Origin of the sequence: Lacrimispora sp. (assembly GCF_046972725.1) — a bacterium.
Lineage (GTDB): Bacteria > Bacillota > Clostridia > Lachnospirales > Lachnospiraceae > Lacrimispora.
The window spans coordinates 115,343-171,552 of sequence record NZ_JBKVXF010000003.1 but is presented as its reverse complement, the minus strand read 5'-3'; the positions used below and the strand labels follow the sequence as shown (position 1 = coordinate 171,552).

Below are 56,210 nucleotides of genomic sequence, written 5' to 3'. Positions count from 1 at the left end.
CCAACAGCTGCTTTATCCTTTTTGCCAGTTCCGGGGAACCTTTTGCCGGGTACTGTTTCCGGTAAAGTTCTGCTGGAAAACCATAGAAATCGTAAATCATATCATAGGTTCCTTCAATGGAAGAAATCGCTGTGACCTCTGTTTCCCAGTGTGCCGTAAACAGTATTATGGCTTTTGGTTTATACTGGGTTCCAATCGTTTTTAATAAACGGGTAAATTCATTGTCTTTTAATACAAGGTCCGGTGCTCCATGACATAGAAACATAGGATGTATCATTATCATTCTCCTTTCGTTCCACAGGATAGGGCATACCGTGTATGCCATACTCTATTTATAACAGAATAATCCGACAATTTCAATAACACCCGGGCCTTTGAACGTTTTTTCCATTTCCTAAATCACAGAAGATATTCTGCCCATGACAATGGTATCATAAAAGCGGCCGTCAGAAAGAAGCTTATCATTTCTCAGCACTCCCTCCACTTTAAATCCCATATCCATATACAGAAGAATCGCCTTTTTATTGGTTTCCAGGACTTTTAATTCCATCTTTTTGATTCCGCTTTTATCTGCCCAGGCAATGGCCTGGCCAAGAAGGTTCTTACCGATCCTGTGTCTCCAGTAATCTTTCCTGACACATACCCCAAAAGTCACCTTATGAAATAAGCGTCTTAATGAACTGCCTTCGCATCTGGCAAACCCTATGGGTATATCATCCACCGCAGCCACCAGAAAGAGATGGTTTGGAGCCGCAGTGTCTTCTTTGATCATCTGGCTCCAATCGGCCTGACTCAATAAATTTTCTCCGGCTTCCCTGTCTAAAAATTCGGTTTCTCCGTCAATTATGACTCCCAGCTCCGGCAAATATGCTGCATCAGATTCTGCAGCGGACCGAATGGTATAGTCTAAACCGTGTACCTCATATTCCTTTGCTTCTATTCTCATACTTTGCCCCTTTTCTGACCGGAAGATCATTTGTCCGGTCCTTTTCTTTTGTTTATTTGATGATGCATGCCTGGTTGCGCCCTTTTTCCTTGGACTGATACAGAGCTTCATCGGCACGTTTTACCGCTTCACTATAATCTTTGTCCGTATCTCTGAAAAAAGATATGCCTACAGAAACGTTGATGGTTAATTCCCCGTTTGCATCCCCTACTTTTAAATCGGCAATTTTAGCCAAATATTTATCACAAAAATCAACAACTGCCTTTTCTTTCATTCCGTACAGGATCATAATGAACTCATCTCCACCCCAGCGGATAATCTTATCAGAGCTTCTTAAAAAATCTTTTGTCACATTGACAAATTCTTCCAGCACCAGATCGCCGGCTGAGTGTCCATGTTTATCATTGATGTCTTTAAAATGATCCAGGTCACACATCATGATTCCCGGTCCTTCTCCCAGCTTCTTATATTTGTTAAATGCCTCCTGCAAATCCTTCTCTCCGCTTCTTCTGGTTCCGGCTCCGGTCAGAGAGTCCACGTTCAGCTCCGATTCCATCAGGTGCTTTGTCTTCCAATGATATAGATTCTCAATCATGGAAACAGAACTCAGGCCAATGAAAAGAATGAGTACCAGCAATAATACCAGCAAAAATGTGAGCCTGGATACCATATCACCGCTTTCCCCGTCAATCTGCTCCAGATAAGGATCAAGATCATCAAGGCTTATGCCCATGGTGATGACCCAGTCATAATCCTTATACAATTTGGAATAGGCCAGTCTTTCCGATTCTTTTCCCTTCTCAAAATCATTGATCCGGTAGGTCAAAAAAAGCTCTCCGTTCCGGTTGATTCCCTGAAGCTCTGTCAGATAAGGAAAACTTCCCGTAACATCAGAAATATCTGTGGAAAAATATTTCCCTTCATTTTCCGGCATGTCCTGGTAGACCCTTCCGATTGCGTAATTCTTTCCTCCCCCGTAATTGAGGATCTCATTGATCCAGATATGGGAATTGCCGGCAAAGGTAATTCCTTTCACGGAATTGGAAATCTCCTCCTTTACAAGGGTTTCCGTATGTTCCTTTGTAACTCCGATGAGAAACCGGTAAGTTCCTTTTCTGGATATCTGGTAAGAGGTAAAGGTTTCGGAATTTTTAAAGACCGTATCTTCCCAGGTGGTACCGGAAATATTATGAGGATCATAGACCGGCTTTTTCTCTGCCTCATCCCATAGAACGGCTGTAATGGATTCATAGTCGGGATTGTCCATAAAAAATCCGGTAAAGAAATCTGCAAATTCTTTGTCCGAAAGATCCGTCTTCAGATGAATGGCTGCAAATGTCCGGTTTACCAACGCTTCCTCATATAAGGATCTGCGGATTCGCTTCGTATCAATTTCAGAAATCAGATTATTGACTGTATCCTTTAAAAAATCTTTCTTTATGCTGTAGATTGCTTCTTTCGATTTTCCAATGTATATTTCACCGACCTTATCAATGGAAAACAAATAAAAACATACCATAACCGCACAGATCATACTGCTGATTACAGTTAAAAGTATTGCATATTTACGACGAATAACAAATTCCCCCTTTCCCCTTATTCCCTGGTTCTAAAGGCAGAAGAGCCGTCACTTAAACCGGACTAATCAAAATCAGTATATCACATGGATAATCAATTGTCTTATGCTATATCAATGAAAAGTTCTTAATGTTACATCCAATTATGGAAAAAACGGGTACCGGAAACAAAAAAAGAGCATCCCATAAGCTGATATACTGCCACGGGATGCCCTTGTTTCCTCAATGCGTTTGGTTGATGGAAATATACTTCAATCATTCTGGTCATATTTTGTTAGTTATTTATAACAGGTGATCGTTTCCCCCTAAGACCGGATCAGAACCTCTCTCTGTGGACAGAGGACCGTTGCAAATCTTCCTCTTTATAAGGCGCTTTTTCTTCTGCCTTCCGGCCAAAGGCCAGAATATTCAAAACACCGTAGGATTCCGGTATATTTAACAGGTTCCGGACTTCTATCTCAGCATCAGCTGACGCGCTCTGGCGGTTGCGGATCTGGATCCAGACAGATCCCAGGGAAAGGCTTTCCGCTTCCAGCATCATCATCGTAGCCGCAATGGAGGCATCTTCCACCCATACGTCACTTTTCCGGCTGTCTGCAGTCACAACAATGGCGCAGGCCGCACTGTCTAACCCTGCAGTTCCCATATTTTTGCAGTTCTTTAATGCTTGAATGGTATGGGGATCTTCTACCAGAATCAGTTCCACCGGTTTTTTATTTTTAGAAGAGGGAGCCAGAAGACCGGCTTTTAATATTTTCTCCACCTCTTCTTTTGTAAGTTTTTCTTCCCTAAACTTTCGGATGGATCTTCTTCGTTTCAGGATTTCTAACATTTCGTCTGGCATTTTATTCTCCTTTCAATTCTCTGTTATTCATTTAAGTATTTGATGACCCCGCTCCACTGCTGGTCCGAAGCGGCATTATATTTTGCTTTGGGTGGTTTTTGATTTGCCTTCCGGCTCATGCTTTTTATGTCAAATCCATCTTTTAACACAGCCGATTTCATGACTCCCGGAACAATTGCGCTCCGGCTGCAGGCATAAATGCATTTCATGCACCACATGCACCGGAATCCAAATCCGGGCCTTCCGTGTTTCATGCGGATATTCTTTTTGGGACATTCCCGGATACACTGACCGCACTGGTTACAGTCTGAATTAGCGGTGAGCCTGGAGCCGAAAATCCTGGCTCCCATATGCTCTGCGATTCCAAATGCAGTAATCAAACGGTCTTTTCCCTGGGGCGTCGTCAGCCGTTTCTTTCCTTCCATCAAATCCTTAATAATCCCCCTTATCTTATCGGGAAGAACGGTAAAAAGAGCAAGGTTTATCTGACTTTCAGCCTGAGCAGCAAAATTAGACGGCATGACAAGCATTGCCTCATAAACAACATCATAGTTTCTTTTCTTCAAATGCTTTTTGCAGGGAACACGGCAGGCCGTATTGGGAGAGACTTCCCCGCCGCCGGAGACCGAAAGAATTGCTGCCGGCTTATGATTTCCACTGGGCAGCTTTTTTACCCATTGTTCCGTCAGTTCCGCCAGGCGGAATGCGTAGACCGGAGAAAGAATGATCAATAAGTCCCATTTCTCTTTGCTGATATCCGGATCTTTTGCAATATTCTTTTTCGTAACCTTGATCCCCTGCTCTTTTAGCTGGCGTTCCATGGACTCTGCCGCATACTCTGTTCCGCCTGTTCCTGAGAAATAGGCCAGCACCACCCTCTGATAACTCCTTTTGATTTTTTCCATTTAAACCCCTCTTTCTTTATTTTATCATGACTCTTTCAAACATTTTGTTTCATCCGCATATAATAGTACACAATTATTTGATACAGGAGCCGAATATGAGTGAAAGAAATAGCGATATGAGAGGAACCATAACCCAGGCCGGAGACATCATGCAGGCTCAAAATGTTCTGGTGGAGGAGGTCAATACCCCTGACAGCAGGACCGGTTATATCCTGATCTCTTACCTGGTCACAGGGGAAAACAATATGCATTTTACCGAGCTTCTCCAGTTAAATGTAGGCTGGGATACAATACTGACCAACCAGTTCAATGAACCCATCAGTTTATGCAGGATCATCAAAGGGATGAGAATCGATGCCTGGTTTTCCGCCTCCATGACAAGAAGCATTCCCCCTCAGTCAAACGGATACCGGATCGTGGCATTTTTACCTGCTCCCAGCATCCGTACCCTTACAGACCGTGTTGCTTATACAGATCCGGCCAGCGGTTTTCTCTATACCGGAAACCCCAACAACATTGCAGATCAGATCCGGTTCGTCATCTCCAACAGGACCCAGTTGATCGATCAAAGCGGCAATGCCATTTCCCTGGATTCATTTCAGCCCGGTCAACTGGTCCGTGTGGAATACGGAGATTTTCAGACCGACAGTATTCCGCCACAGACCCCTGCTTTTCTCGTTCAGGTACTCACTTTCTAGATTCCTGTTGAAACAGCCGGCCACTCCAAATACAGACAGGAGAAACGGCTGTTTCCGGTTTCTGTTTTGATTTCTGCCCCTGTTACCTTTCATTATAAGAGAACTTTCAGATTTATACAACCAGAAAGAGCAGGACACCGGTACGGCAAAAAAAGACCTACCGGCAGGATACCCCCGGTAAGTCTTTTACAGACATCTTTATGGTTTATTCCACATCAAAGCCTCTTCCGATGATGCTGTTGCTTCTGCTGGCGCAGATAAAGCTGTCATCCTGAAAAGATTTTACATAGTCTCTTATGGCAATCAGTTCCTGCTGGCTCAAGACAGACTGAATAAGGATTTTTTTCTTTACATTGGTAGTATCCATTGCCTGAATAAATGTAGCGCCCCGGTTCAATTCGTCCCGAATGAACTGGGTGATCTCCAGATACTGGTCCGACATAATGCTCACATTATAATACTTTTCAAATCCCATAATCAGCTTATCCGTTACCGCACTCTGTACAAATGTACAGATCAGTGAATAAATGATCATTGTAACGTCTCCATATATAATAGAGGAGCCAATGACAACGGAATTAATGATCATATAGTAGGTTCCTACTGAAATGCCCTTTTTCTCCTTTAGGTACAAAGCCACAATGGATTCCGGACCGTTGGCTACCCGCTGCTTCATAATAATTCCGCCGGCAATTCCACCTACGACTCCACCGCTGACCGCTGCTGCTATGGGGTCGGTATAAAGCGGCGGCAAATACCGGTTTACAATTCCCACATAAAAGGTAAACATAAAATAACTGAATCCGGCATAAAAAATCTGTTTTTTATTATAGCTAAAAAACGACCAGACAAAAATCGGCAACGCCATAAACACCAGCAGAAACTGGACATCTGCTCCGGTCAGCCGGTTGATGACTGCCGCAAGCCCCCCCAACCCGGTCGCTACTAAATTATTGGTATTTAGTATCTGACAATACGCACATGCAGAGATAAACTGCCCCACTGCGATCCAAAATAGCTTCTTCTTCATTGCTGCTCTCCTCATATAGTACCTATATTCTGTTTTCGTATCCTGTACTGCATGCCTCTACATCGCCATAATTATATAGAGTTCATACCAGATACGCAACAACATCTATTTGACATTTTTTGAACCATTTTCTATTTATATGAGAATAGCAGCTTTCATTTTCGGAATAATTTTCATATTGTTCTTTAAAATATGCAAAGTGGATGGGCGTTTCCGTTATAATAATCAAAAAAAGTGGTTATTCGTCACAAAAGTTTGTAAATATCGTCTATCCGTCATATCTCTACAAAATCCCCTCGTTTTTCCACGATTTCATAACCAATGGAAGAAACCCGGTTTCTTAAGCAGACATTGCATTCTGCGGCCTCTTCCCCGGTACAGATTTTGTTGTCATAAAGCTCATATTTTTTCCGTACTCCTATAGGGGATAAATTGGGCATCAGTACGTTGGAGCCGGAGAGAATGCCTTTTTCCCTTCCCTTTGGGTCCAGGGTTCCAAGGGCTGTGGTGGAAGGAAGCAGGGCATTGGGGAGCATAAGTCTTAATATTCCGATGAGAAATAAGGTTAAGTCAACGCTTCCCGCCGGAAAATCCCTAAATGGAGTGTCTTTATGAGGAATAAACGGCCCGATCCCCACCATATGAGGCGACAGTTCCCTGATAAATTCCAGATCCTCAGCAATGCACTCCGCCGTCTGATAGGGAGAGCCTACCATAAATCCGGTTCCCACCTGATAACCGATCTTTTTTAAATTCCGCAGACATTCCTTCCGGTTTGCCAAGGACAGGGAAGAAGGATGAAGCCTGGAATAATGAATCTCATCCGCTGTTTCATGGCGAAGAAGGAAACGGTCCGCTCCTGCTTCATAGTATTTTAAGTACTGGTCATAGGTCTTTTCCCCGATGGAAAGGGTGATGGCACAATCCGGATATCCCTTCCGGATGGCCTCAATAATATCCACCATGACCTCATCCGTATAATAAGGATCTTCTCCGCCCTGAAGCACAAAGGTCCGAAATCCCAGCTCATGTCCGCTCTTACAGCAGGAAAGGATTTCCTCCTTATTCAGACGGTACCGGTCCGCATGCTGGTTCCCTCTTCTGATTCCGCAGTAATAACAGTCATTCTTGCAGTAATTGGTAAATTCAATCAGCCCCCTGATATAAACTTCCTTATCAAAATATTTCTCACTATAGGTTCTTGCAAGGGAAAATAAATAATCGCTTGTCTCCTGGTCGTAATTCTCTAACAGCTCAATGAATTCATCTTTCTCCAGGTTATGTGTCTGATACAGTTTATCAATTATGTGTTTCATATTCTAAGCTCCTTGTTATAGAAGAATGGTATGTTTATACTACCATTTTATCAGCCATTGGGAAAGAGATATTTTACTTGTTCTTTCACTGGTATTATATGGATTCCAGTTCCTGCATCAATGAACAGCTCCAAACATATTTAAAAGAACACAGCCGGCGATGATTAAAATAATTCCGATCACACCTGCAAGCGAGACTCCCTGCTTAAACAGAACAGCGGAAATAACCGTAGTTGCCACGATCCCGATCCCGGACCAGGTGGCATATGCAACGCCTAAATTGATCTTATCAAGGGCTCTTGACAGTAAGTAAAAACATAGAATATAAGCCAGAATACAGCTTAATGTAGGGACCAGGCGCTTAAAACCGTCAGAATATTTTAATAAGGTAGTTGCCACAAGCTCCAGTGCAATGGCAGTTCCTAAAAATAAATAATGCATGGAAAATCTCCTTTTGCTGTTTTTTCCTTTTGTCCATAACGCTTTGCATCCACCTCTTTACCGGATGCAGTATTCTTTCATCAATTCCACTGCCGACCTGGCGATCTGGGCTGTCATGCCCCAAATCGTAACCGGACCGTACTGGTAAAATAATATCTCATGGTCCCCATTGGCCCACGGATATTTTTCTCCGCCCGGTATCCATTCATAAGGAAAGTCTTCCGGCAGTTTTTGGACCAGCTGGCTCATATAGGTTCTTGGCTGGTTGTTTATAAAAAATTCAAGAGGCACTTTTACGATTGCCTCCACTTCATCGGTACTGAATGTATCATGATAATCCTCTATCGTTCCGATAAATGAATGGATCATCAACTGAAACGGGGACAAATAAATGTCACCAGGTCCCATGACTTTAATCTGTCTGTAACGGACATTTAATTCCTCCACGGTCTCTCTGACCGCACAGGCTTTGAGTGATTCTCCCGGCTCCAGCTTCCCCCCCGGGAAGCAGATTTCCCCCGGCTGGTGCCTCAACTTTGGAGACCTTTTTTCAAACAAAAGATGGGGAGTCCCGTCAACATCAATGACAGGAACCAAAACCGCATACTTTTTAAATAGCTCTTCTCCTATGATTTCCGGCCTTCTGCCCGATAATCTTTTCTTTTTCAGAGTTGCAGCCTCCTTTCCTTCCATTTATGTTCCCATAAATTCTACCGCAAATCAATCCGGTTCACAACAGGTTCCGGCAGAAATTACAGGAATCTGGATTTTGATTACATACTCATTGGAATCCACAGCCGCCAGATGGCTTAACATATCATCCTCATAAGAATCTCCGTCAATGACCATTTTGCTTTCTTTTATAAAGGCCCTTAGCTGTTCATAAGACTTGTGCAACTCGCTATATGGTCCTTTATGGATCACAACCGCATATTTCCCCGCCTTCTTGACACGAAGACGCTCACTGTCAATATAGCTGCGTATCTTACTGGTATAATAGGCCACCTTCTGATACTGCTCCGATAGTATGTCTTTCTTTTCTATAATCGCGCCCAGTAAAAGTTCGCTTTCCCCGCTTAATTCATCACAGTACTCAAAATGCTCTTTCAGTTTTTCCAGTTCTTCCTTTCCGGAGGCGTATCCGGTCATCTTTATGACAATATAATACTCCTCCCTGCTTTCTTCAATATATGGAACACCATACACCGAATGCAAAGCTTTTTCCGTGGTATCAATGGTTGCAAGAATCTTATTTCTCATTAAATTCGTCTTTTTTATCTCCGCTTCCAGCTGCTTTTCCTTCTGCTTCAGTATAGAAAGGAAGTGATCCGGGTTATAATCTCCAATATAATCCTTGATTTCACGCAGAGAAGAACCTGCCTGCTTCAATATGTAAATCATGTCATATAAATAGAACTGCTTGAAGGAATAATAACGGTATCCGTTGGGTTTTACAAATTCCGGTTTCAGAATACCGATTTCATCGTAATGGAACAACGTATGTCTGGTGACTCCGCATAACTTTGCAAATTCATTTGTGGTAAGGTATTGATTATTTTCTCCGGACATGGATGATTTGCCCTCCTGTTATTATACTATCATTTCGATTTCCTAAAATGCCTAAAATCCTCTTGACTTTCGGGTTACCCTATACTTTATAATGACATGGCTGTGTAAATTCGTCAAGATATGATTATAGAACAGGAGGACGATTATGATAAAATTACTGCATTACATGAAGCCGCATAAAAAAATGCTGGCAGGTGCCGTAATATTTCTATTTTTTAATAATTTTACTGCCATGCTGCTACCTACACTGACCGCAGAATTAATCAATGTGGGAGTTGCAAACCGTGACATACCATACATATACCGTATCTGTGTCATAATGCTTGCAGTCGCGGTTTCCGGAGGGCTCAGCTCCATCGTTTCCGCAATCATGGCTTCAAAAGCAACGGCAGGCTTTTGTAAGGAGCTGCGGGAAGCCGTGTTTATGAAAGCACAGCAGTATTCCCTGACGGATTTTCAGACGATTGGCACCGCTTCCATGATTACCCGCTGCACCAATGACATTAACATTATCCAGAGATCCGGAATGATGTTTTTAAGAATTCTTCTTCCGGCTCCTTTGATGACAATTGTAGGGCTTACCCTGGCCTTTAGAACCAACGTGCGCATGGCCTTTTTCTTCGTTGCCGTTATTTTATTTTTCGGCATAATGGCTTACCTGATCGGGCGGAAGGCCATTCCTCTCTTCCAGCACATTCAAAAAAGAATGGACCAGCTGACTTATGTGCTCCGGGAAGGAATTACGGGTGTCCGGGTGATCCGCGCCTTTAACCGGGAAGAGTTTGAGAAAAAACGTTTTGTGGATTCCTGTCATGATTACCGTGATGTTGCAGTAAAGACCGGCAGAGTCTTTGCCATCTTACTTCCTTCCCTGTTTCTCATTCTGGACTTAAGCGTTGCTTCTGTCATATGGTTTGGCGGCATCCAGGTAACCGCCGGGTCTATGGAGATCGGAAGCATTTTTGCCTTGATTGAGTATTTAACCATTATTTTATTCTGCGGTGTTATGGCAGTTATGGGCTTTATGGAGATTCCACGCGCCTTAAGCAGTGCAGAGCGGATCAATGAGGTCCTGAACCTGACTCCGGAAATCAGAGATGAGCCGGCGGCAGATATTAAAAGCAGCTTAAGAGGCACGCTGGAATTTCAGGACGTTACCTTTATGTACGCCAATGCAGAGGAACCGGTCTTAAGCCATCTTTCCTTTACGGCAAAGCCGGGAGAGACCACCGCGATCATCGGCGGCACCGGCTCAGGAAAATCAACCATTGCCAATTTAATCCCCCGCTTTTACCAGATCAATGAGGGGAAGATTCTGTTAAACGGAATCGATATCAGACAATATCCGCAAAAGACCTTAAGGGACCGGATCGGGTTCATCCCTCAAAAAGCATTCTTATTCCGGGGAACCATTGAAAGCAACATCCGTTTTGGAAAAAATGATGCTTCTATGGAAGAAATCCAGGCTGCTGCGAAAGTGGCTCAGGCTCATGATTTTATTGAAGGGCTGGAGAATGGATATCACTCTTATGTGGCTCAGGCAGGTTCCAATCTTTCCGGCGGCCAGAAGCAGAGAATCGCCATTGCCCGGGCACTTGTGAAAAAGCCGGAAGTGTATGTCTTTGATGACAGCTTTTCTGCCCTTGATTTTAAGACCGATTCCATGCTCCGGAAAGCATTAAAGGCGGAAATCAAGGATTCTTCCCTCATCCTTGTGGCACAGAGGATCAGCACCATTTTAGATGCAGACCAGATCATCGTTCTTGATGACGGTAAGGTGGCTGGTATTGGGACCCACAAAGAGCTGATGAAGACCTGTGCCATATACCAGCAGATCGCTGCTACCCAGTTAAGTGAAAAAGAATTGCAGGGAAAGGAGGACCATGGACATGAATCAGCGTAAAAAAGGAATCATCCGCAGGCTGCTGCCCTATTTTCACGGAATGGAGCTAATGATGGTGTTTATCATCACCGCTTCCATACTAAGCTCTGCCTTCTTTATTGCCAGCCCTTTCTTTTTGGGAAAAGCGCTGGACCAGCTGGCGGAAGGAATTAAGTCCGCAGTCACACAGGGAACCCGTTTTCAAGTGAACTGGGAAACCATGGGCGGGATCTTTACCGTTCTTCTTTCCCTTTATGTCTTAAGCTTCATTGCCAATTACTTTGCCAGCTATATGATGGCAGCCGTTACAGAGACTGTGACCTTAAATATGCGTGAAGCCCTGATGGATAAGCTCAACCGCCTTCCGCTCCGCTTTTTTGATGCTACGGAACGGGGAGATATTTTAAGCCGTGCCACCAATGACGTGGAAAAGGTGGCTGACTCTTTAAGAGAAGGCTTCAACCGTCTGATCGGCTGCACCATTTCCATCATCGGCGCAGTGACCATGATGCTTGTTATCAGCCCGGTCTTATCTCTGGTCGCATTCCTGACCATCGGAACGGCAACCGTACTGACCGTACTGATTTCAAAAAAGTCAAGGAATTACTTTTTTAAATACCAGACCTCTCTTGGAGAATTAAATGCCAGCATTGAGGAAGCCTTTACGGGGCAGCTGGTGATCAAAGCCTTTAATCAGGAGGATAATGCCTTAAAAACATTCCGGAAAATCAATGAGGATCTATACAGGCACAGCAGTTCTTCCCAGATCGCCCAGTTTATCGTGGCTCCCTGTGTCCGTATGATCAATAACTTCGGATATATCCTGATTGCAGTTTTTAGTGTTATTTCCATTATACAGGGACGGCTTACCATTGGTGTGGTTCAGGCTTTTATCCAGTATTCGGATAAGGCTTCCGAACCTGTCCTTGAATGTTCCCAGATCATCAGCTCCATGCAGTCTGCATTTGCCGCATCTGCAAGATATTTTGAAATCATGGATCAGATGGAGGAAGTTCCGGACCATATCTGTGAAGAGGTTCTTCCGGATACCAGGGGCAATGTGCGGTTTGAGCATGTACGGTTTGGGTACAGCGATGACCATATCTTAATGAAGGATATCAACATCAATATCAACGCCGGGGACCGGGTGGCCATCGTAGGGCCTACGGGAGCGGGAAAAACCACTTTAGTCAATCTTCTGATGCGTTTTTATGAAATACAGAGCGGCTCCATTAAAATTGACGGCATGGATATCAAATCCATGTCAAGGGCAGAGCTTCGGAGCAAATTCGGCATGGTGCTGCAGGATACCTGGCTGTTTGGCGGTACCATAAAGGACAACATTGCATACAGCAATCCAAATGCCGGGGAAAAGGAGATCATTGCTGCAGCAAAATCTGCAAGAGCAGACCACTTTATCCGCACTCTGCCGGAAGGATATGACACCATTTTAAACGAAGACGGTTCCAATGTATCCCAGGGACAGAAGCAGCTGCTGACCATAGCCAGAGCCATCTTAGCTGACCCGGCCATTCTGATCCTTGATGAGGCTACTTCCAGTGTGGACACCCGGACCGAGGCTGAGATCCAAAAAGCTATGAATAACTTAATGAAGGGCCGCACCAGCTTTATCATCGCCCATAAATTATCTACCATACGGGATGCGGACTTAATTCTTGTGATGGATCACGGTACGATTATAGAACAGGGTACCCATGAACAGCTTCTTGCGCAAAATGGATTTTATGAAAAGCTTTACAACAGCCAGTTTGCCCAATAAACTTTCTCAACAAAATTCATCCTTCCGGTAGAAAAGAGCCTGTACTTATGATAGGATAAAAACATAAAAATCAGGAAACGGAGGCATACAGATTGAAGACCATTGGTTTAATCGGCGGAATGAGCTGGGAAAGTACGATGACCTACTATCAGCGGATCAATCAGACCGTAAAAGATCAGCTGGGCGGGCTCCACTCCGCCAAAATCTTATTATACAGCGTTGACTTTTTTGAAATTGAGAAACATCAGTCCAGAGGGGAATGGGAAGCCTGTGCGGATATCATGTGCGCTGCCGCAAAAAAGCTGGAACAGGCAGGCGCGGATTTTATTGTGATCTGCACCAACACCATGCATAAGGTGGTTCCTCAGATGGAAGAAAGCATAACCATTCCGATTCTGCATATTGCAGAGGCGGCTGCCGAAGCCTTAAAACAGAAGCACATCACAAAAGCTGCTTTGCTTGGAACCAAATATACCATGACACAGAACTTTTATATCGACAAATTGCTTGATTCCGGAATAGAAGTTATGGTTCCCGGCCCGAAGGATATTGAACTGATAAACCGGGTCATCTTTGAGGAACTGTGTCTGGGAATCGTTTCGGAAGAATCAAAGAAAGAATACCTGCGCATTATCCGCGAGCTGGGAGACCAGGGCGCTCAGGGCGTTGTACTGGGGTGTACGGAAATCGGATTGCTGATTGGCCAGGAAGATACCCAGCTTCCAGTATTTGATACGGCACAGATTCATGGAGATAAGGCGGCACTCGCTGCCTGTAAATAAGGACAAACAGAGGAGCCAGAGGCTCCTCTGTTTTTATAAAGACCTCTTTAGACTACCCGTGTTCCCACGGTCTTTAACTTCATGGTCCTTATCTGTTTTAATCTGTTAAAATTATCCTCAAAGGAAATATCACCGGCATGCCGGAGGCCTTTGGCAAAATCCTTCTTATAATTGATCATGGAATCCAGATACAACCCGATGACATGAATCTGGTTCCAGGCAGGTGTACCTTCCTTTTGATCATAGACGAAGACTGTTTCTAGAGCATAAAAATTGTAGCACCAGCCTTTATTCTCCATAATGTATCTCATAGCCGGTCCGTTATTGTGTTTCATAATGGTCTGAAATTCCATAAGGTGATCCGGGAAAACATCCACATATTCTACGGCGAAAAATGGTTTTGTCCACCTTCTTTCCGCTTTTCCCCCCGGCTCCGGATAGGTACTTTCCGGGGTGGTATTCAACAGTTCCATGCGGACAGGCTGATAATCAAAGGGCAGTTTTTGTTTTCTTAAGATTTCCGCTGCCTGATCTGCCGATTCCTGATTCTTTACAGGGAAAAGAATCAGATAGTCCCAAACCGGAAAATCCCCATGCTTTTCTGCTGTCTTTCCCAGATGATAGGCACAAATGCGGTCTGCCTCCTCTGGTCTCAGGCAATTGCTGAATACTCTTTTCAGCTGATCCTTTAATTCTTCTTTTATATATTTCCTGCTGTTCTTCCCCGCACTGATGCTCCATGCAAAGTAACAGACAGCATTTTGAGGAGACAGCCTTGGTCCGCTTAAATTGATTTTACTGCTCATTGTTCTTTTCCTCCCTTTCATACCTTGTATTGCAGCAGGAATGACCGCATGCCATGTTTCCCTCTCTCTTAAAGCAAGTCCCAATCTGAGGGCATAAGCGGGGAAATAAAATATCATCTCCGTAACAGTTTGCCATGCAGGCCTCCTCCGGCGCAGTTTTTTTCATATATTCATAAATTGCACAATAGGTAATGTCAAATTCCAGACAGTCACCACTGTTCTCCCGAATCACATAATCATGGATTCCCGCCTTTTTGCTTACCCGGAACATCTCCAGAATGTACTCTTTAAATGCCCCAAAAGCATCTCCGCCGGAAGCAAAGTCTTCCGGCCTGGGAAGTTCTGTCATTGCCGTTTCATACGCTGTGACATCGGCAATCTCTTTCATGATGTCCATGGCCTTCTGATTATCGGTCAGCCTTGCCAGGGCACAGAACATGGCTGCTTTCCCGGAAAAGGATCGTTCCAGCATCCGTGCCGTATTCTGCTCCATTTGATGACTGGCCGGAAAGGGGATGCGGCAGATCCGCCTCTTTTCTTTGGCAATCAGATAAAGAAGAACCGGCATGTTCCATATCCCCACCTGCTTTCGGATGGCAGTCATTGCGGCTCTTTTTGCCTCTTTTACTGTTTCAGGGTGATTTTTGGGAATCTTTTGAAACATCAGATTCATTTCCACCCCATAATTTTTCAGTTCCTTTATTTCCATAATCCATCACTCCTGTTATGAATGCCAGCTTTTGATTTGCTGATTGTACAAAAAAATATGCCACAAGTTAGTTTAATCTAACCTATAGCATATTTTATAATCCATTTGTATTGTCAGCAACTCCATTTATACCGAAATCAATCCAATCATTCCGGTTTATTTGTATTTATTTTCTTTCCTGCACTCCTGAGGCGTGAGTCCGAATCTTGATTTGAAGGAGGCTGTAAATTTGCTGGCATTGGTCCAGCCCACCTCTCCGGCTACCTCCGTGATTGTGCTGTCCGTCTGAAGCAAAAGCTCTTTTGCTTTTTGAAGCCTTAATTCCTTTAAATGGGCGAATGCCGAGTGATTGGCATAGTCTGTAAACAACTGGTTTAACACCTTTTTGGCAATGCCCATTTCTTCTGCCAGTTCCTCCATGGTAAAGTCATCGCTGATGTGGTATTCCATGTACAGAACAGCCTTTTCAAACATGCGGTAACGGTTGGTGCGGGATCTTTTCTCTTCCTGGTTTTTTCTGTCTTTTTTTATACAGTGACTACTGATCCATATGAGTTCCAATGCTTTTAAAAGCAGGTATTCTTTCTCATAATCAAACGGATTTTCTGCAATCTCCAGGAATACCGAAGTTAAATTCCCGTTACCGAAGGTCAGAAGCAGCCGCTGCTCCTTTGCAATCTCTTCCTGCAGCGTCTTGAAGGTCACGGATTTAGCGCTGAAATACCGGCTGATGACCCCATCCGCATCTTCTCCGTCCAACAGCAGGCTGATCCCCTTTACACTGCCTTTTTTTAACCGTACCTCATCGGGACAGGAATTAAAATCATAGATGCCAATTCCGTTTTCTTTTAATTCTATGGTATTGCTGCCGTATTTCATCTCCACACTGCCCTGAAGACAATAAAAGATTTCCAGAATATTTCCCTTTTCAAAGTCCGCCATGACCTGGTCTTTTCTCACATGATAATCAAAGAAAAGCATCTCCATTCCCGCGGCCAGTTCACAGCGGATAATGGTTCCGGTGGCATATTCTTCTTCCAGAAAATATTTTGCGATCTCTCCGTTGTGCCTGATGCTAGTGGCATAACGGTTCATATATTTTTGATGGGTACCCATGGCTTTCTCCGAACATTATTTAAACTTGGTTTCTACATTCAATCGTTTCATATCATTGTTCCTATTATACGGAACCAGAGTATAAATATCAAGCCGCGGTGTGAGCATAAAAGCCATTCCTTCCTTAAGTCATATCAAGCTGGGGAACCGGACTGCTGAAGAACCGGGTTACGCAGACCAGATATAAAAATCCGGCTGCAAGCCATAAAAATCCAACCAGATGGGCATTGACTCCAAGGTTAATAAAAATCCACAGAGTTACAAGAAGACCCATAAGCGGACAGATCAGATACTGGAGAACGGCTTTTCCCTTCCGTCTTTTTCCTGGCTCCTGATCCTGAATAAAAAACTTTAATATGACCGCACAGTTCAGCAGTATAAATCCAAAGAGGGCGCCAAAGCTGACCATGGTGGAGATCAGTCCCAGGGAGCAGAAGATAGAAATGGGGGTAATAACGATTCCAACGAATATGGTAGCTACAAACGGGGTGTGATATTTCCTGCTGACATAGGATAACTGTTTTGGAAGGACTCCATCACGGCCCATTGCAAAAAGCACTCTGGAAATGGCCGTATGGGACGCCTGTGTGGTGGCAACTCCAAAGGACAGAACCAGGGTAAAGGAAGTAAGGGCCGTCAGCCATTTGCCTCCTACAAAACCAATGACATCAATGAAAGCCGTATCCACGTTCAGTTCTTCATAATTGGGATATGCGATTCCTGCAAATAAGGTAATGACAATGAAGATCGCTCCAATGATTAAAATTGCACAGATAATTGCTTTTCCTACAGCTTTTTCCGGATTGATGGTTTCTTCTGCCAGCGTGCTGATGGCATCAAAGCCTAAGTAACTGAGTATGACGATTCCCGTTGCCCGCAGAATGCCGGATATATGAAATTTCTCAGGGTTGTAAAAGGAAAGAGTATTAAAATGAAGGGTTCCATTCATCATTAAACGGATGGTGCAGAATACAAATGCAAGAATAACAACGATCTGGAGGGCGAATAAGATCCAGCTGCATTTTGACATAATATCCACACCGATGATATTGGTAACGGTACTGAACGCGATGAACAGGATCACCCATATCCAGGCAGGAACTGCCGGAAGCATGGCGTTGGCAAAGGAACTTCCGATGATAACGACTGTGGCCGGAAGCAAAATATAATCAAGCAGTATGGACCAGCCGGTAAGGAACCCGAAGGCAGGAGATATTCCCTTCTGTACGTATACATAGACGGAACCCGCCAGGGGATATTTCTGTGACATGAACTTATAGCTTAAACCAGTAAAAAACATTGCTATCATTCCAATCAGATAACAGAGTGCCACCATTCCTCCTGCGGGAGCCAAAAAGGTGCCGTACATGGCGGCCGGCGCCAGAGGAATCATAAATATTAAACCGTAAATAATCAAATCTTTTGTTTTCAGTGTCCGTTTCAGTGTTGTCCCGACTCCTTGTTTTTCCATATCCGATCCTCCATCACATGTTTTATGAGAATACAAAAAGCGTCTACTTCTGCCGTAGACGCCTTAGTCACCGTAGGTATTGAAACCGATTTATCTGTTGAGCCATATCCATGGAATCCTGGTACCAGTCCGGTTATAGCTTTGCTTTAAATCTGTCATACCGGAAGGAATCTATATCAAGCACCGTGTCTTCCCCAACGGCAAGCTGGGAAAGCAGGGTACCAACGGTAGGTGCAATTCCAAAGCCGTGTCCCGAAAAGCCGCAGGCAAGAATCAGCCCGGGAACCTCTTCTACCCTGCTGATCACCGGTACATGATCCGCACAGACATCAATCCAGCCGGCCCAGGTCCTGACAATGTTGGCATATGCAAGACAGGGAAAATACTTCATGATTCCTCTGCAGATGCAGGAAGCGGTCAGACTGTTCGTTACCGGGGTTCCATTGTCCTTATTCACTCCTTCAAACCCGGAGGAGCCGCCAAATACAAAGGACCCATGAGTGCTCTGGTGGCCGTAAAAGTCTGCCATGGCCGTTCCTAACATCTGATAAAACATAGGCGGCTGGGCTTCCGTAACCAGAACTTCCAAAAGAGCCTGGGTCATAGGAACATCAACGCCTACGGTTGCTGCGATTTTTCTGCTGTCATAGCCTGCGGAAAGAATAATATTCTCAGCCTCAAAGCGCCCTTCCGACGTCATGACTTCTCTTGCTTTTCCTCTGATTTTGCGGATTTCAAGGACCTCTGTACCAGTGATGAATCGAACCCCCAGCTCTCTTGCCTTTTTATAATAAGCCAGAGTCGCCAGCATGGGATTTGCGTGCCCATCGGTGGGACACCAGCTTGCACCTGCGACTTCATCGGAAAGATAGGGACAGATACTTTTTGCTTCCTCACCGCTTATCATTTGCACATCCAGCCCCAGGGAAGAGGCATTGTCTGCAAGACCTTTTAAAATCTTCATATGACCTTCGGTCTTGCCCAGCCGGAGATTGCCCTTCTGATAATACTCCACATCCATACCAAGTTCTTCCGAAAGGACAGGCCACAGATGCTTTGCACCGTACATGGCCAGGGGCAATTCTCTCTTATCACGGCCCGACTGTCTGACACCGCCTCCATTTCTGCTTGATCCGCCATTTCCCATATGATCGCTTTTCTCCAAGACCAGGACAGAACAGCCTTTCTTTGCCAGATAATAGGCGGTGGCGTTACCGATGATTCCTCCGCCGATGATGATGATATCTGCACATTGTGCCATATGCGTCAGTCCTCCTTTCTTTCGTTTCCAAGTACCTTCATTTCCACCGGCCGCATAGGGGCCCTGGAAGGAGCAGGTTCTAATTCCAAAGGAGAGACGGAAAGTTCTCTTGCTACGATTCTTTTTACCAGAGCCCCGCAGGTCTGGCCCTGGCAGAGGCCCATTCCTGACCGCAAATAGCGTCTGATCTCTGTCAGGGTAAACATACCATCATGGACCGCTTTCCGGATCTCCCCTTTTGTCACTTCCTCACAGCGGCAGATGATCATTCCGTCATCCGGCTCCTGTATAAATTCCTTTAATGTCCTGGACCGGTCGTTGCTCTTACTCATACTCCTGCCTCCTGTCTGCGAAAGAATCTGGCTTTCATTGCCATATCTGCGGGCACCTTTATGGTCAATAAGCTGGTATGGTCGTATACCTTCTTTGACTTCACCTCTAAAACCTCTGCCAGGCAAACGTTTGCACCGCTTCGGTCAAGTGCCGCTCCTTTATCCCCCGGTGCAGGCAGAGGAAGAAACTCATAGGGAAGAGTAATGGCTGCATAGCCAGGTTCAAAGTCTTCATCAATGAGAAATATGGCCTGACCGGAGCATGCGGACACACATAATCCGCAGCCCGTACAGTCCCGTTCCTCATCCAGTGCGGGGAGTGCAGTAATTTTACTCCCAATGACAATGCATTTTCTGGGGCAGGCATCCTGGCAGGGATTGCAGGGAATATTCTGGGTACATTCGATTACCGGATGAATTCCCTTACGTCTTGTGACTCCCGGGAACCTGCCGATTTCAGACTCTGCCACGTAACCTTTCCTTAAAAGATTTTTGGAAACGTCAATTCCTTCCTCCGTCTTTTCTATGTTCTTCCCCCGGTTTTCCGGTGCAAACATTCCTTCCCGGAGACTTAATAAAGCCTTGTGAAGCTCTTCTGTTTTTTCCGTCTGCTCTTCTTTTTTAAGAAAGCCCAGGTATTGTGCGGCACTGATTCCTGCAATCCGCCCTTCGATCATGGCGGAACTGGCTTCTTCAATGCCGGATACATCTCCTGCCACAAAGATTCCGGGTATGCTGGTGGCTCCTGTCTCGTCGCATTCCGGCACATATCCGGTGGGGGTGTCCTTCATCCTGCAGCCTGCCATTTTGGTGAGCTGGGACATGGGGGATAAGCCAACGGCAAGGCAGATGGTATCCACTTCAAAATGCTTGCTGCTTCCGGGAATGATCTTCCAGTCTGCATCCACCTCACCGATGGTTACACCTCTCACCCGGTCTGTTCCTTCCGCCTTCACGATGGTATGGGACAGATAAAAGGGGACTCCGCACCGGGCCACCTTTGCCGCATGAACCCCGTACCCGCCTACCTTTGGTGCCGCATCGACCAGTGCCACCACTTCACACCCTGCCTGTAACAGCTGAAAGCTCACCACAAGACCTACGTTTCCGGAACCCAGCATCAATACTTTGTTCCCGGGTCTGACACTGTGAAGGTTCATCATGGTCTGGGCCGCTCCTGCTCCTATTACACCAGGAAGGGTCCAGCCATCAAAGGTCACCATATTTTCAGAAGCACCTGTGGCTACGATGACCGCATCCCCCTTATAGTGCCTGATTTCCTGTTCTACGGAAACCGTCACCTCCTTATCCAGATAAAGTCCCACCACAACGGCATTTAACAAAACTTCCACGCCGTTGTCATTTGCTTCCCTTAGAAGATCTTCACCGATTTTAAAACCTCTGATCTTGGCCTTATGTTCTTTTGAACCAAAAAATTTATGGATCTGTTTAAAAAGCTGTCCGCCGGGCTTTGCATTTTCATCGAAAACAATTACCTTTAAGCCGCTCTTTGCTGCTTCTATGGCTGCTGACAAACCAGCGGGACCTGCTCCTATAATGATTAAATCATATCTTGTCATCCTACCTGCCCTCCATTTTAATTCTCTGCCAGCGCCTTTATTCCTTTGCTCCTACGCCGTACTGGCTCTTCACATCCATCCCTTCCTTTAAAGGGGTGATGCAGGTCCTGACATTGGGTTTTCCGTCAACCACCATCACGCAGTCTGTGCATCTGCCGATTGCACAGAAGATTCCTCTTGGTTCATGATACTTTTTCGTATACCGGTGGATAGAGATTCCCGCCGCTTCCAGCGCAATGGCAATGGGTTCCCCTTCCTGACCGGATATGGTGTTTCCGTCATAAGTAAATGTAACCACCCGTTTCTCTTCCGGTTTTCCAAGGATTGGATGTTCTTCGATTCTCATATTATTAACCTCCGTCTCTTTATGCCAAATAAGGGGTCTCCCATACATTCAGTCTTTTCCCGATTCCTTTTTCTAAAGCATTGCGGTAGACAATGGTTCCCCATGCAACGTCTTCAATGGGCATTCCTCCCACGGAGTAAATGATGATTTCATCATCATTTCGGTGAACCGGAATCTTTCCTGTAAGCACATCTCCCAGGTCATCGATCTGCTCCTTTTTCATCTTGCCTTCCTCAATCAAATCCATGCAATGCACCGCCGGTATGGGAATGGTATGGTATGCCTTTTCGCCAATTTCCTCTTTCCAGGCTTCATACAACTGGATATTGTCCGTCACCATTCTTGCCCGGTTCCGAATAAAATCATCATCAAATCTTGCTGCTGCCGGACAACAGAGGATTGCACCCGGTTTGATCCATGCTTCTTCGATAAACGGATAGTCGCTGATGTCTCCGGTGGGGCTTGAGGTTGCAATATGTACAATATCTGAATCTCGAACCGCTTCCTCTTGCGTTTCCACGATCCGGATGTCCTTCACCTGGGGATATTTATTGTTAATATACTGAATAAAGTTCTCAATGGACTTGAGGCTTCTTCCTTTAATTTTAACGGTTTCGATTCCGTGTCTCACCGCCATGGTTGCATCAAGCGCCGTTTTGCTCATAACACCCGGCCCGATGACGCCGATGACCTTGGCATCTTCTCTGGCAAAATACTTGACGCCTACTCCCGGAACGGCACCGGTACGGAACGCGCTCAATACATTGGCCGACATATAAGCCAGGGGCGCTCCCGTATCCTTATCGTTTAACGTGAGCATCAGAATGGATCTTGGGAGTCCCTTTTTCCGGTTCTCCGTATTGGAACCGTACCATTTCATGCCTGCCATATCGAATTTGCCGCCGAGGTACGCAGGCATTGCCATAAATCTCCGGTCAGGGCCGTCCGTAGGCATATTGGGGAATGGGGATTCCTGGGGAAAAGTCATCATCACTCCGTGAGAATTTCCATTAGGGCCTCCCATACGGAAATCGCCGGATTTCATTAACTTGAACATCTCTTCCATGGCTTCCACACAGCCTGCCATATCCGTTACACCTGCCTGTATCATTTCTTCTTCACTGAGATAGATAAAATCAACTTTTGCATCACTCATTATTATTTCCTCCATTCCGTTTAATCAGGCTCCGGGTTCTTAAGTTCTTTTTATTTCTCACAGCCGGTAACTGCTTGAAGTTCAATCTCCACCAGTTGGGAGGGGCGGTTCAGCTATGCATCTGCTACTTCACACTGTGCCGTCTGGTGTCACGGAAGTGGTACCCCCAATGTAGATATGCTCCCCCACCTTTATCATTCTGGAATAACCTGTGATTTCTTCTAAGGGTGCTCCCGATGAATAATTGATTCTTTTCACTTTTCCTGCCTCCTTACGCAAAAGAGGCCCTGTGATAAAGATTATCACAAGACCTCTCTGTCCTTCATTTCACTACATTCTACCGTTATGTATCACGATATAATTGTAAAAATCGGAACTAAATGATATTATTTTTTCATTACCAGAATCATACTTTCGTAATTACCTGCAGCTTTTCCCTATAGCTGTTCTGCATTAATCCCTTTAAATACCTTGTAGGCGTATAATTGGTAAATTCCTTAAAGTCCTTTATAAAATGAGACTGATCATAATAGCCCGCATCAAGTGCCGCTCGTGTCATACCAGTCTTACTCATGTTTTTGGTCAGTTCATCAATGGCATTTTGGAAACGGATGATCCGCATCAGCTCTTTGGGGGCCATACCGAATTCATCGGTAATGATCCGGTTTAAATAGCGGAGGGAATAGCCTGTTTTTTCCTGTAGCTCTTTTAATTTAATATTGCCACCCGACGCTACAATCTCCTGTCTTAACAGGGACTGGAGATTATGGGCTTCATACCGTTCTGCATCGTAATGCTTTAAATAAAAATCTGTGAATATTTTAACCTTCTGTTCAAAGCGTTCTTCCTGCCACAGCTTTTCAAACAATTCTTCCTGTTCAGAAAGCTCATCAAACATATCTTCATATTTTTCTTCCCTGCCGACCAGCTCCGACATCTTTCTGTGTTTTCCCACAGGATTAAAGCCCGGGAGAAATCGGACGCCAAAGTGCCTGCAGCGGCTGGCTGTCTCCACCTCTGTTTTGGAAAGCAGCGTCCCGGCAACTCTTGATTCCAGCCTGCTGCCGTTGCTGCAGAAGAGAATGTCCACACAGGCATCAGGGATTCCGGTCATAAGATCACTTTCCGCTTCAAACTGATAGAAATGAGAGATTCCATATTGCATGACATTATATTTTTTGTATTCACCAGTCACTAAAACAAAGCCCGGCTGTTTCGGATGCAGAAGCTCCGCTTGATTTCTTCCATTCATAGGCAATCCCTCTTTCCTTAAAAAGCTGGTAAATGGGTAAAAAAAACGCAACAGAGCCAAGGACTCCATTGCGATTGATATCTAAATTTATACTATTGAAATTCCGGTTTGTCAATACAATCTCTGCTTCCAGATAAATCCTTATTGGGATTTCTTAAACAGAACTGTTTTTTTCCGTAAGAAAGTATACAAATGCAAGCACCGGCAGGCTAAATCCGATCATGGAAGCTGTCCCCCAATTTCCCTGTGCATATGACCAGCCTCCCAAAGCAGAGCCGGCAGCACCGCCTATAAAAAATACCGCCATGAATAATCCGTTGACTCTGCCCCGTATCTCATCACCCAACCCATAGATTGCCTGCTGCCCAAGAACAAGATTGCCGGAAACTGCCATATCAAGAAGAATTGCGGCAATGCAGAACAGAATCAGAGAAACGGTAAGATTGCTCTGCAACACATGGGTAAGGGCAAACGAAGAAGCGGCAATCACAAAAGCAGCTCCTGTGAGTTTTTTTGTAAAGCCCTTGTCTGCCAGTCTTCCGGCAATGGGCGCTGCCACCGCTCCGGCCACACCTGCAAATCCAAACAAAGCAATTTCTTTTTGGGTCATCTGAAAATGCTGGGACAAATGTAGGGGCACAACGGTCCAAAACAAGCTGAAGCTGCCAAATAAAGCGGCCTGATAGAAGGCTCTGCGGCGTAAAACAGGGGTCTTTAAAAAGAGATGCCACAAGGATTTTATAATTGCAGGGTAACTGTCCTTTGTCTCCGGATTCCGCTTCGGAAGCAGAAAGCTTAACAAAATCAACAGGATTCCCATAAGGGCCGCCGACAAAAAAAACACTGCCTTCCAGCCCAGAAAACCGGTAATAAGACTTGCAGTCGGTCTTGCAAGCATAATCCCAAGAAGCAGCCCGCTCATTACATTGCCAACGATCTTCCCTCTCTCGTTTGCAGGCGCTAAGTGGGCGGCAAATGGGACCAGGATCTGAGCGGTCACAGACCCGGCTCCAATCAATATGGTCGAAATGAAGAAAAGATAAGGATTTGCTGCCAAAGGTGCTGCAGCCAGTCCGATAACCGCTGGAATCAGTGTTATAACTGCCAGTCGCCTGTTTTCCAGTAAATCGCTTAGTGGAACCAGAAACAAAAGACCTGCGGCATACCCAAGCTGGGTCATGGTAACAATCAGTCCGGACAGCCCGGCTGAGATTTTGGTATCTTTGCTGATAGGACCCACCAGGGGCTGCGCGTAATACAGATTTGCAACAATCAATCCGCAGGCACCTGCAAGTAAAAATACCAGCCAGCGGGAAATCTTCTTTTCCTCCGTTATTTTAGTTTTCATGTGTGATATCCTCCATTTATTTTGTATACTAAACGTACCGTTTATAAATATATAGTAAACGCAGCGTCTTGTTTTGTCAAGCCTGTTTTTTTATAAACAAATATGTTATAATAAACGCAACGTTTTTAAATTGTTCTATAGAATCATCAAAAAGGAGAATCCTATGGATAAGAAGACAGGACGTCCCCGCAGCGAAAAAACAAGACAGGCCATTCTCACTGCTTCCTATGACCTGCTACTTTTAAATGGTTTTCATTCCATAACGGTAGAAGGCATCGCTGAAAGAGCCGGGGTCAGCAAAGCAACCATATATAAATGGTGGCCAAACAAAGCCGCCGTCGTTTTAGATGGCTTTTTTGAAGCTACAGAATCAATATTGGAAGTACCGGATACCGGTTCTTTAAAAAAAGACCTTCTGCTTCAGGCAGGCAGCCTTGCAGCCTTCCTTACCAGTCCAAAGGGAAAGGTCATTACAGAACTGATTGCAGAAGGGCAATCCGATGAAAATGTGGCGGAAGAATACCGTAACCGGTATTTCAACCCCCGCAGGCTTATCTCAAGGCATATTCTGGAAAGAGGGATAAAACGAGGGGAATTAAGAAAGGATTTGGATATTGAACTGAGTATTGATTTGATTTTTGCACCGATTTTTTACCGGCTGCTAATCACCGGGGGCGCTGTAGATCCTGCGTTTGTGGAACAGCTGATTTCTTATGCGCTGGCGGGATTGATTTCAGAACAATGATGTGAAACTTCTCCCCGCTCCAGCGGATTTACGGGATTTTACCTGGAGCAGTGGAAATGAAATATGCAAAAAGCTCCCTTTTCAAGGACAGTCTTTCTACGGTTCTGCCTGTTTAAAAAGGGAGCTTTTAAAATGCCGCAATTTCAGCCGCCCGAAACTGCTCAGACAACATGACGGGTTATTCTATTATATAAGCTTTGACGATCTCTCCGTAATATGCGGTATGAAAATCCCTGTTGGCCCCGTGGAAGGAACCGTCTACATCCTGAGGATGAAATGCCTTTTTATTTTCTTCGGTAACTGCATGCTCATCCTGCTTCTGCTTATAGATAACCTTGCACTCAAGGGTCAATGGCAGTTCCTTGATTGCCGGAACAGAAACAGCCTCAGAAGGTTCCAGCGTTAAGTTCAGCTTCTTGATCTTATCCACCGAATGACCCGTTTCTGTTCCGCATATCCCCAAAATCTTTTTATCAAAATCACCGTATGGGATATTGATAGTAAATTCTCCGTTCTTATCCAGCTGCTGCCTGGTAAACCGGTGCTCTCTTACAAAAACCGTAAATATGGGCTTGCCCCACTCGATCCCAAGCGTCCCCCAGGAAATGGTCATGGAATTCACCTTTCCATCTGCCTTCGTAGTCAGCAAAACGCCTTTGTTTACCGCTTTTAATATCTCATTGGCATAATCAAATACTTCTATCTCCTTTTTCATTGCAATCTCCTTTACCGATAATTGTTGTTTTTCTATCATATAACAGCAAATTATTTTTATCAAGTATGCACCTTTGGGATAGATACTAACTAAAACGAAAGTATGGATCATTCGCAGATTTTACGAAAATATGTCTTGCTATTGGACTGTAAATGTTTCCGATTTAAAATTACTATAAAACCTGCCGCTTTCAGCCGTAAACCGGAGAACGCAGTAATCAGGGTCTGTGACTCCCTTGGGATAGTACATGGAATCACCTTCCTGCCAGATCATCTCTTTGCTGACATTATCCTCCAGTACCTCCATGGTTCCCTTCAGCATTACCCCGCGGAAAAAGCGCTTATCGCAAAAATAAATACAGGCCTTTGGATTGATTCTATACTGTGACGCTCTCATGGAAGAGGCATTCGTTGTAAAATAGAAGGTCTTTATGCCTTCTCTCTTTCTTGGAGGAAGCATCGCTTTTGTATTGGGGAATCCGTCCGCATCAACGGAGCTGATCAGTGCCGTACTTTGCTTATCAATAAGATTACCTATTGTCTGATTTTTATCTCTCACGTTTATTTCCACCTCACCAGCTCACTTAAGGGCTGTCTTGTCTTTTCATGACGCGGTTCCTCTCCCCGGTATCCAAAACCGGCCATAACGGACACACCGAAGTGTTCCGGGTCCATAAGTCCTTCTTTTGTCAGAAGTTCTTCCACCTCTTCCCGGTTAAAACCTTCAATGGGACAGGAATCAATGCCAAGATATGCTGCAGCTGTCAGCATATTTGCCAGTACGATGTAGGTCTGCTTGCTGGCCCAGTCAAATAAGGCACGGTCACTCTCCAGCAGGTTAAAATCCTTTTCCTGAAATCTCTGAAAAGCATTCCGCATACCTTCCGCCACATCATCGGGAAGTTTTTTTACATCCTTCATGATATGAGTTAAGTAGTCGGAGCTGTACAACAAATCATTTTTTCTGCGGGCCAGAAGAATAACGAAATGGCTGGCACCGTTTAAGCTGTTCTGTGCTCCCCAGGCCATGGGAAACAGCTTCTTTTTCAACTCTTCATCCTGTAAAACGATCAGATTCCATGGCTCGAATCCAAAAGACGTGGGAGAAAGACGGGCCGCTTCCAAAATGGTCTGAAAGTCCTCTTCCGGCACAATTTTATTGGGATCAAACTTTTTGCAGGCATAGCGGAAACGGAATGTTTCCAGTAATGTTTCATTTCTGTGTTCCATGAATTAGTCTCCTTTCAATCATGTAATAAATTAATAGTAATAAATTTATAGTAGCACATCCGCCGCCCATAGTGAAGAGTGAAAATAATCATATATGGATCTCAAAGGAATGATCACGACTTAAAGGATTCTTTTGATTTCAAAGCCCTGCCGTGTTATGATATAGCTGAAAAATACACTTTTCAATCTGAGAAAGGAGGAATTATGGAGGTCCATCCGCTTATTGGATTTCCATAATTACTTAAACATGCGTAAAGTTCCGGCTTATATGGTAATTCATGATTTAATCAAAAAAAGCATTCAAGATGGAACCTACCCTGTCGGGGAATTACTTCCCACAGAACCAGAGCTTGAAAAAATATATAAGGTAAGCCGCACCACCATAAGAAGTGCCATGGAAATGCTGAAGGAAGAGGGCTTTGTGGAAATCAAGCAAGGCAGAGGGACCATGGTCCTGGATCACCGAACCATCCAGGACTTAAACAAAGTCACATCGGTAACGGAATCCTTAAGAAGACGGGGCTATAATGTCCGTACCAAAAGTATGTATATCGATATTATTCCTGCAAGCGAAAAACTTTCTGAAGAACTTCATTTAAAAACGGGAGACTCCATCACCCGGGTACAGCGGATCCAGCTCATTGATGAAAAGCCCATTGCCATCATGAAAAACTACCTTCCCACCTTCCTGGTTCCGGGACTGCCCCAGTTTACCAATAAATTCTCCGGGTTATACCAATTTCTGGAGGAGCATTACCATCTGGAAATCGATGGAGCCGCCGATAAGATACTGGCAAAATCTGCGGACTTTGCGGAATCGGAAATGCTGGGCGTCCAGCCAGGTACCGCACTTCTTTGCATCCACCGCATCTGTTACAGACACAATGAAGCCTTCTGTGTGGATGATGTCTCCATTCTGGGAGACCAGTACGAGCTTGCAATCTCTACCAACGGACGTTATAAATAACCTTCTCAATTGCAGAAGCGGCCGGAGCCAAACACCGCCTGACGGGTATTCCCGTCCTGGTATCTCCGCCGCTGCTGGCCGATATTCATAATTATCTTTCAATTCTCTCCCCATGTTTTTCTCCTAAAATTCGTCAAAAATCCACAAATACATTATATAATCAAATATGAAATACGAATTGACTGCCAAAACATTATGATGTATAATAAACATAGCTTTATTTGTTAATAAAATAACAAGCAAAAATAAAAAGGAGATGTTCTTATGAAGGGTTTTGCAATGATAGGTATTGGTAAAACAGGTTGGATTGAAAAGGAAAAACCAGTATGCGGACCGATCGATGCGATTTGCCGCCCCATTGTTCTGGCACCATGTACTTCCGATATCCATACGGTATGGGAAGGTGCCATCGGGGAACGCCATAATATGATTCTTGGACATGAAGCTGTTGCTGAAGTGGTGGAGGTCGGAAATCTTGTAAAGGATTTTAAGCCGGGGGACAGAGTCATTATACCGGCGATCACACCGGACTGGAATTCCCTGGAATCCCAGGGCGGCTTTCAGATGCATTCCGGAGGAATGCTGGCCGGCTGGAAGTTCTCTAATTTTAAGGACGGAGTATTCGGTGAGTTCTTTCATGTAAATGATGCGGATGGAAATATGGCTTTACTGCCGGAAGGCGTGGACCCGGTGGCAGCATGTATGCTTTCTGATATGGTTCCGACTGGTTTTCATGGAGTAGAGCTTGCAGACGTGCAGTTTGGTGACAGTGTGGCAGTGATAGGAATCGGACCCGTAGGACTGATGGCCGTAGCAGGGGCAGCCCTTCACGGTGCTTCCCATATCTATGCCGTAGGTTCCCGTCCTAACTGTGTAAAGCTGGCCAGAGAATATGGTGCCACAGATATCATCAATTACCGGGAAGGCGATATTGTGGAACAGATTATGGAAAAAACAGGCGGAAAGGGCGTGGACCGTGTTATTATTGCAGGCGGAGATAACGATACCTTTGCCCAGGCCATCGCCATCTTGAAACCGGGCGGAAAAATCGGTAATATCAACTACCTTGGAGAAGGCGATTACATAAAAATTCCCCGTATCAAATGGGGATGCGGCATGGGACATAAACAGATTGCCGGCGGACTGATGCCTGGCGGCAGATTGAGAATGGAAAAGCTGGCTTCCCTTCTCTCAGCCGGCAGACTGGACCCTGGCAAGCTGGTGACACACCGGTTTGAGGGCTTTGACGGCATTGAAGAGGCTCTGATGCTGATGAAGGATAAGCCAAAGGATCTGATTAAACCGGTGGTTATCATCCATTGGTAAAGGCAAACCGATACCTTATAGTCCTTCAAACGGAGTACGCAATATATTGCTCCGTTTGAAGGACTATAGGTTATCCTCTCAACGTAACCGGCTGTCTTATTACCGTCTTCCTTTTCTTTGGAACACATTTACGGGGATCGCTTAAATATATTTCATGGTGGTACCGGTTTTCAGAAATATCAATCTGATAACCTTCCTTATCAGCAAACTTCTCCATTCTTTCAATGGTTTCCGGTTCCTCATCAAAGGGACCCACATGCATGCACTGAACACACAGACCCTCGTTATATGTCAGAAATTCAACTGCCGAAAAATCCATCTTTTTCTTTTCATTGGCTGCCTTTTTCGCCCAAAGAACATCTTCTTCCGTAATAAAATCAGGCAAGCGTATTAAGGATATCCACTGAAACCCATCCTTTGTAGCTTTCTCCTCCTGCCACCAGAACCCTTCCAACGGGGGAACCACATATTCAAAGAATCCCCTGATGTTCCGCCCTCCCTTATGACTCATTTTCAAGGTATATGAAAGCCCATATAACAGCTTGATGGATCTCTGGTAATCTCCATCTTCTGCATTCGGATTCCCTTTTCCCTTAAGGGCAAGGAATTTCATTTCCGGTATATTGATTATGACTGGATTCTTTGCCGGGTGATAATACTCTTTATATTCCTTTTTAAAATCAAAAGCCATGACTTTCGCCTCCTTCTTTCTCCCCACAGATCAGTAATAATTTATATGCTTTTTCTTCCAGCTCTCCGATCTTTAAAAAATACTCCGGAATGGTCTCTAATGAGTCTTTGCCCTCACAAAGAAAGTCTGTGATCTTATTTGTGATTGTTTCAAAATACTCTCCGGTCTCTATGAATAAACAGCCTGCTTCTGTCCAGTTTTTTTTCTGGAACTTATTGCCGAGAACAACCAGAACATTGCCAAGCCGGTCGCAATTGCCCTTATAGGGAATGTCCGGGCCATTATTTTCTATTCCTGCTAATTTATCCGGAAGCTTCGGAACCCTGCCAAAAAATTCTGTCAGGGACATCAGTGCATTTCTATATTCTTCTTCCGGCATTTTGCTCCTCCAGGCCGGGAATTCACAGGCGATTTTTCGGAATGCACGGACTCCGGCAAATTCAGGCTTTTCTCTCAGCTGTTCTTCTGCCTTCCGCCTGAATACACGGGTTGCAAGGTCATACTGGCTATTCATTGGTTCTGATAAGGTAAACCGGATAAATCCGTTCTTATCGCCTACAGAGTTTTTTTCTATCTGCCATGCCCGGTGCAGTTCTTCATAAGGCAATACCTGGATTTCTGTTCTTCCGCAGTCATATACATAGACACACCGTTCCTCCTGGTCATAGCCAACCATCAAAACATAGTGCATGGGAATATGATTTTTGTGATACATCTTTAGATAAGGCAGATAAAACATATCAAGAGGCCCTATAATCACCGGATTTCCATGATCGATCTCCCTTTTGACAGATTGAAACGCATACGCAAAAGTCCTGCCCTCTGATATTTTATACTGCAGGTCAATCTCCCCTTTTATTTTATCATAGGTCCTTTTTGTTCTGCCATCACAGACACTGAGCATAACCGGGCGGTTTCTGTCACGAAACTTTAAATACACATTTTCTCCGTAGCTGCTAAGGGCAAATAGAAATGCTTCCGGTACCTCTTCCCCTGACTGGTTGACGTAAATATCTTCTATTCCGCTCCACATACAACAGCCATCACACATGTGATGTTTCATTTCAATGATCTTTTTACTCATATCATCTTCTCCATAAGCCTTCCTGCTAAAAGTTTCACGGTTCCTATAGGAAAAGTATAAACCCTCACATCATCGAAGAGTCAATACCTTTTCCGGCGATTTAACCTTAAGAATGAGTCTGGCTCGTCAGGTGCTTGAACTTTCCTATAAAATTAAAAACAGAGTAACACGCCTCAAGACCAACTGCCCTGACGTGTGCTACTGTGTTTTAACTTCCTTAACGAAGGATAATTGAATCCTTATTTTCAAGCTGTATCTCAACTTCTCCACCCAATGTTCCATTAGAAGATAGGTAACTAGGTCCCGACAAACTTACCATTAACTTCATTTGGTCAGATATATCCTTCTGAATAGAAAATAGTCGATAAGGTGTTATCTGGATAAAGTCCATCAAAATTATTTGAGAGAAATGAGCGTTGTTGACAGACTTTGGCTGATATCGTATAAGAGCCAAACGAATAAAAGGATAATGTGCCAAATTTTCAGCTTGATACGGAGTTCTGTCTACCAAAGAATTACTCCGAGTAGTTCACCTGCTCCTGAAGAATACCATGGTCTGTCTAAATAAATTTGTAAACCACCACCTTTCCTCTTGATTTTTTTCCTTCAACTTCATGTTTACACTCCCAACCAAACGTAGGAATGGCATATAAAACCTTCGTAGCAGCATGTGGGGACGAATTATAAATATCCAGGCAAAAGGGTTTCTCAGAAGATATTGTGATTGGACCAGGGAAATAAGAATATTCAACATTAATTGTCTCTACATCTCGAATTGTGCCAAATGGAGTTCGGATAATAGTTCCCTTAGCGTAATCAATTGTGTAATCCTTATTTCGTTCGTACAGGGGCTTGTCCGCACTTCCAGTTGTTGATAAAAACATGTTTATGAAAAACTTAAGCATACATTAATATGTAATTAGAAAAGAGAGAATTCAGGACTTATTTGTCGATTTCAAGACAAAATAAGTCATATTTTTATAAAGTGTGATAAAGTACTAAAATATAATCAATAAAAAGAAGAGGAGTATTATGAGTAAACAGAGGAAAAAGAAACTTTGCGTAATCATCTTATTATGCTTTGTTATTATCATGATGGTGAGTGCATGGGGTTTAACCATTCAAGAGAAAAGTAACAATAAACAGAACAAAGGTCCGGATGCAGGTTTAGAAGTAAGTGAAAACAAAATGTCCATGACGCAAAAAAGAACAATAAAAGTTTCCTTTGAACTTCCGAAAGAAGTAAATGTTGATGATTTAATGTGGACTTATGGAGGAAAGGCATTGTCCGAATGGAAAAAGATGGACTTAACAACCGGCGAAGACGGAGATGCTTTTATTACGGTAAGTGAGATAGAAGTAAAAAAGAACAGAGCATATGCCAGTGTTACATTCGATCTGCCATATGATACAGAAAACCTGGCAGATGGTCCGCTTTTTCAGACGGTGCCATATGTGGATATGATAGGAACGTTTGAACTTGCAGTTGCAGATAAAAATCATGTAATTGCGGCAGCGCCAATTGAATTACTACCATATGACAGTTACTGTAATTATAAGATGCTGAAGTCTAAAATTGAGGAGATTACAGAGCAGGCAGGTACTGATAGATATATTGAGACAACAACAATAGGAAAGTCAGAAGCCGGACGTGATATTTATTTTACAGTGATTGCGAAAGATAAGAAGGCTGTAGATAACTATGAAAACGATATTCTGCCGTCTATGATGAAAGAACCGGGAAGATTACAGCAGGATATTCAAAATGGAAGCATTGATAATTATCAAATACCAATTTTTATTAATAATATTCACCCGAATGAATCATCTGGTGTTTCTGCAATTGTTGAATTATTAAGAACAATAGCATTAGAAGATAAAATAAGTTATAGCGATAAGAACCAAAAAAAGATTGAATTAGATATGGATGATGTACTGGATCATGTGTTTTTCTTACTGGTATATACAGATAATCCAGATGGCTTAGATAATATGACGAGATTCAATGATAATTACTTTGATTTGAATCGAGACAATGCAGCACAGATACAGCCGGAAACGCAGTGTGTAACAGAGCAAATAGCAAAGTGGTGTCCAATTACATTATTAGATTTACATGGATTTGACAAAGGATTCCTTATCGAACCGTGTTCGCCGCCCCATAATCCTAACGTAGAATATGACCTGCTGATGGATAACATGTTGGAGCAGGCTCGGAACATGGGAGATGCCGCTATCACAAATACCAAATATGAACAGTATTATATCCCTTATGAAGAGTTTAAGAAAACAGTTGAGGATCCTTCCTATAAAAGTGATGCAACGCAATTAAACTGGGATGATGCATCAGCGGCTTACACAGCGACATTTGCAATGAATCTCGGTACAATGGGGCATACCATAGAGGTGCCTGAAATGAATGAGGAATCCGTAAACGCATTACTGTATTGTATAAAAGCAGCAATAAATTATACCATTACAGATAAAGATAGGTTGTTTTTGAATCAGTTAGAAATATATCGTCGTGGAGTGGAAAATTTGGATAAAACATCGGTTGATGCTTATCTTGTAGACGATCAGAATATGGTAATTGGAAGGGAAAGGGGAGACAATCAAAACTTTTTCCCGGAATATTATGTATTGCCAATCGATAAGGAATTACAAAAAAATCCGCTTGAAGTCTATAAAATGATGGAATATTTTTTGAGAAATGGCATAGAAATTACGCAGTTAACTTCTGATACTACAATAGCAGATATTACTTACAAAGCTGGCACTTATGTTGTAGACATGCATCAAGCTAAGAGGGGGTTGGTGAATCTGGTACTTTATGATGGTGTTGATATATCGAATGCGACATATGTAACATCTGCATTTGTTCAGGATTTTCCTGTGTTGAGAGGATTTAATTGTTATAAGGTAAGGGAGAACGGAATATTTGATAATAAACTAGCGGCAGTAACGACTGTCTCAATTCCCCCTGTAGTAAAACAGGGTGAGAGTGAGTACATTATTATCAGAAATACAAATAATGATGCAATTAAGGCAGTAAACCAGTTGTTATTAGAAAACAAATGCGTAGAAATGGTTGAGACAAGTGAAGAATCATATAAAGCAGGTGATTTTTTAGTCAAGACAGAGGACTTAGAACCGTTACTGAATCAGTATTATCTTGAAACGGAGATGTGTGTGGACAACATACCAAAAGGGAAACGGCTTGCCAGCAGCAAGGTGGTTGCCTGGGGTGATGCGGCATACGTGCTGAATAAATTGGGTTTTGAGGTAACACAGAATACTGACGAAGGAGATATTTTCATCAATGCATTAGATGTGGAAGAGGAAGTGAAGAAGGGAAAACCATATATTGCTTTTGGAAATATGGGAATGAATAACATTGAAACATTGATTCCCGACTTTCAATTTGTAGGACCAGAATGGCAGAATTATGAAGGTGTATTTTTGGCAAATGTTAATCAGACACATACAATCACAGCACCGTATAATAGTAAAGAGTATTTCTACTCAACAATGGCATCTTACATTACAAGAGTTCCCAAAAGTGCAGAAATTCTTATGACTATCAGTGAAGATGCAAATTTTTTCAAAGAGGGTTGGTGGCCAGGTCATGATGATGCCCGTGGCCAGATATTAGCATTTTCATATCAGGAAGAGAAGAAAAAAATAGTTGTTTTCGCAAATGATCTGGTGAATGAAGCACGTTCACAGAGTCAGTATCGCTTGTTGGCAACTGCTATTTATGATTTACAAGTGTTATCTGTGGAAGATGGAAAATAAGTCAATCTTGTGACAAACTAAGGTTTTTAAAGGTCTTCTATGATAAAATATAATCATAGGAGGCCTTTATTAGTACACAAAGTACAAATGACAGATGGAAAGCGTAACATCATCCGGCAGCTTCTTGAGGAGTATAATATCCAATCTGCTCAGGATATTCAGGAGCACCGTAAGTACACGGAAAAATTCATGTCGTCTTATGGACACGGTTATGAAAACTGGCCGGACGCCGGGTTTGGACGCGGTACCGGGCATTTCAAAGGGCTTGAACATTTTTCATCTGGAATGGGACGTTCGCCATTCAAAAAAGGAGGAATTGAAAATGACAAAGACAATAAGTAAAACCCCACCCGTGTGCGGCAATGATAATTTATCCGTGTCGCCTGATATAAGGGCTACCCTGCCTGATATTATGGTTAACTACCTTTGGGAGCTTACGTTAGGTAGCGATTGGCAAAAATACGAAAAACAGCCCTTTATACAGGAAGCCGGGGAACTAAGCGGACGGGGCATACAGGACATATACCATGTTGGTGATGACAGCAATTTAATGGATAAGCGCAGAACCAACAAAAGAGTATGGAAGAATGTAGGAACTCTAATAGTTGTTTTTCGTTAGCCATGATAGATGTAAACAGTTTTAAACGCGTAAATGATATTTATGGTCACACCGAAGGAGATAGGGTATTGCTTAATTTGGCACATATCCTGAATATTAATAGCAACATATCATTTCTTCCTGTATCTGACTGTAAGACCCTTTAAGAAAGCTCTGGCATACCGGTCTAAGCATACTTTATAATTGCGCTGTCCTTCTCTCCGCAGAACCGCACTTAATTCACCGTTTGATAAATCGATTCCCCCGTCTTTTAATATGGCAAGCATGTCCTCGCCGGTGAGAGACAGAGCGATTTTAACCTTCTTTAGCAAAACGTTATTTACAGCTTTATCATCTTTTATCATAAATATCTGCTTTTCTGTTTCACCTGGCTTTGATTCCTTCTTTCCTCTTTTATAAATAATAAAACCGTTTAAAAAGGATTCAAACATGCGGTTACTGCATACCGTTCTATTATCGTCAGAGTTCCTCTCCTTTCTGGGGGAACCGGTAACGCTGCCGTCATTCGACTTTACTAACATCGTCTGCAGTTCTTCTTTTGCTACAGTAACTCCACCCAGTTTAAATATCTCCACCATCTCGGTATCCTTCATATCCAAGGCATACCTTAATCTTATTAATATATCATTGTTATCCATGTATTCCCTCTTGAAAATTAAATTTTTTAAAGATCCATTCCTTACTATACCACTTTATCCCCGTTTATCCAATGCTTCCGTTACTTTTAATTGCTTTCCGTTTACCGTCGTTTGTTTCATTGCTTCTAAAACCAGGGGGCCTTTGCCGTTTAGTATCTCGATATAGGTAAGGGTGTCCTGAATGGCTATAATTCCGATATCCTCGGCACTCATCCCTTCCAGATTGGATATAACTCCTACAAAGCTGGCTGCACGAAGTTTCTTTTTCTTTCCGCCGTTAAAACGCAATTTCATAATATCCTTATTTAATTGCTCACTTTTCATCTTCTTTATGGGAGGTTCCGTTTTCATTTTTTCAAGAAATGCATTCTTTTTATCGGCCACCTCCTCTTTGGAGGGCTTCTCCAGCCGGGGGATATGAAACCCGATCAGGGCTTCAATATCATGAAGATATCTGTCCTGAGCCGGAGTAACAAAGGATATTGCCTTTCCTTTTTGCCCGGCCCGTCCAGTTCTGCCTGTCCGGTGGACATAGGTTTCTTTGTCCAGAGGAATGTCATAATTAATAACCAGGGAGATGTTATGGATGTCGATTCCTCTTGCTGCTACATCCGTGGCCGCAAGGTAACGGTATTCTCCCCTTTTAAAGCGGTTAATGGCATCTAACCGGTCCGGCTGTTCCATGCCGCCGTGAATCTTTTTACAGCCATACCCTGAATCAGCCAGACGTTCACATACCATATCCACCCGGTTCTTCGTTCCGCAGAAGATGATACAGCTATCCGGGTTTTCAAGGATCGTAACATCTTTAAGAAGACTGAATTTATCTTCTTCCGGTACGAAATAAAGAGAATGTTCAATATCTGCCCCCATAACGAATTCCTCGTTTGCATCGATCTTTAAGGCGTCTGACATATAACTGGAAGCCAGAGTAACCACCTCCTGGGGCATGGTCGCAGAAAACAGCATGGTCACCCGTTCTATGGGCAGCGTCTTAATGATTGCTTCTACCTGTTCCATAAATCCCATATCAAGCATTTGATCCGCTTCATCTATGACCAGATAATCAATCTTTGCCAGCGGCAGCGTGCCTTTTTCTATGTGATCCATGACCCGTCCCGGCGTTCCCACCACTACATGGGTCTTTTGTTTCAGTTCTGCTTTTTCTATGGAATAGGGATGCCTTCCATAGACTGCTGCTGCTTTGATCCGTTTAAACCTGCCTATATTGGTAAAATCCTCTTTTACCTGAACGGCAAGTTCTCTGGTTGGAGTGAGAATCAGCGCCTGGGGTTTATTCTCAAGCCATGCGACAGATTCACAGATGGGAATGGCATATGCTGCCGTTTTTCCGCTGCCTGTCTGGGCTTTGACGATAAGGTCCTTTCCCTCCAGCGCATATGGAAGGACCCTTGCCTGGACGTTTGTAGGGATTTTATACCCCAGTACATCAAGGGCTCTTCCTATCTCTTCCCCAATTTTATAATCTTTAAAATGTTCCTGACCCATTTCTATGCCTCTCATTCCACCTGTAATTTCGTATCGCTCCTGTCAACTGATTTACAGGAGTTTTTTCCACTTCCTGACCTTGCTGCGGAATGTTTTAAAGGGTGCCACGGTATTGATGTGTACCCATTTCCATATGGGCCATTTTGACGGTGTGGAGGAAGCCCATGTCCGTATCTCCTGTCCAAACAAATCCTCCTCGGAAAATAGCTCCAGCCACTGGATAAGGGCAGCCACACAGTCCCGGTACAAGCCCCTCAGCCCGCAAAGCGTGCAGTCCTCATACTGTCTATAAAAGCTTTCATATAATCCGCCAAGCCTGTTCCATTTATAACCGGCAGCAGGAGTGACCACTTCTTTTCCGGCCAGCTCATCCCGGTCCCAACCCATGAGCAGATTCATCCAGCCTAATTGATAGGCGATCATCTGTGCCGGGCTGCGGTCAACTCCTTCCAGAATTTTATCTTTATCCGCTTCCTCAATGGAATCAAATTCCATAATAAATGCGTCTGCTGTTTTTTTAATTTCCGCAATCAATTCTTCTTTGCTTTTATACTCCTGCATCCTTTACCTCTTCGTTCATACCATGGCCTGTTCCAATTGAAGCAGAGCCTTCTTCCGTTCCAGTCCCCCCGCATATCCGGTAAGGCTTTTACTTGTCCCAACCACCCGGTGACATGGAATAAGAATGGAAACAGGATTATGCCCCACTGCTCCGCCCACCGCCTGGGCCGACATGGTATTTTGCCCTCTTGCAGCAGCGATCTTTTTTGCAATTTCTCCATAGGTCATGACACTGCCATAAGGAATTTGAAGAAGGATTTCCCAGACAGCTTTTTGAAAGTCAGTCCCATTTGGCTGAACATCCGGAAGGGTTAAATTTTTATTTCCTTTAAAATATTCCTCAAGCCACTGGTGAAGGCTTACAAAAACCGGATGCTCCGGTTCATATTTCCATGCATTCGTATTTTGGGGAAAGTACTTTTGTCCATGGAACCAGAGTCCGGTAATTTTGTGATCCTCTGCGGCTGCAGTCATGGTACCGAGGGGACTGTTTATGTTTGTATAAATCATTTTCCATTTACCATCTCTTTCGTATTTATATATAAGCCTGGGGCAATTCCAGATATTACACCTTTGTATCCGGACGTTTGATCAGGCCCCGTCTTCAGACATTTCTTATCCACAAATATTACCTCTTTATTTAAAATAACATGAAAAAGGGATGTCTGCCAGCTTTTTTCGGAAATATGCATGATTTGGCATATCCGCTCCATGGGGATGGACTGCAAAAAGCGGGGCAGGATTCGTTAAAATCCTGCCCCGGTTCCCCGGCAGATCCTATTCCCTATGAATTACTTCTAACATTTCCACAGGCACGGTCCGCTGCTGTATTTTATACAAGTCTCAGCCCAAATCCTTTTTGAATAAAGGCCAGATATTTTCTATCCTCTTCACATATCTCACCAATCAGATTGAGCCGCTCCTCAAAGGGAAGGTCTACCCGTGCAATCTCCAGTTCCCCCATATACCGTAAATACTTCTTATTGGAAATGCAAATGCTTCCGGCTTTTCTTATGGCCGTATTCTTCCACTCTTCCGGCACAATCTCCTGACGGTATTGTCTGGACTCCTGGGAGCGGAAGATCCAGTCACTGGAATCCGGCCGGTCATGGTGTATGGTATTTCTTATAAACTCATACTCCTTAAGGATCTCTGCTTTCAGCTCGATATAACCTTTGCTGAAGCATTTCAACCCCTTCCAGTCTTCTTCTTTTACAGCCACATCACCGATGAGCACCACATCACAGCCTCCTGTGCAGAAAAGCTCCAGCATATTGAGGCACACCTCATCCCGCCGGTTCCGGTGCTCTTCCACGGTTGGAAGCCCTTCATAAAGGGGCCCTCTCAGCTCCAGATTGCCAGGAACAAATGCCATGGTATCAAATCCCAGATATTTTAATCTGAGATTTATTTCTTTTACCCGTTTTATGGACAGTCCGGTGAATTGCTTGGGATAAAAATTGTGACAGGCCGTAAACTTTTGAAAGTCCGCTCCTGACCTTTTCCACTGTGCAATCTCTTCCTCTGTGATGGTAGAAGCATTGAATACAACATGAAAACTTTTGGATATCTGCACCACCGCATTGGCATCAAACCCATAATCAAGCCTTACATGGGTAATTCCAAGCGCTTTCAGCTCTTCGACCGTTCCTGCGCCGAGCATTTCTAAGGTTTCCGGCCCAACGTCTACGATCACGTTTAAATCTTCTTCTTTGCACCGGGTCAGCAGGCGGTAAATATCCCGGCGGTAATTTACTCCGGTTTCCTCAGGGATATGGAGTGAAGTAAACACATACTCCGCCCCGTTTTCCGATGCCTTTTTTATCAGCGCTTCATTTTTCTCCATACCGCTGGAGAAATAGAGAGAAATTCCTGTTTTCATTTATTCTTCCCCGTATACTTCATTGATTCTGTCTTCATCTACTCCAAAGAAATAGGTAACCAGAAAACCGCCTGCATACGCAGCAATCATAGCAATTAAAAATCCGATCTGCTGCCCCGGCTGAACGATCAGAAGTCCGAACAATCCGGAAACTCCCTGAGAAACGGTTCCAAGGTGTAAAAGTGCTGCCAATGCACCGCCAAAGCCGCTGCCGATACATGCAGTGACAAAGGACCGGCCAAGAGGAAGCGTCACTGCGTACATCATAGGCTCCCCGATTCCCAGGATTCCAACGGGAATAGAATCCTTTATGTACCGCTTCAGCTTTTTGTTTTTCGTCTTCATATATAAAGCAAGACCGGCTCCTACCTGGCCTCCCCCGGCCATCATAAGGATAGGAAGCAGATAGTTGATGCCACCGGTTGCCCCCGCAGGATCATTTAGCATGGTGTGTATGGGTGTCAATGCCTGATGCAGACCTACCGCTACCAGAGGTAAGAACCCTGCGGATAAAAGATACCCGCCTGCTACGCCCATTTTTTCATAAGCAAAGCTCAGAACGGCAAAAATCACTTTCGTAAGTCCGGCACCCAAAGGCTGTATGACCAGCAAAGCTACGATTCCGCCGATGATCAGCACCAGCAGCGGGCTGATAAAGGTGTCTATTAAATCCGGCATATGCTTTCTGATCTTCTTTTCCAGAAGAGCAAAGAACATACCTGCGATCAGCGCTGCCAGAAGACCTCCGGAAGCAGGATTGAATGCTTCATTGGTAATTGGCAGTATGATCTGCTTTTCATTAACCGTCGCAAGCAAGGGCATGGCTGCATTGGAGATGGACATGGCTCCTGCAATAGCTCCCAATACACCGGACCCGCCAAATTCTCTTGCTGCATTGTATCCTGCCAAAATCGGCAGATACGCAAACAATGCCCAGCCCATGGTGCGGATGCAGGCATACCACCAGACTCCGGACAATGCCCCGTTGGTGGAAACATTGATTACGTTACAGATGCCGTTGATCAGACCTGCCGCAATAATTCCGGGAAGCAGGGCCACAAATATGTTGGCGATCTTTTTTAAAAATCTCTGGACCGGTTTATCGTATTTTGCCTTTTGAAGTGCCTTATTTTCTTTTGCCACTTCATGGATATCCTGTCTTCCTGCCCTGTCTCCCTCTGCCTGGCCTTTTGAAAGTCCGGTGAGCTTATGGAATTCTTCCAGGACTCTGTTTACCTTTCCCGGGCCGAAAACGATCTGAAGGGTATCGCTTTCCACAACGCCGAGAACGCCTTCCACCTTCTTTACCTTTTCGATATCCACCTTGGACATATCCTTTACCCCGACCCGAAGCCTTGTCATGCAGGCCGCATTGGAAGCAACATTTGCTCTTCCTCCAAGCAGCGTTAATAGTTCCTCACTGATTTGCTTGTAATCCATACGGTTTCCTCCTCAACTTTTTTATTTGGATGGCTCAAATGAATTTGCTGCAGCCGAAACTTTATTTATTTATTTATGAAAAGCCTTCCGGATATTTCCTCCGGCCTGAATCAGCCTTTGTCTGGCTTCCTTTGCATCGCAGTCCGATAAAATCATAAGAATGGCGGTTTTTACATGGCCATCTGCCTGAGCCAGAGCCGCTTTCGCTTCTTCCCTGCTGCATCCGGTGGCTGTCATAAGAATATTCTGTGACCGGACAACCAGTTTTTCGTTGCTTTGCTTTACATCTACCATGAGATTTTCATAAACCTTCCCCACTCCTACCATACTTCCGGTGGATATCATGTTAAGAATCATTTTCTGTGCGGTGCCTGCCTTTAATCTGGTCGACCCGGTCAGCACCTCCGGTCCGGTCACCGGCTCGATGGCAAGTTTCGCCTCTTTTCCGATTTCAGATCCCCGGTTGCAGGAAACAGCAACGGTCTTGCACCCTGTGGCATTGGCATAACGGAGCCCGTAGATCACGTAAGGAGTTCTCCCTGATGCGGCCAGGCCGATCACAATGTCTTCCTTTTTAAGTCCTGCTTTTTTTAAGTCCTCTTCACACAGGGTATGACTGTCTTCCGCACCTTCTACGGCCTCAGCAAAAGCATTCGCTCCTCCTGCGATCAGACCCACCACAAGCTCTTTCGGCACCCCGAAGGTAGGCGGACATTCCACCGCATCAAGAAGCCCCAGCCGGCCGGATGTGCCTGCACCGATATAGATGATCCTTCCTCCTTCCTTTAAGCTCTCCGTTGCCCATTCTATGGCTGTGGCAATCTGTGGAAGCACTTCTTCTATAGCCGTTATGACCTTTTGATCCTCCCGGTTCATGACCCGGGCGATTTCAAATGGGGTCATTTTATCCAGCTCCATGGTGTTGGGGTTTCGCAGCTCTGTTGTCAGCTTTGATAAATCAATCATGTATTAAATTCCTCCGTCCTTTTGTATATGAGTCCTTCCAAACTGGCTCATGCAGAATTCATAATTCCGGTTTACATAAGCAGTAAAAAGAACGTCTACCACGTTTAATTGGGAAATCCGTGATGACATGGCTCCGCTTCGATGGATCAGTTCCGTTGCCGCAACCGGCAGAACATAATCGGCTTCTGCCGCCAGTCTGGATTCCACGGCTCTGGTAATGGCAATGACCCTGGCACCGTTTGCTTTGGCTTCTTTTGTACAGGTCAGCATCTCTTTTGTAAGGCCGGAATAACTGATGACGATTGCCAAATCATCTTTTTTTAAGTTCTTTGCAGTTAAGAACTGAGCATGCCAGTCATCACACACATTACAGATCACATCTGCGCGAAGCAGCTTTAAATACAGATCTCTTGCAACCAGAAGGGAGGTGCCAAGACCAAATAAGGCAACGCTTCTGCTGGTTTCCAGCAGCTTTACACATTCGGTTATGACCTTTGGTTCCAATAGCTTTCTGGTGGTTTCCAGGGACTCAATGTTCTTTTTTGTCACCTTATAAATAATATCCTCTACGGTATCATCCTGCGTGATCTTCTGAAATGCGATCTCCCTGCTTTCCCGAAACAGGGCCACCTCATAAGCCAGGGAATTCTGAAAATCCTTATATCCGGCACACCCCAGCTTCCTGCACAGCCTTACGATGGTAGCCGGAGATGTATAAGTCTCTCTGGCTATCTCCTTGATGCTTTTTCGCAGCACCGATTCGGGATTTCTCTGCAGTCTTTGGATCAAGACTTTCTCTGCCTCACCGGCATTGTTAAAATAATCATCAATTCTTACGAGCAGGCCTTTCATCGTGGGTTCCCTCCTGTTAAGCCAGAAGAAACAGATCCTTTTTTTACTGTTCTTTTGAATCTCATTCTAGCTTTTTTGTATATAATTTTCAATATTTATCGGATTCTATGAAACTTTGTTTCATTATATGATAACTTATAATGGGATGAAAGAGGGGGATGAAAATTTTAAAACCTATCGCATTTCACCCGATAATATTTCATTTGACATCCGTATTTCTTTCTAGTAATATATCTTTAAACAAAAGGGAGTAGTTGACACCCGTCTGGTGTTTGCGATTGCATCAATCCGGTTATATCTGCCCTGTTAAGCATTTATAATCTGCATCGTAACTAAGTAACAAGACTTTTGCTGTAAATCTCATTTTACAATAAGGGTCTTTTTTTGTATGGTTTTAACAAACATTTTGCAAAGGAGTAAAAATGGAAGAATCGTCAAAGCAATCTCATATTTCAAAATTAACACTCGGAGGAATTCTGGTAACATTAGGTGTGGTATACGGAGACATCGGTACCTCACCTCTTTATGTGATGAAATCAGTGCTTTTCGGAAACGGAGGAATCCAGCAGGTCTCAGAAAACTTTATTCTTGGAACCTTATCTCTGGTATTCTGGACACTGACGATTTTAACGAGTATCAAATATGTCTTCATTACACTGAAAGCGGACAACAATGGAGAAGGCGGCATTTTTTCACTTTTTACCCTTGTCAGAAGCCGTTCCCGGTGGCTGATCATTCCTGCCATGATCGGAGGCTCCGCACTCTTAGCGGATGGAATGCTGACACCGGCAGTAACTGTAACGTCCGCCGTTGAAGGGCTGAAGCTGCTGCCTGTCTTTCAGGACCTTTTCGGCAGCAGCCAGAAAAATATCGTTTACCTTGTCATTTTCATCATCTGCAGCCTGTTTTTTATCCAGCATATTGGTACGGAATTCATTGGTAAACTGTTTGGGCCCATTATGTTTCTGTGGTTTTGCAGCATTGCCTTTTTCGGTATCATCAATCTGGCCGGGAATCCGTTCCTGCTGCGCGCTTTGTCCCCCCATTATGCGGTGAACATCTTATTCAGCGACGACAACAAGCTTGGCTTTTTTATTCTTGGAAGCATATTTTTATGTTCTACCGGTGCAGAAGCACTTTATTCTGATCTTGGACATGTGGGAAGAAAAAATATTTATGTTACATGGCCATTTGTAAAGATATGTTTATTAATCAACTATTTCGGACAGGGTGCATGGATCTTGTCTGCAAAGAATCATCCTGCTCTTGGTATCATGGAAGACTTAAATCCATTTTATCAGATGATTCCCCGCTGCCTGCTGGTCTATGGGATCGTTATCTCAACCCTTGCTGCCATTATCGCATCACAGGCATTGATATCAGGTTCCTTTACGCTTGTGTCCGAAGCCATCAAGCTGAACCTTTTCCCAAGGCTTCACACCTTATATCCTTCTTCGATGAAAGGTCAGCTTTACATTCCGGCCGTCAACCGGATTTTATGCATTGTCTGCATCGGTATCGTCCTTTTCTTTCAAAGTTCTGAGAAAATGGAGGCCGCATACGGTCTTGCCATCACCGTTACCATGCTCATGACAACCATTTTGTTATTCAACTATATGAGAAAGAAAAAGACGCCTGTTGTACTTTCAGTCATTATGCTTGTTTTCTTTATGAGCTTTGAAATTTCTTTCTTTATTGCAAATATTGTTAAGTTTTTCCACGGCGGATATGTTGCTATAATTATCGCTTTTTCAATTTTATTTATTATGTATCTCTGGGACAGATCCCATATTATAAAGATGCGGTATCAGGAATACGTTCCCGTTAAAAATTATATTCAACAGCTTAACAAGCTGCGTGAGGACCCGGAAATACCAAAATACGCCAGTAATCTGGTGTGCTTAAGCAATTGTTCCAATCCAAAGGAAATCGAACGGAAAATCATGTATTTTCTTCTGGATAAGCGGCCGAAAAAGGCGGATGTGTACTGGTTTGTGAATGTAACCGTGACCGATGAACCGTATCAGGCAGAATATGCCGTTGAAAAGTTTGGTACCTCTCATATTATAAAAATACAGCTGAAACTCGGCTTCCGTATTGATCAGAGACTGAATGTATTTTTAAGGCAGATATCAACGGATCTAGTGAAAAATAAAGAGATCGAACCCCAGACAAGCATATACTCCATGATTCCCGGCCGTAATCTGGGAGACTTTCGCTTTGTGTTTATCCAGGAAATCCTTTCTCATGAAACTTCGCTTTCTTCCTGGGATGCGCTTCTGCTAAGGACCAAATTCTTCATACAGAAGTTTACCGCCTCTCCCTCCAACTGGTTTGGACTGGATACCAGTGATGTTTATATTGAAAAGGTCCCCATGTTTCTCGGCCATTCAAACCGCGTTGTCTTAAAAAGAAACGACGGGAAAAAGGCTTTTAAGTAAAAAAAAGGTCTCCTATGAAGTTCCATTCATAAGAGACCTTTTTTGTAATTACAATACAGATACATATTCGTTATCCTTAATATAAAATCTCCAGGGATAGTCCCTGGCTTCCTCCGCATAGTCAATGCCCACCCGCTTTGTGGTCACTATGGTGAAATCCTCGCCTTCTCCCTCCTCCAGATACAATTGGTTCCCGCATAAGTCCTCACCGTTGACACTCCGGTCGATGGATAAGGCACCGCATAATTTCCCGGGACCGTTCGTAAGTCCTTTGCGCTGGCTTTTCGTCAGTTGTTCGCAGGACTTTCCAAATCGGTTTTGTGACATGCGTTCTATACCCTCCAGAGGTTCCGCAGCCCTGACCAGTACTGCCTGGGGATTGCCAGCTTCATTGGTTACGATATTAAAGCAGGAATGAATTCCGTATATTAAAAATATATAAGCAAACCCAGGATTCCCGTACATGACTTCTACTCTGGGCGTTCTTCTTCCACCATAGGAGTGTGCCGCCTTGTCCCCTATCCCCATATATGCTTCTGTTTCCACAATTTTTACTGAGACCTTCTGACCGCCTGACTCGTATACAAGTACCTTTCCCAGAAGTTCCTTAGCCACGGCAATGGAGTCCCGGTTATAAAACTCTCTGTTCAGTTTTTTCACTTCTTAAGTCCCTTCTTCATCATACAAAATGTATCAAAATCTTACCAGCACCATTCCGCCCTTGCGCTCATAACCGGTATTCCACAGTTCATGGAAAGACAACCAGCTGGTTCCACCGTACGTTGCAATCTTCACATAGAAGTCATCTTCAAGCTCCTCATAACCTACCAGCATGAACCAGTGCCATACCAGATCCTTGAATTTACCGTCTTTATGTTTCAAAAGCAAAAAGGGAATTGGAATCCCCTGATCAATCTGAGTTTTAACTTCCCCGGCCGCTTCCTTTGCCGGAACCTCTCCATGGCAGCCGGTAAGCGTTATCTCCTGCTCTCCGGCATCACTTAAATACTTCTGAAACCCATCCATAAATATCTCCAGGGTATCGATTCCGTGCATTCGGGGTCTTAAATAGGGCTTCATCTTCATGGCAAACTTTATATAATCTTCCTTGCCGAGGTTTTGAACGTCGTAGGGATATAAGTGTGCTTTCTTGTCATGGAGCGCCGTATTGATACAGACATCGCAGGCCGCCGCCGCACCGCACCCGCCTAAGTGCATCATGGGGTCACGGAACCAGTCCTGATTACCGCCAAAAGAATCTTCAATTTTAAAATAAGGCAATTCTTTTTTCATTTATCCCCCTCCTTTTTTGTGTAATATATAGAGATTATAATACCAGTGTTGGAATTCGTAAAGAAAAACAGTTTTATTGGTAATGTACTTATGAATTTACAGGATTTGGTAATCATTCTTTGAAAATGAATATTATGTTTCGTTTCCTTGATTATAAATAGAGTAAATTGACTTTTTATATTATAGCAGATAATAATCATTCAAGCGATATCAGGAAACTGGTAATTGCTGGTACCTGATAATATATGACAGCTGACAAGCCTTGTTACCGGACAGGCTTGCCGGGTGTGAAGAAAAAAAATGCCGCTGGACCCGGAAGATCCTTTACGGCATGGCAGATTTTAATAAATCATCTATTGTGATATTTTATGAGTTCTTGTAAATTCAACACCAATATTTTTATTTCTCTTCTCCACTTTACCGGAACCTATCTTTTTTTCGGCCTGTAAAAAACCGTTTTTCATTTTCTTCTCTTCTAACAGTTGTTTCATTTTTTCTATATCATTCATTGACATTATGTATTTCTCCCTTCCATTGCCTGTCGTTGTGTTAAATCATTTTGGAATAACTGGCGGTTACGCCCTCTGCATTTAAGAGGCTATCTGTAATAATACCACAAATCGTCAATAAATAATACCTGTAAACATCCCAATACTGGGCTTAATACCCATTATCCTTTCACAGCATACGAAATCAATCTTCGGAATGACTCTTCAAAGTGCTTATCGTCCTGGGACGTTCTTTTTCCCGGCCCACTGAGGTGATTTTTTGATTTGGCTCTTCTTGCAGCCTTTGCCATGTGCCGTTCCATAAGAAGCTGATCAATATTGTCGTTGGTGTACCATCTTCCGGATTGATGAATGGCATAAGCCCGCTTTCCCAGCGCCATTGCTGCCACACCATAATCCTGTGTTACCACAATGTCACCTGGCTTACAGAAGTTTACCAATGCAAAATCAACCGCATCCGCCCCTGCACCTATAATTTTTATCTCACTGTAATCAGACCGTAAAACATGATTTGTATCGCACAGAAGACATACTTCTATTTTATTTTCTGCTGCTGCTTTTTCCACGATTCGTACTACCGGGCAGGCGTCGGCATCTACATATATTTTCATATCGTTCCTTCTCCTCACGTCTATAAGCATGGGCTGCTTCACGTTTCCAAATACATTTTTACCATATTTACAAACTATAAGTCATTGATCATTCCATTGTTTTACGCCTTTCGGGCATTGACATTCTGAACATGTAAACAGATATCAGATTTCCTGCTGTCCATAACAATAAATACAAGGTTTACAAAAAGAGGAAATGCAGAAAACCATATACTATGGACACCGAAGAGCCTCCATAACAGATACCCGGACGCTACACCTGCATAAAAGCTGAAAAATGTACTACCGAAAAACTTAAACTTTTCCAGCTTTTCTTTTCTTTCCGGATCATCCCTGGGCAGCAGAAGATACTCTACTGCGGAAACCGTCGTTTGCTTTAAATTATTCGTACAAAAAATAGTGGCACTCACATATCCCTTTGCGCCTTTGAAAACGCACCATTGAAATGCGGTTGCAAAAAAAACGGGGTAAAGGGCAACCACAGGGTCCATGGTCAGGGGGAAAAAGCCAATCAGGACCGCAGCCACAAGGTCAAGGACAACAGCCAGGTATCTTAAATCCCAGGTTGTCCGGTTATCCAGAACAGTGGCAAATATCATACCTGCCATAAAAAGCAGAGCCGCTATTATCCGCAGCATACCTTCTGCCGGATTTCTTCCCAGAATGCTGCATATTATTTCAATCACATTCGTGGTTTGGGCCTGACCCAGATTCCCCAGACGGCTTAACATCGCGTATACCGCAAACAGACCGCCGCAAAAAGCTATGATATAGTGGATGTATACATCAAGGTGTTTCCTGCTTTCATATGGGTGTTTCATTATAAGTCTCCTTTATATATCGGTTATTCAGATTTACATAATATGATTGATTCTCGCAAAGCCTGATATGGCTTTCCTGAAACACTTTGATTTTAACACAGTACATTAAGATTTAATATTATAAAATCATCTAAAAATATATATGTATATTTTAATAGAAAGGGCAATAAAGCGAAGACATTCATAAAATGCAGCTTTTTATAACAATAAAGTAATTGTGATCCACTAAAAACCAATCTTTTTTTACGTATTTACCTTTCAGATATAAATAAAGAAACCGATTACCTTCAAATATTTTGAAAATAAGCGGTCGGTATCTTTATAAATTTTAAATTCTATTTTCCATCTACTCGGTGAATGGGCTGTCCGTCAGAAAATGCCCGAATATTATCCCGGATTATGGAAACTAAACGCCGTCTTGTTTCCAATCCCCTCCAACCCATGTGCGGAGTAATAATAACATTATCCATTGTATACAATGGACTTGCATCATCTAACGGTTCTACTTCCTGCACATCTAAGCCTGCCCCTGCAATCACTTTATTTTCCAGTGCCTCAATCAAAGCTTTTTCATCAATTAAGGCTCCTCGTGCAGTATTGACTAAGAATGCCGTTGGTTTCATCAGCCCTAAGGTTTCTTTATTGATCATATGTCTTGTTGATTCGTTTAAAGGACAATTCAGGGAGACAAAGTCACTTTGCTTTAAGACTTCTTCCTTTGTTGTAAAGTGAATCTTCTCCATATCTTCTCTGGGCGTTCTGGTGGATACTAAAATGTTCATTCCCATGGCCTGTGCTACTTTGATTATTTCCTTTGCAATATTTCCGTAACCGATAAGGCCCAGTGTTTTGCCATTCACTTCCACATGGTCTACCATTAAATGTTTATGAAAATTATCATGATTTCCTTCTGAAAGCATACGGATCTGTTTTTGCATGGAGCTTGCCAGGTTTAAAATCATCAGGATGGCTGTATGGGCCACCCGCTGGCTGCTGTACGCCGGAACGTTGCATAATATGATTCCTTTTTCACGTACTGCCTCCAAATCAATATTATTATATCCGGTTCCGGCTTCACAAATCATCTTTACACTATCAGGGAACTTTCTAATAATGTGGCCTGGGACCTTCATCTCTTTTGTTACCACGACTGTAAAACCGTCGACCCGCTCTAATATTTTATCCTCAGGCGTTTCATCATAGATTACCACCTCTGATGCAATTTGAGAGTAATCAATATTTCCATCATAATTCACCAAACCGGCATTTAACACTACAGTTTTATCATTCATCTTTTTTCTCCTTTTTCCATCTAATTTTATAACCATTTTAAGGAGGTAAAAGGCAGTCTTTCCAGCCTGTTTTTTATCTCATAATTGTTCTCCATTCATTTACCCGGACAGGCGCGCATTGCTTCATTCCCTGTCGGGGAAAAAGCTGGCCTTTTTTTATCATAACCTCCCGGGGGGATTTTTTCAACCACACTTTTTTAAAATAATTACATATTGACGTTTTTCGATTTGACATTTATAATAATCATATCGAAAAATATAGATGTGAGGTATAACTATGGAAAACAATCAGGATTATACAAAAGTCTTTAAAGCACTTGGTGACCCCAAAAGAGCCATGATTGTAGATATGCTCTCTTGCGGGGAGCTTTGCGCCTGCATGATTTTAGAAAAATTTGAAATGTCCCAATCCACCCTGTCCCACCATATGAAGCTTCTGTGTGAATGCGGGCTTGTCAGGGGTCGAAATGAGGGGAAATGGACGTATTATTCCCTGGACCAGGAAAGGATCGATAAAACAAAACAGTTCTTCTGCAGTATCACCAGCAGTAAGGAACACTGTATTTGCAAAGAAGATACCGGATGCTGCAAAGGATGTGATGACAATGAGTAAGGAAAAAAACACCGGAATCGGTTTCTTTGAAAAATACCTGACGATTTGGGTCTTGATATGTATGACGGCGGGTATCTTAATCGGCAGGTTCCTGCCTGGTATTCCTGAATTTCTAAGCCGTTTTGAGTATGCACAGATATCCATTCCGATTGCAATACTCATCTGGCTCATGATCTACCCCATGATGATGAAGGTTGATTTCCAGTCCATTAAAAATATCCGCAAACATCCCCAAGGGCTTCTTATCTCCAGCGGAACCAGCTGGCTGATAAAACCGTTTTTGATGTTTGGGCTTGCCTCGTTCTTTTTTTACGTTGTGTTTCAGGCGTTCATACCAATCGAGCTTGCACAAAGCTATGTTGCCGGAGCCGTCCTGCTGGGAGCAGCTCCCTGTACTGCCATGGTCTTTGTTTGGAGCAACCTGACCAAAGGCGACCCTGCTCATACCTTAGTGCAGGTGGCAGTCAATGACCTGATTATCCTTGTTGCCTTTGTTCCCATCGTATCCTTTCTATTAGGTGTGACTAATATTTTCGTACCGTGGGATACGCTGATACTTTCCATCGTTTTATTTGTTGTCGTTCCTCTTGCGGGTGGTTTTTTTACCCGGTATTTCATGGTAAAAAACAAAGGGGAAGAATATTTTACAGAAAAGTTTATCCCTAAGTTTGATCATATGACAACCGTTGGACTGCTTCTGACACTGGTAATCATCTTTTCCTTCCAGGGGGATGCCATACTGAAACATCCTCTGCACGTTCTTTTCCTTGCAGTCCCGCTGATACTGCAAAACATTCTCACTGCCGCCTTTGCCTATTGGATGTGCAAAGTGACCAAACAGCCTCATAGCGTTGCAGCCCCTGCGGCACTCATTGGCGCATCGGACTTTTTTGAGCTGTCGGTGGCAGTCGCTATCGCACTTTTTGGGCCTGCCTCTCCGGTGGTGCTGGTCTGCACCGTTGGCGTTCTGACCGAAGTTCCGGTTATGCTTTTACTTGTACGGTTTGTGAATAAGACAAAACACTGGTTTGAAGACCCTAAGACACCAAAGTAAGTTATTTATCAGGGAGCCGATCATGAATAAAATAAGAAAGAAACCCAAGGTAGCATTTATTTGTGTTCACAATTCCTGCCGCAGTCAAATTGCGGAAGCACTTAGCAAGCATCTTGCCGCTGATGTGTTTGAAAGTTATTCTGCCGGAACAGAGACAAAACCGCAGATCAATCCGGATGCCGTTCGCTTGATCCGGCAGCTTTATGGCATTGATATGAATAAAACGCAGCGTTCCAAGCTGCTTACGGAAATCCCTCCGGCAGACATTGTTATCACCATGGGCTGTAATGTGCAGTGTCCTTTTTTGCCCTGTAAACACCGTGAGGATTGGGGAATTGATGACCCGACCGGCAAAGGCAATGAGGAGTTTATTGCGGTTATACAAATAATTGTCCAACGCATAGAAGAACTGAAAGCAAGAATCAAAGCAGATTCCTTATAAGGTTACCGCTTCTTCCTGAGACTATGAATATTACTCTGACCGTGCTATACTAAAACAGTAAATACATTTGTTTCCGGGAGGCGATTATGCTCTACATTATTTTAATACTTACCAGCTTTATAGCCGCTTTCGTTTCCGGGGCGGCAGGCTTTGGAGGCGCTCTGTTGCTGCTGCCGGTGGTGACCGCCTGTGTGGGGGCGGAAGCTGCCGTGCCGGTGCTGACGATTGCACAGCTCATTGGAAACCTCTCCCGCATGGCATTCGGAATCAAGCAAATCGACTGGAAACCGGTTGGATTGTTTTGTGCTACGGCTCTTCCCCTAGCAGCTTTGGGGGCCTTTGGATTTTCTGTACTGCCAAAATCGATGATTACCCGCTGTATCGGCGGTGCTTTGATTATTCTTGTACTGATTAAAAGGATTAAGAAGCTGGAGTTTAAGAACAGTAAAAGGGCTATGCTGATCGGCGGCGGTGCTACCGGACTTTTGTCCGGCCTTGCCGGAAGCGGCGGGCCTATTGGGGCCGCCGTATTTTTAACCCTTGGGTTGCCTCCTGTTGCCTACATAGCCAGCGAAGCAGCTACCGCTACAGCAATGCACCTCTTAAAAACAGCCATATACAGCAAACTGGCAGGGCTTGATGGTCCGGCATTGCTTACGGGGCTTTTTATGGGAACAGCTATGATCGCAGGAACATTTGCCGCAAACCATATGATTAAAAAAATGGAGAAAGGGAAATTCCAGAACTATGTTGCAGCCTTACTCTGCGTTGCAGGCGCTTACATGCTGATACTCGGTGGATAACGGCAGAACCTGAAAACAGTCTTCCATATGCAACAAGATCGCATACATTGCTTTTTAGAGTCTTTGTGTAATTGGGATAAATTTCAGCAAATCAAGAAAAAGAACGGAACAACATTTTCCCTATAAAGTTATTTGTGTGAATTTTGCGCCCAAATCATATGCTTTATTGCAATATACCGGGAATTCCTTTTCTCTTACCTCTGCCTTTTTTTCACCATCAAAAACTGTCACCACGTATTTGGAGTAATCGTCAAACTGATAAGTATCATTTACAATTAATGATTCAAAATAGCCAAATACTCTCTCTAAACTCATTTCTGAAATATTCAGCCCCTGTGCATAGCCTGATTTGTCCATTTGCTCCCTGGTTACGTTCATTGTATAGATAAATCCAATTGGGATTTTACGGCCAAATATACTATATTCATCGGTATACGTATGATACGGGAACAGCAGTCTTTCCATAAAAGACCTCATATTGCCTGTAACCGACCCGAAATATATGGGAGATGCCAGAATGATCCCATCTGCATCTGCTATCTTTTCAAGAACCGGTGTTAATCCGTCTTTAAATGCACATTTTCCATAGCTTTTACCGCCTTTTAATTTACAGGCAAAACAGCTGATACAGCCTTTATAATCAAGATCATAAAGATTTATCAGATCCGTTTCCGCTCCCCATGATTGTGCACCTTCCAATGCTTTCTTTAGCAATGTTGCAGTATTTTTGTTTTTTCGTGGACTTCCATTGACCCCTATTATTTTCATAACATGTTCCTTTCCGGGTGTTTAATCTTGACTTTCTGCTGTAAAGTATATATGTTAATAAGAAAGTGTTCAAGTATGCACATATTTGTTATATACTAACCTTTCAGTTAGTAAAGGAGGCTTGTATGATCGATTTTGAAAGTAAGTATGGGAAATGTCCAATGTATTACACAATGTCAGCAGTGGAAGTGAAATGGAAATGGATTATATTATGGGAAATTTATAAGGCCGAAGTGATAAGATACAACAAGTTAAGGGAAAAACTGCAGCCAATTGCACATAAGACCTTAAGCAAACAACTAAAGGAATTGGAAACAAGTAAATTAATTCATCGGGAGCAATATAACGAGGTCCCTCCAAAAGTCGAATATTCCCTGACTGACGAAGGGAAAACCTTAATACCGATTCTTGATTTAATGTATCAATGGGGAGAAAAGCATATCCCAACGGAAGAATAAACATCATTGCTATGCTTCTTGGCTCAGCTATGGTCCATTGATTTCCGAATCCACTCTCTATAAACAACCAGATCTTCTTCGGTGTGAAAATAATGCTCCGAATTATCGGAAACGGTAAGATTACAATGAAAGTCTTTGCAAAAGTCTGAAATTGTATTATACTCGCAAAGTTCATCTTTTTTTCCATATAAAATGGATGCAGGAGTGTTCCATTTCATAATTGGATTTTCCATAACGTATTGATAATAGTCCCAATACAGCGTCTGGCCAACAGGCGTAGCCACTTCCTTTTCCCTGTGCAGCCGTTCTTCTGTCACAGCAGACCATTCCATCATATTTTGGATTAACCTTCTCATATCCACGACCGGAGAAAGAAACAGGCTCTGCTTTAATTCCTCATCCCTGTAAGCCAATAAGCTGAAATAGGCACCTATACTGTTTGCCCATAAGCTGATTGATTTTGTTTTTGTGGATGCAAATGAAAAAATCTTTTTTAAATCGGAAACACAATTATTCGCCTTACAGAGTGTCGGCTCCCCCTTCCTGTCCCCATGCTCAGGCAGATCAAAGCTAAGTACCTGATAACCGAGCGGAACTGCTTCTTCCGCAAGAATGCAGATCGGTATGTCCGCTTTGGAGGACCTATTGCCGTGTACCGCAATCAATAACTCGTCTTTTTCCTCTCCCCATAAAAGTGCAGGGATTCCTTGAATCAATATATTTTTCTTTAACATTTTTCCATAAGCTCCTGTTTTCTTGCCGATAAGAATAATACGGTACCAGATACGTAAGTCTGAATATCTGTAAATCCCGCCAATTCAAAAATATTTTTTAATTCCTTTTCACTATATACTTTCACATCACCCTTTTGGGAGAGGGGAAATACTACCGTATTGGCAACCCACCGCACCAATGGAGAGAAAAAGGGTTCGGCCATGA

General features: G+C 43.6%; 60 protein-coding genes and 1 pseudogene (2 of these 61 running past the window's edge). 17 read left to right on the top strand and 44 right to left on the bottom strand.

Features of this window, described 5'->3' with window-relative positions:
- The 5 genes from ACLTWA_RS13260 to ACLTWA_RS13240 all read right to left on the bottom strand — a co-directional run.
- Positions 1-277, bottom strand: partial view of a DODA-type extradiol aromatic ring-opening family dioxygenase gene (locus tag ACLTWA_RS13260; RefSeq protein WP_412328374.1) — the 5' portion only. The gene continues 488 nt to the left of window position 1, outside the view; the window shows 277 of its 765 coding nt (coding positions 1-277); its start codon is at positions 275-277; the stop codon falls past the left edge of the window.
- A 117-nt stretch (positions 278-394) separates the two neighbouring features.
- The gene (locus ACLTWA_RS13255; RefSeq protein WP_412328373.1) at positions 395-946 is read right to left on the bottom strand and encodes an N-acetyltransferase family protein; all 552 of its coding nucleotides are present in this window, start codon (positions 944-946) and stop codon (positions 395-397) included.
- A 52-nt stretch (positions 947-998) separates the two neighbouring features.
- Positions 999-2,465: a diguanylate cyclase domain-containing protein gene (locus tag ACLTWA_RS13250; RefSeq protein ID WP_412328372.1), complete on the bottom strand. Its 1,467-nt coding sequence runs from the start codon at positions 2,463-2,465 to the stop codon at positions 999-1,001.
- Positions 2,466-2,839: 374 nt separating this feature from the next.
- Positions 2,840-3,367 (bottom strand): nitroreductase family protein, encoded by a 528-nt coding sequence (locus ACLTWA_RS13245; RefSeq protein ID WP_412328371.1) that lies wholly within the window; start codon positions 3,365-3,367, stop codon positions 2,840-2,842.
- Between the two features lie 23 nt (positions 3,368-3,390).
- A complete protein-coding gene (locus ACLTWA_RS13240; protein ID WP_412328369.1) occupies positions 3,391-4,272 on the bottom strand; it encodes an EFR1 family ferrodoxin in 882 nt (293 codons plus the stop codon).
- Between the two features lie 95 nt (positions 4,273-4,367).
- Between ACLTWA_RS13240 and ACLTWA_RS13235 the strand changes: the two genes are divergently transcribed.
- A complete protein-coding gene (locus tag ACLTWA_RS13235) occupies positions 4,368-4,970 on the top strand; it encodes a hypothetical protein (RefSeq protein ID WP_412328367.1) in 603 nt (200 codons plus the stop codon).
- Positions 4,971-5,175: 205 nt separating this feature from the next.
- On the opposite strand, the gene ACLTWA_RS13230 is transcribed toward ACLTWA_RS13235, so the two are convergent.
- The 5 genes from ACLTWA_RS13230 to ACLTWA_RS13210 all read right to left on the bottom strand — a co-directional run bounded on the left by ACLTWA_RS13230 (position 5,176) and on the right by ACLTWA_RS13210 (position 9,326).
- Positions 5,176-6,000, bottom strand: coding sequence for a YitT family protein (locus tag ACLTWA_RS13230; RefSeq protein ID WP_412328366.1), 825 nt, complete (start codon positions 5,998-6,000; stop codon positions 5,176-5,178).
- Between the two features lie 275 nt (positions 6,001-6,275).
- Entirely contained in the window at positions 6,276-7,316 is a 1,041-nt protein-coding gene (gene hydE, locus ACLTWA_RS13225) for a [FeFe] hydrogenase H-cluster radical SAM maturase HydE (protein ID WP_412328365.1), read from the bottom strand.
- A 117-nt stretch (positions 7,317-7,433) separates the two neighbouring features.
- On the bottom strand, positions 7,434-7,757 hold the full coding sequence (locus tag ACLTWA_RS13220; RefSeq protein WP_412328363.1) for a DMT family transporter: 324 nt from the start codon (positions 7,755-7,757) through the stop codon (positions 7,434-7,436).
- 57 nt (positions 7,758-7,814) lie between these two features.
- On the bottom strand, positions 7,815-8,450 hold the full coding sequence (locus tag ACLTWA_RS13215; RefSeq protein ID WP_412328362.1) for an NUDIX hydrolase: 636 nt from the start codon (positions 8,448-8,450) through the stop codon (positions 7,815-7,817).
- 27 nt (positions 8,451-8,477) lie between these two features.
- Positions 8,478-9,326, bottom strand: a complete 849-nt coding sequence (locus ACLTWA_RS13210) for a MerR family transcriptional regulator (RefSeq protein WP_412328360.1) — start codon at positions 9,324-9,326, stop codon at positions 8,478-8,480.
- A 145-nt stretch (positions 9,327-9,471) separates the two neighbouring features.
- Between ACLTWA_RS13210 and ACLTWA_RS13205 the strand changes: the two genes are divergently transcribed.
- The 3 genes from ACLTWA_RS13205 to ACLTWA_RS13195 all read left to right on the top strand — a co-directional run bounded on the left by ACLTWA_RS13205 (position 9,472) and on the right by ACLTWA_RS13195 (position 13,770).
- Positions 9,472-11,229 (top strand): ABC transporter ATP-binding protein, encoded by a 1,758-nt coding sequence (locus tag ACLTWA_RS13205; RefSeq protein WP_412328359.1) that lies wholly within the window; start codon positions 9,472-9,474, stop codon positions 11,227-11,229.
- Entirely contained in the window at positions 11,216-12,988 is a 1,773-nt protein-coding gene (locus ACLTWA_RS13200) for an ABC transporter ATP-binding protein (protein ID WP_412328357.1), read from the top strand. Before ACLTWA_RS13205 ends, ACLTWA_RS13200 begins: the two co-directional genes overlap by 14 nt.
- A gap of 92 nt (positions 12,989-13,080) precedes the next feature.
- Positions 13,081-13,770, top strand: a complete 690-nt coding sequence (locus ACLTWA_RS13195; RefSeq protein ID WP_412328355.1) for an aspartate/glutamate racemase family protein — start codon at positions 13,081-13,083, stop codon at positions 13,768-13,770.
- Between the two features lie 47 nt (positions 13,771-13,817).
- Here the strand turns inward: ACLTWA_RS13195 and ACLTWA_RS13190 are convergent, their stop codons facing one another.
- The 12 genes from ACLTWA_RS13190 to ACLTWA_RS13135 all read right to left on the bottom strand — a co-directional run bounded on the left by ACLTWA_RS13190 (position 13,818) and on the right by ACLTWA_RS13135 (position 25,147).
- Positions 13,818-14,576, bottom strand: coding sequence for a hypothetical protein (locus tag ACLTWA_RS13190; protein ID WP_412328353.1), 759 nt, complete (start codon positions 14,574-14,576; stop codon positions 13,818-13,820).
- A complete protein-coding gene (locus ACLTWA_RS13185) occupies positions 14,566-15,285 on the bottom strand; it encodes an L-2-amino-thiazoline-4-carboxylic acid hydrolase (RefSeq protein ID WP_412328351.1) in 720 nt (239 codons plus the stop codon). Before ACLTWA_RS13185 ends, ACLTWA_RS13190 begins: the two co-directional genes overlap by 11 nt.
- Before the next feature lie 156 nt (positions 15,286-15,441).
- Positions 15,442-16,401, bottom strand: coding sequence for a helix-turn-helix domain-containing protein (locus tag ACLTWA_RS13180; RefSeq protein ID WP_412328349.1), 960 nt, complete (start codon positions 16,399-16,401; stop codon positions 15,442-15,444).
- 124 nt (positions 16,402-16,525) lie between these two features.
- On the bottom strand, positions 16,526-17,872 hold the full coding sequence (locus tag ACLTWA_RS13175; protein WP_412328348.1) for an APC family permease: 1,347 nt from the start codon (positions 17,870-17,872) through the stop codon (positions 16,526-16,528).
- A 133-nt stretch (positions 17,873-18,005) separates the two neighbouring features.
- Positions 18,006-19,133 (bottom strand): NAD(P)/FAD-dependent oxidoreductase, encoded by a 1,128-nt coding sequence (locus tag ACLTWA_RS13170; RefSeq protein ID WP_412328346.1) that lies wholly within the window; start codon positions 19,131-19,133, stop codon positions 18,006-18,008.
- A 5-nt stretch (positions 19,134-19,138) separates the two neighbouring features.
- Positions 19,139-19,465, bottom strand: a complete 327-nt coding sequence (locus ACLTWA_RS13165) for a (2Fe-2S)-binding protein (RefSeq protein ID WP_412328345.1) — start codon at positions 19,463-19,465, stop codon at positions 19,139-19,141.
- Entirely contained in the window at positions 19,462-21,045 is a 1,584-nt protein-coding gene (locus ACLTWA_RS13160; protein ID WP_412328344.1) for an FAD-dependent oxidoreductase, read from the bottom strand. The genes ACLTWA_RS13165 and ACLTWA_RS13160 overlap by 4 nt, the downstream gene beginning before the upstream one ends.
- A gap of 37 nt (positions 21,046-21,082) precedes the next feature.
- Positions 21,083-21,391 (bottom strand): (2Fe-2S)-binding protein, encoded by a 309-nt coding sequence (locus ACLTWA_RS13155; protein WP_412328343.1) that lies wholly within the window; start codon positions 21,389-21,391, stop codon positions 21,083-21,085.
- Positions 21,392-21,410: 19 nt separating this feature from the next.
- A complete protein-coding gene (locus ACLTWA_RS13150; RefSeq protein WP_412328342.1) occupies positions 21,411-22,547 on the bottom strand; it encodes a tyramine oxidase subunit B in 1,137 nt (378 codons plus the stop codon).
- A 129-nt stretch (positions 22,548-22,676) separates the two neighbouring features.
- Positions 22,677-22,805 (bottom strand): hypothetical protein, encoded by a 129-nt coding sequence (locus tag ACLTWA_RS13145; RefSeq protein WP_412328340.1) that lies wholly within the window; start codon positions 22,803-22,805, stop codon positions 22,677-22,679.
- Positions 22,806-22,953: 148 nt separating this feature from the next.
- Positions 22,954-23,799 (bottom strand): helix-turn-helix domain-containing protein, encoded by an 846-nt coding sequence (locus ACLTWA_RS13140; RefSeq protein ID WP_412328339.1) that lies wholly within the window; start codon positions 23,797-23,799, stop codon positions 22,954-22,956.
- A gap of 154 nt (positions 23,800-23,953) precedes the next feature.
- Positions 23,954-25,147 carry an MFS transporter gene (locus tag ACLTWA_RS13135; protein WP_412328338.1) on the bottom strand — a complete coding sequence of 398 codons (1,194 nt, stop codon included), beginning with the start codon at positions 25,145-25,147 and terminating at the stop codon, positions 23,954-23,956.
- A gap of 163 nt (positions 25,148-25,310) precedes the next feature.
- Here ACLTWA_RS13135 and ACLTWA_RS13130 point away from each other — a divergent pair, with 163 nt between their 5' ends.
- Positions 25,311-25,892 carry a TetR/AcrR family transcriptional regulator gene (locus ACLTWA_RS13130; RefSeq protein WP_412328336.1) on the top strand — a complete coding sequence of 194 codons (582 nt, stop codon included), beginning with the start codon at positions 25,311-25,313 and terminating at the stop codon, positions 25,890-25,892.
- A 178-nt stretch (positions 25,893-26,070) separates the two neighbouring features.
- Here ACLTWA_RS13130 and ACLTWA_RS13125 read toward each other — a convergent pair whose 3' ends face one another.
- The 3 genes from ACLTWA_RS13125 to ACLTWA_RS13115 all read right to left on the bottom strand — a co-directional run bounded on the left by ACLTWA_RS13125 (position 26,071) and on the right by ACLTWA_RS13115 (position 27,836).
- Positions 26,071-26,607, bottom strand: coding sequence for a flavin reductase family protein (locus ACLTWA_RS13125; protein WP_412328335.1), 537 nt, complete (start codon positions 26,605-26,607; stop codon positions 26,071-26,073).
- A 138-nt stretch (positions 26,608-26,745) separates the two neighbouring features.
- Complete coding sequence (locus ACLTWA_RS13120) at positions 26,746-27,165, bottom strand: pyridoxamine 5'-phosphate oxidase family protein (protein WP_412328333.1); 420 nt, start codon at positions 27,163-27,165, stop codon at positions 26,746-26,748.
- 2 nt (positions 27,166-27,167) lie between these two features.
- Positions 27,168-27,836 carry an NAD(P)H-dependent oxidoreductase gene (locus ACLTWA_RS13115; RefSeq protein WP_412328331.1) on the bottom strand — a complete coding sequence of 223 codons (669 nt, stop codon included), beginning with the start codon at positions 27,834-27,836 and terminating at the stop codon, positions 27,168-27,170.
- Between the two features lie 223 nt (positions 27,837-28,059).
- Between ACLTWA_RS13115 and ACLTWA_RS13110 the strand changes: the two genes are divergently transcribed.
- Positions 28,060-28,803 carry a GntR family transcriptional regulator gene (locus tag ACLTWA_RS13110; protein ID WP_412328330.1) on the top strand — a complete coding sequence of 248 codons (744 nt, stop codon included), beginning with the start codon at positions 28,060-28,062 and terminating at the stop codon, positions 28,801-28,803.
- Between the two features lie 264 nt (positions 28,804-29,067).
- The gene (locus ACLTWA_RS13105) at positions 29,068-30,129 is read left to right on the top strand and encodes an NAD(P)-dependent alcohol dehydrogenase (protein ID WP_412328329.1); all 1,062 of its coding nucleotides are present in this window, start codon (positions 29,068-29,070) and stop codon (positions 30,127-30,129) included.
- Positions 30,130-30,199: 70 nt separating this feature from the next.
- Here the strand turns inward: ACLTWA_RS13105 and ACLTWA_RS13100 are convergent, their stop codons facing one another.
- Both ACLTWA_RS13100 and ACLTWA_RS13095 read right to left on the bottom strand, forming a co-directional pair.
- Complete coding sequence (locus ACLTWA_RS13100) at positions 30,200-30,820, bottom strand: GyrI-like domain-containing protein (RefSeq protein ID WP_412328328.1); 621 nt, start codon at positions 30,818-30,820, stop codon at positions 30,200-30,202.
- Positions 30,810-31,904 (bottom strand): BtrH N-terminal domain-containing protein, encoded by a 1,095-nt coding sequence (locus tag ACLTWA_RS13095; protein ID WP_412328326.1) that lies wholly within the window; start codon positions 31,902-31,904, stop codon positions 30,810-30,812. The genes ACLTWA_RS13100 and ACLTWA_RS13095 overlap by 11 nt, the downstream gene beginning before the upstream one ends.
- Positions 31,905-32,936: 1,032 nt before the next feature.
- Between ACLTWA_RS13095 and ACLTWA_RS13090 the strand changes: the two genes are divergently transcribed.
- The 4 genes and pseudogenes from ACLTWA_RS13090 to ACLTWA_RS13075 all read left to right on the top strand — a co-directional run bounded on the left by ACLTWA_RS13090 (position 32,937) and on the right by ACLTWA_RS13075 (position 36,464).
- Complete coding sequence (locus ACLTWA_RS13090; protein WP_412328325.1) at positions 32,937-35,699, top strand: hypothetical protein; 2,763 nt, start codon at positions 32,937-32,939, stop codon at positions 35,697-35,699.
- A 39-nt stretch (positions 35,700-35,738) separates the two neighbouring features.
- A pseudogene (locus ACLTWA_RS13085) lies at positions 35,739-35,873 on the top strand (IS256 family transposase); the annotation flags it as partial.
- Positions 35,874-36,021: 148 nt separating this feature from the next.
- A complete protein-coding gene (locus ACLTWA_RS13080) occupies positions 36,022-36,318 on the top strand; it encodes a hypothetical protein (protein WP_412328324.1) in 297 nt (98 codons plus the stop codon).
- Positions 36,279-36,464 carry a GGDEF domain-containing protein gene (locus ACLTWA_RS13075; protein WP_412328323.1) on the top strand — a complete coding sequence of 62 codons (186 nt, stop codon included), beginning with the start codon at positions 36,279-36,281 and terminating at the stop codon, positions 36,462-36,464. Before ACLTWA_RS13080 ends, ACLTWA_RS13075 begins: the two co-directional genes overlap by 40 nt.
- Here the strand turns inward: ACLTWA_RS13075 and ACLTWA_RS13070 are convergent.
- The 8 genes from ACLTWA_RS13070 to ACLTWA_RS13035 form a co-directional block, all read right to left on the bottom strand.
- On the bottom strand, positions 36,429-36,956 hold the full coding sequence (locus tag ACLTWA_RS13070) for a DUF1456 family protein (RefSeq protein WP_412328322.1): 528 nt from the start codon (positions 36,954-36,956) through the stop codon (positions 36,429-36,431). The genes ACLTWA_RS13075 and ACLTWA_RS13070 overlap by 36 nt on opposite strands.
- A 54-nt stretch (positions 36,957-37,010) precedes the next feature.
- Complete coding sequence (locus ACLTWA_RS13065; RefSeq protein ID WP_412328321.1) at positions 37,011-38,465, bottom strand: DEAD/DEAH box helicase; 1,455 nt, start codon at positions 38,463-38,465, stop codon at positions 37,011-37,013.
- A 51-nt stretch (positions 38,466-38,516) separates the two neighbouring features.
- Positions 38,517-39,026, bottom strand: a complete 510-nt coding sequence (locus ACLTWA_RS13060) for a ClbS/DfsB family four-helix bundle protein (protein ID WP_412328320.1) — start codon at positions 39,024-39,026, stop codon at positions 38,517-38,519.
- Positions 39,027-39,041: 15 nt separating this feature from the next.
- The gene (locus ACLTWA_RS13055) at positions 39,042-39,536 is read right to left on the bottom strand and encodes a methylated-DNA--[protein]-cysteine S-methyltransferase (protein WP_412328319.1); all 495 of its coding nucleotides are present in this window, start codon (positions 39,534-39,536) and stop codon (positions 39,042-39,044) included.
- 322 nt (positions 39,537-39,858) lie between these two features.
- Complete coding sequence (locus ACLTWA_RS13050; RefSeq protein WP_412328318.1) at positions 39,859-40,908, bottom strand: MupG family TIM beta-alpha barrel fold protein; 1,050 nt, start codon at positions 40,906-40,908, stop codon at positions 39,859-39,861.
- Positions 40,909-42,348 (bottom strand): PTS transporter subunit EIIC, encoded by a 1,440-nt coding sequence (locus ACLTWA_RS13045; protein ID WP_412328317.1) that lies wholly within the window; start codon positions 42,346-42,348, stop codon positions 40,909-40,911. It abuts the gene before it with no gap.
- A gap of 69 nt (positions 42,349-42,417) precedes the next feature.
- Complete coding sequence (gene murQ / locus ACLTWA_RS13040; protein WP_412328316.1) at positions 42,418-43,314, bottom strand: N-acetylmuramic acid 6-phosphate etherase; 897 nt, start codon at positions 43,312-43,314, stop codon at positions 42,418-42,420.
- A 3-nt stretch (positions 43,315-43,317) separates the two neighbouring features.
- Positions 43,318-44,166, bottom strand: a complete 849-nt coding sequence (locus ACLTWA_RS13035; protein WP_412328315.1) for a MurR/RpiR family transcriptional regulator — start codon at positions 44,164-44,166, stop codon at positions 43,318-43,320.
- A 422-nt stretch (positions 44,167-44,588) separates the two neighbouring features.
- Here ACLTWA_RS13035 and ACLTWA_RS13030 point away from each other — a divergent pair, with 422 nt between their 5' ends.
- Positions 44,589-46,607, top strand: a complete 2,019-nt coding sequence (locus ACLTWA_RS13030) for a KUP/HAK/KT family potassium transporter (RefSeq protein ID WP_412328314.1) — start codon at positions 44,589-44,591, stop codon at positions 46,605-46,607.
- A 48-nt stretch (positions 46,608-46,655) separates the two neighbouring features.
- Here ACLTWA_RS13030 and ACLTWA_RS13025 read toward each other — a convergent pair whose 3' ends face one another.
- The 6 genes from ACLTWA_RS13025 to ACLTWA_RS13000 form a co-directional block, all read right to left on the bottom strand.
- Entirely contained in the window at positions 46,656-47,267 is a 612-nt protein-coding gene (locus ACLTWA_RS13025) for a DNA-3-methyladenine glycosylase (RefSeq protein WP_412328312.1), read from the bottom strand.
- Between the two features lie 33 nt (positions 47,268-47,300).
- Positions 47,301-47,900, bottom strand: a complete 600-nt coding sequence (locus ACLTWA_RS13020; RefSeq protein WP_412328311.1) for a hypothetical protein — start codon at positions 47,898-47,900, stop codon at positions 47,301-47,303.
- A gap of 353 nt (positions 47,901-48,253) precedes the next feature.
- The gene (locus ACLTWA_RS13015; RefSeq protein ID WP_412328310.1) at positions 48,254-48,415 is read right to left on the bottom strand and encodes a hypothetical protein; all 162 of its coding nucleotides are present in this window, start codon (positions 48,413-48,415) and stop codon (positions 48,254-48,256) included.
- A gap of 155 nt (positions 48,416-48,570) precedes the next feature.
- Positions 48,571-49,020: a YaiI/YqxD family protein gene (locus tag ACLTWA_RS13010; protein ID WP_412328309.1), complete on the bottom strand. Its 450-nt coding sequence runs from the start codon at positions 49,018-49,020 to the stop codon at positions 48,571-48,573.
- Positions 49,021-49,121: 101 nt separating this feature from the next.
- On the bottom strand, positions 49,122-49,841 hold the full coding sequence (locus tag ACLTWA_RS13005; protein WP_412328308.1) for a YoaK family protein: 720 nt from the start codon (positions 49,839-49,841) through the stop codon (positions 49,122-49,124).
- Positions 49,842-50,176: 335 nt separating this feature from the next.
- Positions 50,177-51,133: a 2-hydroxyacid dehydrogenase gene (locus tag ACLTWA_RS13000; RefSeq protein WP_412328306.1), complete on the bottom strand. Its 957-nt coding sequence runs from the start codon at positions 51,131-51,133 to the stop codon at positions 50,177-50,179.
- Between the two features lie 277 nt (positions 51,134-51,410).
- Here ACLTWA_RS13000 and ACLTWA_RS12995 point away from each other — a divergent pair, with 277 nt between their 5' ends.
- The 4 genes from ACLTWA_RS12995 (at position 51,411) to ACLTWA_RS12980 (ending at position 54,045) form a co-directional block, all read left to right on the top strand.
- Positions 51,411-51,746 (top strand): ArsR/SmtB family transcription factor, encoded by a 336-nt coding sequence (locus tag ACLTWA_RS12995; protein WP_412328304.1) that lies wholly within the window; start codon positions 51,411-51,413, stop codon positions 51,744-51,746.
- Positions 51,739-52,800 carry an ACR3 family arsenite efflux transporter gene (gene arsB, locus ACLTWA_RS12990; RefSeq protein WP_412328302.1) on the top strand — a complete coding sequence of 354 codons (1,062 nt, stop codon included), beginning with the start codon at positions 51,739-51,741 and terminating at the stop codon, positions 52,798-52,800. The genes ACLTWA_RS12995 and arsB overlap by 8 nt, the downstream gene beginning before the upstream one ends.
- 22 nt (positions 52,801-52,822) lie before the next feature.
- Positions 52,823-53,242, top strand: a complete 420-nt coding sequence (locus tag ACLTWA_RS12985; RefSeq protein WP_412328301.1) for an arsenate reductase ArsC — start codon at positions 52,823-52,825, stop codon at positions 53,240-53,242.
- 86 nt (positions 53,243-53,328) lie between these two features.
- The gene (locus ACLTWA_RS12980; protein ID WP_412328300.1) at positions 53,329-54,045 is read left to right on the top strand and encodes a sulfite exporter TauE/SafE family protein; all 717 of its coding nucleotides are present in this window, start codon (positions 53,329-53,331) and stop codon (positions 54,043-54,045) included.
- 120 nt (positions 54,046-54,165) lie between these two features.
- Here ACLTWA_RS12980 and ACLTWA_RS12975 read toward each other — a convergent pair whose 3' ends face one another.
- Positions 54,166-54,813 carry a flavodoxin family protein gene (locus tag ACLTWA_RS12975; RefSeq protein WP_412328299.1) on the bottom strand — a complete coding sequence of 216 codons (648 nt, stop codon included), beginning with the start codon at positions 54,811-54,813 and terminating at the stop codon, positions 54,166-54,168.
- Between the two features lie 125 nt (positions 54,814-54,938).
- On the opposite strand from ACLTWA_RS12975, the gene ACLTWA_RS12970 reads away from it, so the two are divergent.
- Positions 54,939-55,271, top strand: a complete 333-nt coding sequence (locus tag ACLTWA_RS12970; protein ID WP_412328298.1) for a winged helix-turn-helix transcriptional regulator — start codon at positions 54,939-54,941, stop codon at positions 55,269-55,271.
- 23 nt (positions 55,272-55,294) lie between these two features.
- Here the strand turns inward: ACLTWA_RS12970 and ACLTWA_RS12965 are convergent, their stop codons facing one another.
- Positions 55,295-56,005 carry an alpha/beta hydrolase gene (locus ACLTWA_RS12965; protein ID WP_412328297.1) on the bottom strand — a complete coding sequence of 237 codons (711 nt, stop codon included), beginning with the start codon at positions 56,003-56,005 and terminating at the stop codon, positions 55,295-55,297.
- A protein-coding gene (locus ACLTWA_RS12960; protein ID WP_412328296.1) for a class I SAM-dependent methyltransferase crosses the window boundary here: on the bottom strand, positions 55,999-56,210 show its 3' end. 415 nt of this gene lie beyond the right edge of the window; only the last 212 of its 627 coding nucleotides appear in the window; its start codon lies off the right edge, out of view; it ends in the stop codon at positions 55,999-56,001. The genes ACLTWA_RS12965 and ACLTWA_RS12960 overlap by 7 nt, the downstream gene beginning before the upstream one ends.

Excerpts from the sequence above, each read along its gene's own strand:
- ACLTWA_RS13255 (WP_412328373.1), bottom strand. The coding sequence starts at position 946 with ATGAGAATAGAAGCAAAGGAATATGAGGTACACGGTTTAGACTATACC.
- ACLTWA_RS13250 (WP_412328372.1), bottom strand. The coding sequence starts at position 2,465 with ATGGTATGTTTTTATTTGTTTTCCATTGATAAGGTCGGTGAAATATAC.
- ACLTWA_RS13245 (WP_412328371.1), bottom strand. The coding sequence starts at position 3,367 with ATGCCAGACGAAATGTTAGAAATCCTGAAACGAAGAAGATCCATCCGA.
- ACLTWA_RS13240 (WP_412328369.1), bottom strand. The coding sequence starts at position 4,272 with ATGGAAAAAATCAAAAGGAGTTATCAGAGGGTGGTGCTGGCCTATTTC.
- ACLTWA_RS13235 (WP_412328367.1), top strand. The coding sequence starts at position 4,368 with ATGAGTGAAAGAAATAGCGATATGAGAGGAACCATAACCCAGGCCGGA.
- ACLTWA_RS13230 (WP_412328366.1), bottom strand. The coding sequence starts at position 6,000 with ATGAAGAAGAAGCTATTTTGGATCGCAGTGGGGCAGTTTATCTCTGCA.
- hydE (WP_412328365.1), bottom strand. The coding sequence starts at position 7,316 with ATGAAACACATAATTGATAAACTGTATCAGACACATAACCTGGAGAAA.
- ACLTWA_RS13220 (WP_412328363.1), bottom strand. The coding sequence starts at position 7,757 with ATGCATTATTTATTTTTAGGAACTGCCATTGCACTGGAGCTTGTGGCA.
- ACLTWA_RS13215 (WP_412328362.1), bottom strand. The coding sequence starts at position 8,450 with ATGGAAGGAAAGGAGGCTGCAACTCTGAAAAAGAAAAGATTATCGGGC.
- ACLTWA_RS13210 (WP_412328360.1), bottom strand. The coding sequence starts at position 9,326 with ATGTCCGGAGAAAATAATCAATACCTTACCACAAATGAATTTGCAAAG.
- ACLTWA_RS13205 (WP_412328359.1), top strand. The coding sequence starts at position 9,472 with ATGATAAAATTACTGCATTACATGAAGCCGCATAAAAAAATGCTGGCA.
- ACLTWA_RS13200 (WP_412328357.1), top strand. The coding sequence starts at position 11,216 with ATGAATCAGCGTAAAAAAGGAATCATCCGCAGGCTGCTGCCCTATTTT.
- ACLTWA_RS13190 (WP_412328353.1), bottom strand. The coding sequence starts at position 14,576 with ATGAGCAGTAAAATCAATTTAAGCGGACCAAGGCTGTCTCCTCAAAAT.
- ACLTWA_RS13185 (WP_412328351.1), bottom strand. The coding sequence starts at position 15,285 with ATGGAAATAAAGGAACTGAAAAATTATGGGGTGGAAATGAATCTGATG.
- ACLTWA_RS13180 (WP_412328349.1), bottom strand. The coding sequence starts at position 16,401 with ATGGGTACCCATCAAAAATATATGAACCGTTATGCCACTAGCATCAGG.
- ACLTWA_RS13175 (WP_412328348.1), bottom strand. The coding sequence starts at position 17,872 with ATGGAAAAACAAGGAGTCGGGACAACACTGAAACGGACACTGAAAACA.
- ACLTWA_RS13170 (WP_412328346.1), bottom strand. The coding sequence starts at position 19,133 with ATGGCACAATGTGCAGATATCATCATCATCGGCGGAGGAATCATCGGT.
- ACLTWA_RS13165 (WP_412328345.1), bottom strand. The coding sequence starts at position 19,465 with ATGAGTAAGAGCAACGACCGGTCCAGGACATTAAAGGAATTTATACAG.
- ACLTWA_RS13160 (WP_412328344.1), bottom strand. The coding sequence starts at position 21,045 with ATGACAAGATATGATTTAATCATTATAGGAGCAGGTCCCGCTGGTTTG.
- ACLTWA_RS13155 (WP_412328343.1), bottom strand. The coding sequence starts at position 21,391 with ATGAGAATCGAAGAACATCCAATCCTTGGAAAACCGGAAGAGAAACGG.
- ACLTWA_RS13150 (WP_412328342.1), bottom strand. The coding sequence starts at position 22,547 with ATGAGTGATGCAAAAGTTGATTTTATCTATCTCAGTGAAGAAGAAATG.
- ACLTWA_RS13140 (WP_412328339.1), bottom strand. The coding sequence starts at position 23,799 with ATGAATGGAAGAAATCAAGCGGAGCTTCTGCATCCGAAACAGCCGGGC.
- ACLTWA_RS13135 (WP_412328338.1), bottom strand. The coding sequence starts at position 25,147 with ATGAAAACTAAAATAACGGAGGAAAAGAAGATTTCCCGCTGGCTGGTA.
- ACLTWA_RS13130 (WP_412328336.1), top strand. The coding sequence starts at position 25,311 with ATGGATAAGAAGACAGGACGTCCCCGCAGCGAAAAAACAAGACAGGCC.
- ACLTWA_RS13125 (WP_412328335.1), bottom strand. The coding sequence starts at position 26,607 with ATGAAAAAGGAGATAGAAGTATTTGATTATGCCAATGAGATATTAAAA.
- ACLTWA_RS13115 (WP_412328331.1), bottom strand. The coding sequence starts at position 27,836 with ATGGAACACAGAAATGAAACATTACTGGAAACATTCCGTTTCCGCTAT.
- ACLTWA_RS13105 (WP_412328329.1), top strand. The coding sequence starts at position 29,068 with ATGAAGGGTTTTGCAATGATAGGTATTGGTAAAACAGGTTGGATTGAA.
- ACLTWA_RS13100 (WP_412328328.1), bottom strand. The coding sequence starts at position 30,820 with ATGGCTTTTGATTTTAAAAAGGAATATAAAGAGTATTATCACCCGGCA.
- ACLTWA_RS13095 (WP_412328326.1), bottom strand. The coding sequence starts at position 31,904 with ATGAGTAAAAAGATCATTGAAATGAAACATCACATGTGTGATGGCTGT.
- ACLTWA_RS13090 (WP_412328325.1), top strand. The coding sequence starts at position 32,937 with ATGAGTAAACAGAGGAAAAAGAAACTTTGCGTAATCATCTTATTATGC.
- ACLTWA_RS13080 (WP_412328324.1), top strand. The coding sequence starts at position 36,022 with ATGACAAAGACAATAAGTAAAACCCCACCCGTGTGCGGCAATGATAAT.
- ACLTWA_RS13075 (WP_412328323.1), top strand. The coding sequence starts at position 36,279 with ATGGAAGAATGTAGGAACTCTAATAGTTGTTTTTCGTTAGCCATGATA.
- ACLTWA_RS13070 (WP_412328322.1), bottom strand. The coding sequence starts at position 36,956 with ATGGATAACAATGATATATTAATAAGATTAAGGTATGCCTTGGATATG.
- ACLTWA_RS13065 (WP_412328321.1), bottom strand. The coding sequence starts at position 38,465 with ATGGGTCAGGAACATTTTAAAGATTATAAAATTGGGGAAGAGATAGGA.
- ACLTWA_RS13060 (WP_412328320.1), bottom strand. The coding sequence starts at position 39,026 with ATGCAGGAGTATAAAAGCAAAGAAGAATTGATTGCGGAAATTAAAAAA.
- ACLTWA_RS13055 (WP_412328319.1), bottom strand. The coding sequence starts at position 39,536 with ATGATTTATACAAACATAAACAGTCCCCTCGGTACCATGACTGCAGCC.
- ACLTWA_RS13050 (WP_412328318.1), bottom strand. The coding sequence starts at position 40,908 with ATGAAAACAGGAATTTCTCTCTATTTCTCCAGCGGTATGGAGAAAAAT.
- ACLTWA_RS13045 (WP_412328317.1), bottom strand. The coding sequence starts at position 42,348 with ATGGATTACAAGCAAATCAGTGAGGAACTATTAACGCTGCTTGGAGGA.
- murQ (WP_412328316.1), bottom strand. The coding sequence starts at position 43,314 with ATGATTGATTTATCAAAGCTGACAACAGAGCTGCGAAACCCCAACACC.
- ACLTWA_RS13035 (WP_412328315.1), bottom strand. The coding sequence starts at position 44,166 with ATGAAAGGCCTGCTCGTAAGAATTGATGATTATTTTAACAATGCCGGT.
- ACLTWA_RS13030 (WP_412328314.1), top strand. The coding sequence starts at position 44,589 with ATGGAAGAATCGTCAAAGCAATCTCATATTTCAAAATTAACACTCGGA.
- ACLTWA_RS13020 (WP_412328311.1), bottom strand. The coding sequence starts at position 47,900 with ATGAAAAAAGAATTGCCTTATTTTAAAATTGAAGATTCTTTTGGCGGT.
- ACLTWA_RS13015 (WP_412328310.1), bottom strand. The coding sequence starts at position 48,415 with ATGTCAATGAATGATATAGAAAAAATGAAACAACTGTTAGAAGAGAAG.
- ACLTWA_RS13010 (WP_412328309.1), bottom strand. The coding sequence starts at position 49,020 with ATGAAAATATATGTAGATGCCGACGCCTGCCCGGTAGTACGAATCGTG.
- ACLTWA_RS13005 (WP_412328308.1), bottom strand. The coding sequence starts at position 49,841 with ATGAAACACCCATATGAAAGCAGGAAACACCTTGATGTATACATCCAC.
- ACLTWA_RS13000 (WP_412328306.1), bottom strand. The coding sequence starts at position 51,133 with ATGAATGATAAAACTGTAGTGTTAAATGCCGGTTTGGTGAATTATGAT.
- ACLTWA_RS12995 (WP_412328304.1), top strand. The coding sequence starts at position 51,411 with ATGGAAAACAATCAGGATTATACAAAAGTCTTTAAAGCACTTGGTGAC.
- arsB (WP_412328302.1), top strand. The coding sequence starts at position 51,739 with ATGAGTAAGGAAAAAAACACCGGAATCGGTTTCTTTGAAAAATACCTG.
- ACLTWA_RS12985 (WP_412328301.1), top strand. The coding sequence starts at position 52,823 with ATGAATAAAATAAGAAAGAAACCCAAGGTAGCATTTATTTGTGTTCAC.
- ACLTWA_RS12980 (WP_412328300.1), top strand. The coding sequence starts at position 53,329 with ATGCTCTACATTATTTTAATACTTACCAGCTTTATAGCCGCTTTCGTT.
- ACLTWA_RS12975 (WP_412328299.1), bottom strand. The coding sequence starts at position 54,813 with ATGAAAATAATAGGGGTCAATGGAAGTCCACGAAAAAACAAAAATACT.
- ACLTWA_RS12970 (WP_412328298.1), top strand. The coding sequence starts at position 54,939 with ATGATCGATTTTGAAAGTAAGTATGGGAAATGTCCAATGTATTACACA.
- ACLTWA_RS12965 (WP_412328297.1), bottom strand. The coding sequence starts at position 56,005 with ATGTTAAAGAAAAATATATTGATTCAAGGAATCCCTGCACTTTTATGG.